Here is a 49,414-nt window from a genome sequence, read left to right as displayed (position 1 = left end):
AGTCGGCTTGCGGTGAGCTTCGAATCCACCGTCGGCCTGCGTGGCCAGGGTCAGTTGCTTGGGCATCGGGTACGCTCGTACGTAGTGGCCTTGCTTGGACCGCGGGGCAAAATCAGAGTTTCCCTAGGAAAAAGGAATGCTTCCTCGTCCATCCCTTGTAGGCCCCCGACGCCACCATCACGCCGGGTTAATAACCATCGCCGCATCCCGAGCCCCGAGGGAGGCAGCGATGAACAAGACATTGCGTTTGATGAAGAAAGGCCTGCTGGCGAGCCTGATCACCGGCTCGATCGCGACGCTGGCCGTGGCCCCGGACATCGCGTGGGCGCAGAGCGCCAACGCCACCCTGCGCGGTACCGGCCCGGCCAACACCGAAGTCACCGCCCGCAACGTGGCCACGGGCGCGACGCGCCGTACCCGTACCGGCGCCGACGGCAGCTATGCGTTGCCTGGCCTGCAGCCGGGCACCTACCGGGTCGATGCCGGGCCTGGCACAACGCGCACGGTCACGCTGACGGTGGCCTCCACCGCCACGCTGAACCTGCAACAGCCGGTCGCGCCCGCGGCCACGGCGCCGTCGGCCGCGAATGCCACCACGCTGACCGGCGTATCGGTGAGCGCGACCACGTTGAACGAGGTCAAGACACCGGAGGTGGGCAACACGATCTCGCTGCGGCAGATCCAGACCATTCCGCAGATCTCGCGCAACTTCCTGGAGTTCGCCGACACCGTGCCGGGCATGGTGTTCACCGTCGATTCCAACGGCAACACCTCGCTGCGCGGCGGCGCGATGAACAACAGCTCGGTCAACGTCTACATCGACGGCGTCGGCCAGAAAAGCTACGTCAAGGAAGGCGGCATCAGCGGCCAGAACGGCAGCCAGGGCAACCCGTTCCCGCAGCTGGCGATCGGCGAGTACAAGGTCATCACCTCCAACTACAAGGCCGAGTACGACCAGATCTCTTCGGCCGCGGTGACCGCGCAGACCAAGTCGGGCACCAACAAGTTCCACGGCGAAACCTACTACCGCTACACCAACGACGCGTTCCGCGAACGCACGCCCGCGGAAAGGGAAGACAACAGCAAGACCCCCTCGGAGGAGAAGGAGTACGGCTTCGCGCTCGGCGGTCCGATCATCCAGGACAGGATGCATTTCTTCGTGGCGTACGAGGCCAAGCGCTTCGACACGCCCAAGACCGTGGTGCCCAGCGCCGATGCCATCCCCGGCATGCCCTACCTGCCGGCCGACGTGGCGGCCCTGTTCGGCCCGGCGAACCTGCCCTTCAAGGAAGATCTGTACTTCGGCAAGATCGACTGGGAACCGACCGACCGCGATCGCTTCGAGGCCAGCGCGCAGATCCGCAACGAGGACCAGTACGGCGGCATCGGCGACCAGAACGCACCCAGCGCCGGCTACTCGACCAAGAACGACGACAAGCGCTACGCCCTGCGCTGGCAGCACAGCGGCGAGGCTTATTTCAACGAGCTGCTGTTCACCTACGAGGACGCGCACAACGCCCCCACGGCACTGAACTACGGCAACGGGTACGTATACACCTGGGCAAACGGTACCCAGGATCCGGTCCTGATCAACACCGGAGCGGCGTCGCCGCTGGCCACGCAGAACAAGGGCCAGAAAGGCCCGGCGATCCAGGATGACCTGACCTTCAATGCCCTGGAATGGCACGGCAACCACGTGGTCAAGCTGGGCTTCAAGAAAAAGATGGTCACGCTGCATGCGGCCGATGCGGCCGACGTCAACCCGCAGTTCACCTACAACGTCACCCCGGACGGCACCGCGGACACGCCCTACAAGGCCTTCTTCACCAAGCCGGTCAGCGGCCTGGGCCTGGCGCCGACGGTGTCCACCAAGAGCCGCCAGTTCGGCGCCTACATCCAGGACGACTGGGACATCACCGACAAGCTCACGCTGAACCTGGGCGTGCGCTGGGATTACGAGCGCACGCCGTCCTACACCGACTTCGTCACCCCGGCCAATGTCATCGCGGCGTTCAATACCCAGGACCCGAACGCGCCGGCCGGTCAGACCTACGCGCAGACGCTGGCGCTGGGCGGCGTCGACGTCAACGAGTACATCAGCACCGGCCGCAACCGCTCGGCCTACAAGGGCGAATGGCAGCCACGCCTGGGCTTTTCCTACGACCTGTTCGGCGACGAGGCGCACGTGATCTTCGGTGGCGCCGGCCGCGCCTACGACCGCGACCTGTACGACTACCTGCAGCTGGAAACCACCAAGTCGGCGTTGCCGCAGTACACGATCTACTTCCGCGACCCGGCCACTGGCCAGTGCTATCGCGGCAACACGCCCTGCTACGACTGGGATCCGAACTATCTCAACGGCCTGGGCACGCTGCAGGCGCTGCTCGGCCCCAGCAGCAACGCCGGCACCGAGGTCGACCTGCTCAACAACGACCTCAAGGCGCCGTACTCCGATCAGTTCAGCCTCGGCATGCGCAATGCGATCGGCGAGTGGAACACCAGCGCCACCGTCTCGCGCATCCTCAGCTACGACGGCTTCGCGTTCACCCTGGGCAACCGCTACCCGGACGGCGCGTTCTGGCAGGACAACAGCCAGCCGTGGGGCAACGGCGTGCCGGGCTTCGGCGCCCTGATCATCGGCAACAACGGCATCGAGACGCGCACCACGCAACTGCTGCTGTCGGCGGAGAAGCCCTACACCCCGGAATCGGGCTGGGGCGCGACCTTCGCCTACACCTTCACCCACGCCAAGCAGAACCGCGACATCAACGAGCACTACTCGTTCGACGAGGCCACCATCGGGGACTACCCGTTCATCACCTCCAACGCGGCGGCCAAGCACCGCTTCGTGGCCACCGGCAACATGGACGGCCCGTGGGGCACCACGCTGTCGGCCAAGCTGACCCTGGCCACGCCGTTGCCGTTCAACGGTATCGGCACCTTCCCCGGGATGGTGTTCCCGGCGGGCAACAACAGCAGCCCGGTCGCCGGCGTGCCGTCGGGCTCGAAGTTCCTGTTCGGCGGCAAGATCTGGGGTTATCGCGACATCGACTTCCAGGCCACCAAGAACTTCGACCTGGGCCATGGCGTGACGCTGTTCGGCCGCTTCGACGTGCTCAACGTGTTCAACTGGGACAACTACGTCGACTACATCCCGGTCTACGCGGACGGTGGCGTGGACGTGAGCTACAACCGCATTGGCAACATCACCTTCGTCCCGCGCACCTTCAAGTTCGAAGTGGGCCTGAACTTCTGACTCCGACAAGGGGCGGGATGCAGGCAATCTCGAACCGCCCGCCCCTGTAGGAGCGCCCTTGGGCGCGACCACCATCCAGGTCGCGCCCAAGGGCGCTCCTACAGAAGGCAGCCGGGTTTTCAAGGCTCCTCTTGGCCTGGAACGGCACGCGTCCCGCTCTGCCGTAAAAGGGAGATATCCCGTATGCAGATTCGAGCATTCCGCGTCGCTGCGTCAGCCCTCGTGCTGGGGGCGATCCTGACTACGCCGGCCGTCCGCGCGGCTTCCCCGACGAACTACGCGGCGTTGTCCAAGCCCCGCCAGGCACTGGTCGACGACCTGGAACGGCGCACCTTCGACTGGTTCTGGGACAGCGCGAACCCGACCACCGGCCTGGTGCCCGACCACTACCCCGGCGAGTCGTTCTCCAGCATCGCCGCCGTGGGTTTCGGCCTGACCGCCTACGGGGTCGGCGCGGAGCGCGGGTACATCACGCGCGAACAGGCGGTCGAGCGCACGCTCGCCACGCTGCGCTTTTTCTCGGACGCGCCGCAGAACGCCAGCGAGGACGACGCGTCCGGCTACCACGGCTTCTACTACCACTTCCTCGACATGCAGACGGGCAAGCGCTTTGGCCGCTGGGTGGAGCTGTCCAGCGTCGACACCACGCTGCTGCTCGGTGGCGTGCTGTTCGCGCAGACCTACTACGACCGCGATACGCCGGCCGAAGGCGAGATCCGCGAGCTGGCCGATCGCATCTACCGCCGCGTGGACTGGCCCTGGATGCAGCCGCGCGCACCGCTGATCAGCATGGGCTGGACCCCGGGCGGCCAGTTCATCCCGAGCGACTGGAAGGGCTACAACGAGGGCATGCTGGTCTACATCCTCGCGCTGGGCTCGCCGACCCATCCGGTGAAGCCGGAGGCGTGGAAGGCGTGGCTGTCGACCAACGACACGACCTGGGGCGAGTTCCACGGGCAGACGTTTCTCAACTTCGCGCCGATGTTCGGGCACCAGTACAGCCATGTCTGGGTGGACTTCCGCGGCATCCGCGACGACTGGAACCGCGAGCACGACCTGGACTACTTCCAGAACAGCCGCCGCGCGACCTATAGCCAGCGCAACTATGCGATCGCCAACCCCGGCAAGTGGACCGGCTACGGCGCCAACGTGTGGGGCCTGACCGCCAGCAACGGGCCGGGCGGCATCATTGTCGAGCAGGGCGACAAAACGCTGAAGTTCGAAGGCTACACGGCGCGCGGCGCCGGCCTGGATTACATCTCGGACGACGGGACCATCGCGCCCACGGCCGCCGGCGGCTCGATCGCCTTCGCCCCGGAGATCGTGATTCCGGCGCTCGAGACGATGAAACAGCGTTACGGCAAGTCCATCTACGGCCGCTACGGTTTCGTGGACGCCTTCAACCCGAGTTTCCACACCCGGACGGAGCTGCGCACCGGGCGGCTGGTGCCCGAGCTGGGCTGGGTCGACACCGTGCAACTGGGCATCGACCAGGGCCCGATCGTGCTGATGATCGAAAACTGGCGCAGCGATTTTGTATGGAAGGTGATGCGGCGCAACCCGTACATCCGCAACGGCCTGGAGAAGGCCGGGTTCACCGGCGGCTGGCTGGATGAATCGGTGCCATAACGCATTCCGTCGCACCCGTCCGTGGACGGAGCAGGCTTGCTGTCGGAGCGTCGCACGATGACTCCCTCCCCTGCTTGCAGGGGAGGGTTGGGGATGGGTGCTCTTACGCTCCGCCCGTGCAACCCCCTCCCAACCTCCCCCTGCAAGCAGGGGGAGGAGCTGTCGCTTGCAAAGGGGTACCCTGATCGGCCGGGATGGTCGCCCGGCTCGCTTTCTGCTCAGGGTTCGAGCGTTACCACTCGCGACAGTTCCGACACCCCGTGTTCGTCGAACGCCTCGACGGCCACCGCGTAGCGCACGCCCTTGTTGAGCGCGCGCAGTTGCAGGTGCGTGGGTTGGTCGGCAAAGCGCTGGTAGGTCTCGTGCAGGCGGTCAGCGGCCAGGCCCCAGCGCACGTTGTAGCCCACGGCGCCCGGTACCGGCTTCCAGTCGATCTCGGCGTTGCGTGCGTCCGCGTCGCGGGTGGCGGAGACCAGCTCCGGTGCCGGCGGCGGCGCACCCTCGGCGTTGCCGAACACGCGCAGGTCGGAGATCGCCAGGTGTTTCGCGCCGACGTGCATGTGCACGTAGCGCACGTAGCGGATGCGCGCGGGCTGGTCGAGTTCCAGGTAGGCGTTGGGCCGGTCGCGCTGCTCGTGGGAAAGGTCGGCCAGCATGGTCCAGTGCGTGCCGTCGGCGGAGCCTTCGAGCTTGAACCGGGTGACGATGTCCGGCGCGTCGCCGTAGCGGCCCGCCTTGTAGTCGGTGAAGTTCACCTGCACCGCGCGCACCGTCCGCTTGGCACCGAGATCGACAGTGAGCGTCTGGCCCGGAGTGCTCTGCGCGGCGACCCAACAGGTGCGCGGGTTTTCGTCGGTGACCTCGGCCGGCCCGTGGCCGGGCAACTGCGACGAGGCGCTGGCGTGCTTGCGCCAGGACAGCAGCATCCAGCCGGTGAACGTGCTCTCGCCAGGTTTGAGCTTGTGGTCGGGCATGCGCTGCGGGAAATCGCCGAAGCGGGTGTCGACCCACATCTGGCCGTCGTTGTGGAAGCCGGCCGGGAACAGGTCGACGCGGCGCTCGAACTTCCAGTTGACACCCACCCACATGGTGCCGGTGTTCCATGTGTTGCCATAAACGTCGTCGAAAGTGGACCCGTGACCCGCGCCCACCACGAAGCCGCCGGGCTTGTAGCCGACCGGGTTGTAGGGCGCGTAGTGGAATGGCCCCAGCGGCTTGTCGCTGGTGTAGACGCCGGTGGCGTAGACGTTGAACTCGGTGCCGGGGGCACCGTACTGCAAGTAATAGGTGTCGCCGTGGCGGTTCATCCAGGCGCCCTCGACGTACGGGTCGATGCTTTCGTCGGTATGGTCCTGGCCGAAGCGCTCCCAGCCGTGCTCACCCGGGTGCAGGCGCAGCAGGGCCTGCGGCTTGCTGACGAAGGTGACGCGCTTGCCTTCGCCTTCGTCAGCGTGGTCCAGCGCCAGGTCGATCTGCGCACCGTACAGCGGAAAGACGTTGGAGGAATCCCAGTACAGGTAGGTCTTGCCGTCCCGGTCACGGAACAGACCCGGGTCCCACGGGCCGGGCGGCAGGTCGCCGGGCTTCATCTCGCTCTCGTGGCCCGCCCAGACCGCACCGGGGACCGGCGGTAGCAGCCGGGTCCAGAACTGCCAGTGGCCGTGCGCCGGATCGGTGGAGTACAGCAGCGGGACCGGCTCCATCGCCGACTGCATCAGGAACAGCTTGCCGTCGGCGACCAGCGTGGCCGGCGCCACCGGGCCGTCGAAGGGCCAGCGGTCCGGCTTGATGAAATCCCAGTGCACCAGGTCGGTGGAACGCCAGTAGCCGTCGGCCAGGGTCAGGAACAGGTAATAGGCATCGCCGTAGCGCAGCACCACCGGGTCGGCGCCGGTGCGGTAGGAGATGCCCTGGTTCATCTGCTCGTAGTTATAGCGGTAGTCCACGTCGACCGGGTTGGCCCAGGTGCGCGCATGCGTGTTGACCGCCGCGCCGACCGTGGGGGCTGCGAGACTCCCGGCCAGCAACAGGGCAGGGGCGAGCAGGGAGCGGATGGGGCAGGTGCGTGGCATCGCGTGCGACCTCGCGGGACCGAGGGGAGATCTGAATCTTTTCACACCCGCTCGTGTAAACGTCTTCACATTCAAGCGGGCGCAGCCGCCCGCATGCCACGCCGCCATGAAACGTCCAACGATCTCCCTGCGCCCCGTCGTACTGCTGCTCGCCGGCACGTTTGCCTGTGCAGTGGCCCATGCCGCGGAGCAGGCCGCGCGCGCGTCGCCCCGTGCCGTGGCGCCGTCGAACGCGCAACTGGCCTCGCCCGGGATCGAACAACGGGTCGAGGCGGTGCTCAAGCAGATGACGCTGGAGGAAAAGATCGGCCAGCTCGTGCAGTACAACGACCAGGGCTTCAGCGCGCCGACCACCGCCAACGGCGACACCGCACTCGCCGCCAACCCGGAAACCAAGACCGAGGTCGACGCCATGGCGCTGGCCAGGCAGGGCCGGCTCGGCTCGATGCTCAACGTGATCGGTGCCGAAAAGACGCGTGCCTTCCAGGAGGCGGCGATGCACAGCCGCCTGCACATCCCGATCCTGTTCGGCGCGGACGTGATCCACGGCTACCGCACCATCTATCCGGTGCCTTTGGGCCTGGCCGCGTCGTGGGATACCGCGCTGGTGCAGCAGCTTTCCCACATGGCCGCGACCGAAGCGACCACCGCCGGCGTGAAGTGGTTTTACTCGCCGATGGTGGATATCTCGCGCGATGCCCGGTGGGGTCGCTCGACCGAAGGCGCGGGCGAGGACCCGTACCTGGGCTCGGCGATGGCGCGCGCCTACGTGCGTGGCTACCAGGGCAACGATCTGTCCCGACCGGACAGCGTCGCCGCCTCGGTCAAGCACTTCGCTGCCTACGGCGCGGCCGAGGCCGGGCGCGAGTACAACACCACCGACATGTCCGACATCCGCCTGCGCCAGGTCTACCTGCCGCCGTACAAGGCCGCGGTCGAGGCCGGCGCGGCGACCATGATGAGCTCGTTCAATGCGCTCAACGGGGTGCCGGCGACGGCCGATCCGTACCTGATGGACGAGATCCTGCGCAAGGAATGGGGCTTCAACGGCTTCGTGGTCAGCGATTACACGTCGGTGATGGAACTGACCCACCATGGCATCGCGCTCGACGCCGCCACCGCGACGGAGAAGGCGCTGGAGGCGGGCGTCGAGGTGGATATGATGTCCCACTTCTACGACACCCAGATCCCGAAGCTGCTGGCCGCGCACAGGCTGTCGATGGCGACCGTGGACGAGGCCGTGCGTCGCGTGCTGCGGGTGAAGTTCGCGCTGGGCCTGTTCGAGCATCCCTACGCGCAGGGCGTCGAGGTGACGCACGCGGTGGCGGAGCATCGCCCGCTGGTGCGTCGCGCCGCCGAGGAGTCGTTCGTGCTGCTGCGCAATGCGCCGGTCGGTGGCACCGCGGTGCTGCCGCTGGGCAACGAGGTGAAGTCGGTGGCGTTGATCGGCCCACTCGCCGATGCCTCCAACGAGATGCAGGGCGCCTGGGGCGGGGCAACGCAGGCATCCGACGTGGTGACGTTGCGCCAGGCACTGGAGCGGCGCATGCAGCAGCGTGGCGGTCACCTGATGTTTGCGCATGGCACCGACATCCTGAGCGATTCGACCGCGGGCTTCGATGCCGCGCTGCAGGCAGCCCGGCAGGCCGACGTGGTGGTCATGGCATTGGGCGAATCGTCGGAGATGAGCGGCGAAGCCGGCTCGCGCGCCTACCTGGATCTGCCGGGCAACCAGCAACAACTGCTGGAGAAGATCGCCGCCACCGGCAAGCCGGTGGTGCTGCTGGTGTTCTCCGGCCGGCCGCTGGTGCTGGACTGGGCGGCCAGGCACGTGCCAGCGATCATGGCGGTGTGGTTCCCGGGAACAGAAGCGGGCAACGCCCTGGCCAACGTGCTGTTCGGCGACGTGGCGCCCAGCGGCAAGCTGCCGATGAGCTTCCCGCGCGCGGTCGGGCAGGAGCCGCTGTACTACGCCCAGTTCCCGACCGGTCGTCCCGCTGGGGCTGCGGACCTGTCCAAACCGCCCAGCGGGGGCGAAACGCGTTTCGTCTCGCGCTACATCGACGTGCCGAACGACGCGCTCTTCCCGTTCGGCTATGGATTGGGTTACACGAGCTTCGCCTATTCCGACGTGCGTGTTTCGCGCGCCACGCTGCCGCTGGCCGAGGCCAACCGTCCCGGCGCGAAATCATTGGTCACGGTCACGGCCACGCTGACCAACACCGGCAAGCGCGAAGGCACCGAGATCGCCCAGTTGTACGTGCGCAACCTCGGCGCCAGCGTCGAGCAGCCGGTGCGCAGCCTGAAGGGCTTCCAGCGCGTGACGCTGAAACCGGGTGAGTCACGGCAGCTGCGCTTCGAGCTCGGTTTCCCGGAGCTGTCGTTCTATGACGTGCACAGCCGCCAGGTGGTGGAACCCACGCACTACACGGTATGGGTCGGCGGCAGCTCGCAGGCGACGGAGCAGGCGGAGTTCGACGTTCGCCAGTAGCGGCGTAACGCGATCTCTCCTTGTAGGAGCCCACTCGTGGGCGATGCCCTCTCGAGCGATAGCCAGATCGCCCACCCATGGCCTACCAGCTGAAATCGGCAACCACGGGAAAGTGGTCGGACGGGTAGACCTTGCCGTCGTGCGTGGTGATCGTGCGCACGGCCTCGGCTTTCATGCCGCGGTAGAGGATCCAGTCGATGCGACGGTCCGCCTTGCCGGTGAAATTGTGGAAGGTGCCTTCCTGGCCTTCGCGCCGCGGTGCCGACGTGCGCGCATCGTGGAGGACTTCGGTCAGGGAAGCATGCGTCCTGCTGTCCGGCGTGGTGTTGAAGTCGCCGGTCAGGACGACCGGCACCGAGCCGGGCAACTGCGCCAGACGTTGCCGGATCTGCTCGGCGCAGCGCTCGCGGGTCGCCTCGGCCTCCTCGCCGTCGCGGTAGGGAAAGTGCGTGTCGTAGTAGTAGAACGCCTTGCCGCTGCGCCGATCCCGGAATTTCGCCCAGGTGACCATGCGGGGCATCAACAGGCCCGCGCCAATGCTTCCGGGCTTGTCCGGTGTCTGCGAGAGCCAGAAGTTGCCGGACTCGAGCACGTCCAGGCGCGTCTTGTCGTAGAACACGCCCATGTGTTCGTTGCTGTTCTTGTTGATCTCGTTGCCGTTGCGGCCCATGCCGAACCATGTGTAGTCCGGCAGGTGCTGCGCCAGGTAATCGCCCTGTGGCGAGAGCAGCTCCTGCGTGCCCATGATGTCCGGATGTTCCTGCTTGATGACCCGCACCATCAGGTTGCGTCGTTGGGGCCAGGCGTTGATGCCGTCATCCGCCTCGCCGTAGCGCACGTTGAAAGTCATCACACGAAGGTCGTGTGCGTCCGACGAAGCCTCGGCGCTGGCTATGCCCGACGCGAGCGCAAGCCCGGAAAGCAGGAAAATGCGCGACAGCAGACGCATGACAACTCCTGTGGGAAAGCAAATGACAAACCGAGCTGCGGAGCTGACAGGCAGCTTCACTTATCCCGAGTTCACGCGGCGCGAAACGCCATTGCGGAGATCCACGCGCCCGCCGCCAGCAGCAGCGGGCGCTAGGTGAGCCCTGGCTGGTGCGCGGCGGCTCAATCGCCGATGCGTCGCCAGACGGAGATGGGCACGTTGCCGTCCGGTCGCGGCGGCACCCGATAGCTGAGCGTGTCGCCCTTCAATTCGAAGGAGCGCCGTTGCTCCTGCCCTTCCCAATTGGGGAAGGAGGCACTTTCGATATGGAACACCAGTTCGTGCCGGTCCGCTTCGACCGCAAGCGTGCCGTAGTGGGTGCTCGAGCCCATCACCGCGGCCCGGTATTCCTGTGCGCTGGCCTTGGCCTTGGCCGGGTGGGCGAAGCGCGCGCGGTCGGAGCGGTAAAGCTGAAGCGAGTAGTGCCCCACGTGGTCGATCAGCAGCAGGCCCTTCGGCGCATCGCCGTAGTCGTGCGCGCGCGAGCCGTCCGGATGCAGCACGTCGGCTGCCACCAGCGTCCAGGTGCCGGCAAGCGGAACGTCGCCGCGGGCGTCGGTCGCGCTGGCGCCGGTGGTCCAAGCCAGGGTTGGCAGCAGAACGGCGGTGGCGGCAAGGCGGGAGAGTGTGCGGTGCAGGCTCATGGGTTTGCTCCTTCGGATCGGTGGCGCACTCGTGGGTTAGGCCTGGCCGATCGTAGGGCTTGCCGATATGCGGAAAAATCGAATAATTCAAGGCCAATACTTTCGAATGGCTTACCAATGTCGCTCCCCAATCTCGACATGGACGCCTTGCGCAGCCTGGTGGCGATCCTGCGCCTGGGCGGCCTGGCCCGCGCCGCGGAGCGGATCGGACGATCGCCCTCGGCGGTCAGCCAGCAGATGCGCAAGCTGGAATCGCAGTTGGGCGAGCCGCTGTTCCGCAAGCAGGGCCGCCGCGTGGTGTTGACCGAGGCGGGCGACCGGGTGCACGACTACGCGTGCCGCATCCTGGAGCTCAACGACGAGGCGATCCACGCGGTGCGCGGGGCGGCCATCGATGGCGTGGTGCGCTTCGGCCTGCCGGGTGATTTCGCCGAATCCTGGTTGCCGGTGGCGTTGGGGCAGTTCCGCAAGGCCTATCCGGCGGTGCGGGTGGATGTCCTGGTCGAACCCAACCGGCTGCTGCTCGAACGGCTCGACCGTGGCGAGCTCGATCTGGTGCTCGCCATGAACCAGGGTGGGCGCGCGGACGCAGAATGCCTGGCCACGTTGCCGATGGCCTGGATCGGACCGGCAGGCACGGGCGAGGTCGTGCGGCCCGCGACGGTGCTGGACCTGGCGCTCTACCAGCCGCCGTGTTTCTTCCGCAAGGCGGGTACGGCCGCGCTGGACCGGGCCGGCATCGCCTGGCGGCCGGCTTTCGTTACCGCCAGCCTGCACAGCCTGTGGGCCGGCGTGGCCGCGGGGCTGGGGATCACCGTGCGCACGGGCGGCGATCTCCCGCCCGCGCTGATGCGCCTGGACGAACGCCACGGCCTGCCGTCGCTGCCGGGCGTGGACCTGTGCCTGCATGCCGCCCCCGGCGCGCCGTCAGCGGCGCTGACACGCCTGCGGCAAGCAGTGGTGGAGCAGGCACGGACGCATCTGGTCCCGGCGGGTTGAAGCACTCATGGATGGGACGCGACTCACCGGACATGAGTCGTTAGCCGCTTTCCCTTCGCCGGTCATCGTCCCCGGTGGCGCATCCACCCTCCGGGGTGCGAACCCTGGCTACCTGCGAATCAGAAGTGGTACCAGCCGTAGTAAGCCGCGCTGCCCGCACCTACATCCCTCGTGGTGCCGGTCGCCAGGTCGACGACCTGCATCAGCGGCGCCAGGCCGGTCTGGTTGACCAGCAACCGCGTGCCGTCAGCCGACCAGTCGGCGACCGAGTAACCGGCATTGGGGTCCGGATCCGCGATCACCGCGTACATGTCGCTGCCGTCGGCATCCATCACGTACACCTGGTTGCCTCGATCGAAGGCGATCCTGCGCCCGTCGCGGGAATACTTCGGCGCACGGCCGGTCCCCAGCTCCGTCAGACTGCCGGTCACGAAGTCCACGTGGTACATCGGGGCGATCTGGTACCGGCGGGCGTATATCCCTGCCTTGAGGCCGGGCGCGACGGTCAACTCGGTCTGGTCCGGCAAGTGTTGCAGGGTGAGTTCAATGGCAGCTCCCGTGGCAACGTTCACCCGGTAGACGTGGGAAATCCAGTCGCCGTCCAGGCTGTCTCCCCAGGCTGCCGCTTCGAGGATCAGCCTGCTTCCGGCCGGATTCCACTTCGGGGTGGAAAGGGTCATCGGCTCGCTGGGGCGATCAAGAATGTGCGGGCAGAACAGGTCACGCTGGTCCTGGTTGTCCGCATGGGTAAGGGAGAGACAGAGGTTGTGGTCTCCCCGATCGGAAACAAACGCGATCTGCCCGCCGGGGCCCCACGACGGTTGCTGGTGAAGGTAGCTGCCGCCGGTGACCTGGCGATACGCTCCCTGGCGATCGGCCACGAAGAGCTGCGACTCGAGTGACCGGTCCGGGGCCGTGCGCTCGTAGACGACATGGCTGCCGTCGGGCGACCAGCCACCGGCGCGGAACTCGGCACCCGGCAGCGTGAACGTCAACGGCACAGTGTGTTCGCCGGACGGCTTGACTCGATACAGCCCCGAATAGGCCGAGCCGTCACCGGCCACGTAGGTGCGGGAAAACAGGATCGCGGCGGTGGATGCCGCCTGCGCGGCGGCCGCAGGTACTACCGCGGCGGCGGCAATGGCGACAAGAAGGGAAAGGATCGCTTGGCGTTTCATTTTGTGGTGCTCCATGTGTCCCGGGCACCACAGCGCGATGGGCAGCTGGCGCCCGCTGAGCCGATGGTGTTTACCCCGTAACCCCCGTGCCCGCGATCCTGCTACTGGTTTTGTGAAGACTCAGCCACGAGACAGCTTCCAGTCAGGGAGCGCGCGAGCCGGTTGAGCTCGATGAACGGACTCCCGGTTCGGCAACATGTCTGCGATAAACACCGTCGGCACACGGGTCAACCCTTTCCCGTTTCGTGTCAGCTGAGCCTCGGATCCGAGGTGAAGAAACCCGCCAGGTGTTCGACGAGTGCCCGTACGCGGGCGGGCAGGTAGTGGCGTTGCGACCACACCGCAAAGACCTCGCGCGACGGTAGCTGGCTGTCCGCTGACACGCGTACGAGGCGGCCTTCCTTCAGCGCGGCAGCACATTGGTGCAGCGGGCACAGCAGCAACCCGAGGCCGGATTCGGCCAACTGGATGGCGAGCGTCATGTTGTTCACCCGCATGCGTACGGCATCGGCCAGCCGGAGCAGGGGTTGCTCGGGACTGGGCAGCCGGGTGGGGTCGAGCGGTTCGGCCACCAGCACGCGATGTTGGTCCAGCGGCTGCCCCGCGGCGAGCGGATGCGCGGACAAGTAGCCGGGCGACGCCACCAGGCCGATCTCCAGCGTGCCAAGGCGCCGTTGCGTGAGCGCGGAGTCGCGCTGCCTGCCGACACGGATGGCCAGGTCCGCGCCGCTGCCGATCAGATCCTGCACCGCATTGCTCAGTTCCAGTTGAAGCGTGATCCCGGGATGGTTCTCCAGGAAGCTCGCCCACGCCGGCGCCAACGCGCCGATGGCCAGGCCCTCGGGCGCAAGGACGCGCACGGAACCGGCCATGGCGTGCATGGCGTCGTCGAGCGAGCGCGTGATCTGGCCGAGCCCATGGACCAGCGGACGGCACTGTTCGTAGTACTGCAGGCCTTCGGGCGTCGGCACCATGCGGCGGGCGCTGCGTTCCAGCAGGCGGCAACCCAGGTGTTTCTCGAGCCGCTGGAGCCGGCGCGTGACCGTTGCCGCGGGCAGGCCTTCACGGCGGGCGGCGGCGTTGAGACTGCCGCCCTCGACAATCGCCACGAACAGCGCAAGGTCATCGAGCATGATTGCAAATACGGAATTTGATATTCGAATCTTAGCTGTTTTTGTTCTGATCGCCGCTTCCTAGACTGCGCCCGGTTCCTCGATCACCTACCGGGAGTTCCTCATGAGCCTGTCGCCCCGCGTCGTTTCCGCTGCGTTGATGTCCATGCTGATGTCACTGTTCATGACTGGCTGGATCGGCTGGCTGCATGCTGGCTGGCCGGCCCTGGCACCGGTCCGGTGGGGCCATGCGTTCCTCGCGGCCTGGCCAGCTGCATTTGTGATGGTGATCGTCCTGGGCGTGCCGGTCGCCCGGCTGGTGCAATGGCTGGTGACGCCGCACCGGCAAAGCCGGGCTTGAGGCAAACGCTGCCACCTGGCCATGCCTTCCCGATGGACTTCCCGGGTGCGGTTCGCCAACCGAAAACCGCAAAAGACCGGGACTGGAAGATGAGCCGCCAGCGGGCGCCACGGGTCGTGGCCAGGTCAGCGCGCCCGTGGCGGCCAGGGATTTTGGCAACGCCGGCTCACGCGCGGGTACATGGACGCGTCATATGTTGCGCGCGAGGTTGTACAGGAAGCTCCGGTTGAAGCGGTTGGAGGGATACGACTTCTGGTCTCGGTAGTGGGGGTGGCCGGCGATCAGCGATATCAGGTTCGCGCCCTCGTTGCCGTCGATGGCGTACGTGCCGGTGCGCATGGCCCTGGCCGCGACGCGCTTGGCTTCCCGGTAGATGCCTGCGCCATCGTCGGTGTTGGCGCTCGATGGCACGGGGATATCGGGCGTGGTCCGGGCGTCGCCCAGGGTCCGGGTCAGGAAGAACGCCTGCGCAAGGTAGGCGACCGCCTCGTCCTCGAAGGCGGAGTGGCGGCCGATGGCGCGCATGTCCAGAACGGCATGGGTGCATTCGTGCAGGATCAGCCCCAGGTGGTGGAGCGAGGCGAAGTTCGCCGACGGGGAGATTTCCAGCCGATCCTGGTCCTGCCGATAGCTGGCAGCGGCGTCATCGTTGACCGCCGAGCCGAGCTTTATGTCGCCGCGGCTCACCGCGTCCGCGACGTCCTTGCGGTAGGCGTCCGGCCAGATCCTGTACGACTTGAACCTGAAGTTCACCGCGTTGATGGAGGGGTGGGTTTTCAGGAACCGGACCACCTGGTCGCGTACGTTCATCGGCTTTCTCCTTGGATGTCCGGACATCCGAACGCAGCCGGCCGTTGGAAGCTTGAGGCACGCCTGAGGAGATTCTTACGAAGCCTTACCCCGGGCAGCCGACGTTGGCGGCGCGGGCCGGTCCGGATGCGTGCCGCTCGGTCCGAGCAGCGACTCCACGTCGAGCACATCCACCCCCTGCATCAGGCCCAGCAGATTGTCGAACCACGGCTTGTGGCTGGCGCCGACGATGGCCAGCACGCGTGCGCCGGGGCGCTCCCGGAAAGCAGCGCGGATGTTCGCGACCATGCGCAGGTTGCGGGTTTCCCAACCGGCCACGTAGAGCTGGCCAAAATGCTCCGGCGAGGATTCGCGCAGCGCCGCGCGGAAGTCGCCCTCGATGGCCGTGCGCATGACATCGGGACGGTTGAGGTAGCGGTACAGCGCCAGCATGTCGCCCTGCTTGAAGAGTGCCTTCTCGCGCGCGCGCCGGGGCTGCGTTTCCGCTTTCGCCCCCGCCCAGGCTTGACGAAGGGCCGTGGCGAAGCCCTGCACGTCATCCACGTCGATGCTGTCGCCGGTATGGTCGTCGATCGGGAATACGCGCTGCAGGCCGAGTCGGGCGGCCAGGTGGGCGCCGATGGAGAACGTTTCGTCGTCGGCGGTGGCGAGTTCATCGAGCAGCGCGGCCAGCGCCGCGTCCACGCCGTCGCCGGCATGCCGCTCGGCTTCGGCCAGTTGCAGCCACTGGACCAGCGCGGACGCGCGGTCGTTGGCGGCCAGAAACAAGGCCGCCAGATGCCTGCGCCGAGACGGCGCCGGATGGGCCGGCCAGTCCGCCAGCGTGGCCTGCACCTGGGCGATCGCCGCCGGCACGTCCAGGCCGGTGGCCGCGTGTGCCTTTTCGGTCGCGTCGCAGTAGGTGGCGATGCCTTCGGCGGAATAGATGGTGGGGTACTGCGCCATCAGCTCGCAGCCGGCACCGGGGATCTGCTCGACCGTGATGACGTCCGGCCGGAAAGCGGCCAGCCGCTGCAACAACGGCTCCAGTGCACGCGGCTGCACGTCGCCGTGCATCTTGGCCAGATGCGCGCTACCCAGTACTGCCATTTGCGCCCGCGGACCGGTCATGCCCTTGTCGAGTCCGGACAGGTGCACTTGAGCCTGCACCATGCCCGTCCACGCCATGGCCGCGAGCCATCCGCACATCACCAATCGCTTGTTCATGAATCACCTCCGGGTATGGTCCAGCCGTGCGGAAGGCGTCCTTGGCGGCCGCCGGAGCGGCCTTCGCGCGGATACGCAAGCACGGATCAGTTGGTTGTCGTCGTGCGCGGCGCCGATCTCGCTGGTGGCGGTGGCGGGCGGCATTTGCCGATCGACGGACTTGCGCTTGCGAGATGCCAGGGCGGGATGCAGGGCTGTGTTGTGCATCGAACGCAGCGAACGACGTATTCCATCCTGTCGCGCTCCAATGCCGTCGGGCACGTGCGAGAAGTCACCGTGCGAGACCGGTGCCGCTCGTCGCGAGCAGGCGCTGTCCGCAGCGCGGGTCCGATGCGCCGCCTGCGCGACCTGCGATGCGCCATGCCGCGAGCGAAGCGGCGGTCGTGGCAAGGCGGCGCGCCGGTGGCTTGCCGGCGGCTGTGACTTGTGGCGTTTGATCGCCACCATGGCTCGCCCTAACCTCGTTTGCGTCTTTCCGAAGGAGCAGCGGTCATGCGTACGCTTCCTCTTCTTGCCGCGCTGCTGGCGGGTGGCATCGCCTGCGCCGCCGCCGGTGCCGCCGACGTCGCCAGGACGCCGCAGGCGCCGACGCACGATGTCTTCAACCAGGTGCAGCGGAACGCCTGGTATCTGCCGACAGCGGACCACGCAGCGAAGCTGTACGTGACCGAGGTGGGGCAGGGCGCGCCGGTGGTGTTCCTGCACGGCGGTCCGGGGCGCGACTTCCACTACATCATCGATGCACTGCGCCCGCAGTTGAGGCGGCATGCCTTCGTTCTGTACGACCAGCGCGGCAGCGTACTGTCGCCGGTGCCGGTGGAAATGGAAGGCAAGTTGACCATGCGACAGATGGTGGGCGACCTGGAGGCACTGCGGGTTGCGCTGGGTCGCGACCGGATGGTGCTGTTTGCCCACTCGTATGGAACCCTGTTGGCGATGGCCTATTACCGCGCCCATCCCACCCACGTGGAACGGCTCGTGCTGACGGCTACCTTGCCCCCGGTAATGGACGAGGCCAGTCTGGAGCCGCACGAAAAGGCCCTGGAAAAACGAGAGACGGCGATGATGTCGCGCGAAGACGACATCGCACGGGTGCTGGCCGAGGCGGACCTGCCGTCAGACAAGAGCCAGGACACGCCGCGACAGGCAAGGATGCGGCTCAGGATCAGGTACAACGCGCCGCTGGATCTCGTGCATCTGGATCGCTGGCACCAACTCACCAGCGGGGGTGCCTATTACAACCGCAACGTGGGTGCCTCGATCGCCGCCAGCATGCCCACCTGGGACATCCGTCCGGCGCTCGAATCGCATCCGGTGCCGATTACGGTCATCCAGGGCGACCGCGACTACGTCGATCCATCGGCGCGGTCCTGGTCAGCCCTTGCAGAGGCCGGAAAGGTCCGCCTGCACGTCATCCACGATGCCGGGCACTGCGCCTGGATCGACCAGCCGCTGGCCTTTGCCGAGGCGCTGCGTGAAGGACTGGATGGACGCTGATGGCATGCCCGGGGGCTGCAGGTGGCGCTTGCCGATCGCGAACCCCGGGACGCGTTCGAGCCGGCATGGGTGACCTCATGCGCTGCGTCGACGTTTACAGCTCGCGGTCGACGGTCGAACCGCTGGATCCCGGCAGCATGCGTGGCGGCCCCGACCCAGCGATGCGATGTTTCGCGTCCCAGAAACCGCGGCGAGCCCGCCTCACGCATCCATTCGCCAGCCGACGGTTTCGCCCGCGCGCATCGGCACGCCGGGCACGCCACCGAAATCGAACTCCTCGGGCACGGTCCACGCTTGCTTGCGCAAAGTAATGGTGCCGGCGTTGCGGGGCAGGCCGTAGAAGTCGGCACCGTGGAAGCTGGCGAAGGCTTCCAGCCTGTCCAGCGCGCCCGCGGCCTCGAAAGCCTCGGCATACAGCTCGATGGCGGCGTGCGCGGAATAGATGCCGGCGCAGCCACAGCTGCTTTCCTTCGCATGGCGGGGATGCGGCGCACTGTCGGTGCCCAGGAAGAAGCTCGGGTCGCCGCTGGTGGCCACCTCGACCAGCGCCTGGCGATGGCTTTCGCGCTTGAGTACCGGCAGGCAGTAGCTGTGCGGACGCAGTCCGCCGGCGAAGATGGCGTTGCGGTTCATCAGCAGGTGCTGGGGCGTGACAGTGGCGCCGACGTGCGCCGGCGCGTCGCGCACGAACTGGGCCGCCTCGCGCGTGGTGATGTGTTCGAGCACCATGCGCAACGCCGGGAAGTCGCGCAACAGCGTGGTCAGGTGGCGCTCCACGAACACCGGTTCCCGGTCGAACACGTCGACCGCCGGGTCGGTGACCTCGCCATGCATCAGCAGGGGCATCTGGTGCTTCTGCATGGCCTCGAACACCGCGTAGCAGCGGCGCAGGTCGCTGACGCCGCTGGCCGCGTTGGTGGTGGCGCCGGCCGGGTAATACTTGACCGCGTGCACGAAACCGCTGGCGCGCGCCTGGGCGATGTCGTCCGGCGTGGTGGCCTCGGTCAGGTATAGCGTCATCAATGGCTCGAAAGCGACGTCCGCAGGCAGCGCGGCAAGGATGCGCTCGCGGTAGGCGCGTGCCAGCGCCACGGTAGTCACCGGCGGCTTCAGGTTGGGCATGACGATGGCGCGCGCAAAGCAGCGGGCGGTGTGCGGCAGTACGGCGGCCAGCAAGGCACCGTCGCGCAGGTGCAGGTGCCAGTCGTCGGGACGGGTCAGGGTGATGTGGTCGGTGCTCATGCGTGCAGTTTAACGGGAAGGGGCGCGGTTTTCGGGCGCGCATCCGGCACGTCATGCCGGTACGGCGGGGCTTTCCCTGCAAGACGCCGAGGTTCGCGAGACGCTGATGGCGCTTCGCTCGAGACCGCGCGCCCGCGCGCCATGCGGTTCGATCCACCATGCATCTCTTCGCGCATGCGCTCACGCCTCATTTCAGCCTGCCCGGTAGGCTGCATCGCGCTGGAAGGTGGCTGGGACAGGTCGGGGCTCGTTCCCGCGACCGCGGAAAGTCGACCTGGCTCGCGCATCGGCAAGGTGGATTCCCGCCCGCGTGGAGCGCGGACGTCCGTCTGCGACAAAGTCGCTGCACCGGGCCGGATGGCGAGACGTTCGCGCGGGTTGCCCGTGCGAATACCATCGGCGCGTGGAACGCCGCGCGCAGGTGCTGCCGGTTCCGGAGGGTTGCATGACCTGATGCGGCCCGCTTCTGCTTGTTTCCCTGGTTCCGACGGAGTCGCCACGCACGCAATGAACGGCATGTTCCATTCGCTCAGGAGCTACAACTACCGGCTGTGGTCCGTCGGCGCGCTGGTGTCCAACGTGGGCACCTGGATGCAGCGCATCGGGCAGGACTGGCTGGTGCTTACCGTGCTCACCCACCACAACGCGACCGCGGTGGGTACGGTGATGGCGCTGCAGTTCGGTCCGCCACTGTTGCTGTTGCCGCTTTCCGGCTTTGCCGCCGACCACATGGATCGGCGCAAGCTGCTGTTGTGGACCCAGGCCGCTTCCGGAGTGCTGGCGCTGGGCCTGGGCCTGCTCACCGTTTTCGGCATGGTGCAGCTCTGGCAGGTGTATGGCTTTGCCCTGCTGCTGGGTTGCGTCACCGCGTTCGACGCGCCCGCACGGCAGGCGTTCGTCTCGGATCTGGTCACCGATGACGTGCTGGCCAACGCCGTGGCGCTCAACTCGGCCTCCTTCAATGCGGCGCGAATGCTCGGCCCCGCGGTGGCGGGCGTATTGATTGCCGCGGTGGGCGAGGGCTGGCTGTTCCTGATCAACGCCGGTTCCTATGGTGCGGTGCTGGTATCGCTCTGGTTCCTGCGCTTGCACGAGCTGCATACCGAAGCGCGGCCCGAACGCACGCGCGGCAGCCTGTTGGCCGGGTTTCGCTACGTGTGGCTGCGACCCGACCTGGTCGCCGTGCTGGTGATGCTCTTCCTGCTCGGCACCTTTGGCTTCAACTTCGCCATTTTCATTTCGACCATGTCGGTCACCGTGTTCCATGGGGACGCCAGCCAGTACGGCCTGATGACGTCGGCGATGGCCGCGGGCACGATGTGCGGCGCCCTGCTTTCCGCCCGCCGCCAGTTCCCGGGGATGGTGTTGATGGCCGCTTCCGCAGCGGCCTTCGGTGCTTCCGTGGCGGTGGCTGCGGTGATGCCTACCCCGTTTCTGTTTGCTGCCGTGTTGTTTTTCGTCGGACTGGCTGCGCTCACCTTCATGACCGGCAGCAACTCCATGATGCAACTCACCACCGAGCGCGCCATGCGCGGCCGGGTGCTGGCGCTGCGCATTGCGGTGGTCATGGGTGGCACGCCGGTCGGAGCGCCGCTGGTAGGCTGGGTGGTCGATCATTTCGGCGCTCGCTGGGCGCTGGGTGTCGGCGCGCTGGCGGGCCTGGCGGCGGCCGCGGTGGCGCTGGGTTATCTCGTCAGGCATCGCCAATTACGGTTGCGCTGGGCTCCCGGACGATTGCGCCTTGTCATCCACCCCGCGCCGGAGGACATCACGGCCGCTCGCGTGGCGGCGGGGGAGCGGGTGACCTGACGCGGTCTGGAACCGCCTTGTGGCGGTTGCCGCGACCGATGCGTGCGATGATGTTCACAGGTTGGTGGGCAAACGTCGCATTCGCGCACTGCCGGGAATTCGCCAGCCGGGAAATTGGGTTTGATCGGAAGACTATATGAGCCAGAACGGTAACTACCTGCCCGACGTCCGCACGCAATACGAACAGTATCCCTATCCCGAGCGCGATCCGCAGGATGAACGCAAACGCCTGATCGTGTCGCATCAGGCGCGGCTTGATTCGGTCAATCACCATTGCTTCAACGGTCGCCAGGATTTCGCGAACGGCTTTCGCGTGTTGAGCGCCGGCGGCGGAACGGGCGACGGCTTGATCGCCTGGGCAGAACAGCTGCGCGACAAGCCCGGCGCGCGCGTCACCTATCTGGACATGAGCACGGCCAGCGCCCAGATCGCCCGTAAACGAGCGGAGGTCCGCGGGCTGCAGAATATCGACTGGATCGAAGACAGCATCCTGAATTTGCCCAACCTGGACGTGGGCCTTTTCGACTTCATCGACTGCACCGGCGTTCTGCATCATCTGGAAGACCCGGACGCGGGGCTCAGGGCGCTGTTGTCCGTGCTGAAACCGGGCGGAGCGATGTTCGTGATGGTCTATGCGACGTACGGGCGCACCGGCATCTATCAGGTTCAGAACCTGATGCGCATGATCAACGGCGAAGAAGACAGCGCTGCCGTCAAGATCCGCAATACGCGGGAGGTGTTGAACAGCCTGCCTGGCCAACACTGGTTCAACGCCGGTCAGCGGTTTCTCGGTGGGTACAGCGACCTGGGCAACGATGCCGGCACTTTCGATCTGTTCCTGCACACGCAGGACCGGGCATATTCGATCCTCGAGGTGCACGACTGGCTGGAGCGCTGCGGCATGAAACTGGCCAGCGAACCGGGGACGTACTACCGCCAGCTGCAGTATCTACCCGAAACTTTCCTGAAAGACCGCGCGCTTCTGGAAAAAATCGGCAAATACCCCCTGAAGCAACAACAAGCGATCGGCGAAGCCCTGTCGGGCGAAATCTTCAAACACGAGTTCTATGCCGTCCGCCATGACGCAGCCGAAACCGTTGCCCGCCTGACCGATGAGGGCATGGTCCCCTGGTCGGGTATCGGGCATGTCCTGCCTTTGGACCAGCTGGCGAACATTGCAGAAGCCCAGAACGACGCCTTTACCATCACGCTGGATCAGTTTCCGGACAAGCCGCGCTTTTCCGTGGCCAAGGGCACCTTTGTCGCAAGCCTGTTGCGCGCCATCGACGGAACTCGCACGGTCGACCAGATCGTCACCGCCGTGGCGGAAAAACATGCGAATACATCACGGGACGCGATCATGGCTGATTTCGAAAGGCTCTTTATCGGTATGAATCGCGGCCACGTCATGTATCTGCGGCATGAGTCCGTTGCGCCGTTTACGCCGTTGCACGAATTGATGAGCAAGGCCGGCTAGCCTTCCAATAAGAAGCATCGACGGGGTCGCAACACAAGATCGGCAAGAGCAACGGAAGTGCGCTTTTGGGGGCGATACTGCCTTTTGCACATTCGGTCACCGGGCCATCAGTACGGGTGCTGCCGGTAAAACTGCTCGAGCTGCCGATAGACCTCCGGCAAGTGCTCCCGCAACGCCGACGGCTCCTCGAAAAACTGCTCGCTGACGACCGCGAAGAACTCGGCCGGGCTTTCCAGACCGTAAGGGTCGATGGGCAACGCAAGCCCCTGGTCATGGTCATCGCGCAGGCGATCCCACGTTTCCGAGAAGACTTGCGTCCACACATGGCGGTCCATGCGCCGGTGCAGGGGCGGAAAGCCGTTGGCGTCCCCGTTGAGCATGTCGAGCTTGTGCGCCATTTCATGGATGACCACGTTATGCCCCGGCATCTTTCCGGCACGGAGCACGTCCGTCCACGACAGGATCACCGGCCCGCGTCCCCATGCCTCGCCGGCCATCACCGAGCTGGTCTCGTGGACCACGCCTGCCTCGTCGGTGTGCGTGCGCCGCGGTATGAAGGCGTCCGGATACACGATGACGCTGTGCCAGCCGTCGTACCAGTCCAGGCCCAGTTTCAGGATCGGGATGCAGGCATGGGTCGCGAGCAGGACGCAATCGGCCTCGTCGAGCTCCAATCCCTGCACGGGCTCGAGTGACTTGTTGTCCAGGAACAAAGTGGCCAATACGCGCAGCGCGGCCTGGTCGGAAGCACCCAGCCGGCGGGCCGGGGCGCATCGGCGAAGCGCGTCCCGCCACAGCGGCTCGGCGATGGGGCGACGGGCGACGATATGCCGTACGCGCCAGTTTCTGATCTTGTCGAGCATGGCCCACGCGGGGGAGTCCTGGAACCCCAAGCATCTGGGCGATATACGCTTTCTCAAGAACCGCCGCGCCAGGCGCCTGCCTGGCGTGGGCAACGATGCGCACCACTTCGCATGAGCGCACTATGCTGTCCATCTCTCCCGAAGGAGCGTTTGCGATGCGGCGGATGCGCAGGATTTTCTTGTCCGGCCTCGTCATCGCGTCGGCGGCGATCGGGCTTGCCCCGGCAGCCGAGCCGGCTGCCGCGATCCGCGTGGATCATCACACGCACCTGAACTCGCCGGCGATCCAGGCTTTCGTGCCGAAGTTTTGTCAGAGCATCCGCCGCTACGGAAAATGCGATGCGGCACTGACGACCCCGCACTCGCCCGCGGACCTGCTGGTCGCGATGGACAAGGCAGGCATCGAGCGCGCACTGGTGCTGTCGACGGGCTATCTCCCGCAGAGCCCGATGATGGATCCGCCGCCGACCAATGCCGCGCAGCTGATGCGCGCGGCCAACGACTGGACGGTGGGCCTTGCCCGCGATCACCCGGACCGCTTCCGCGCCTTCGTTGCCGTGGATCCCCTGCGACCCACGGCGCTTGCGGAGATCGCCCGCTGGAAGGGCAATCCCGCCGTCGCCGGGTTGAAGCTGCATTTGACGAGTTCGGGCGTGGAGCTGCGCAACGACGCGCATGTTGCGGCGCTTGCCCGCGTGTTCCGCGCCGCCGCGAAAGCCCATTGGGCGATCGTGGTTCATCTGCGCACGCAGCGTGGCGACTACGGCGCCGCGGACGTGCAGCGCTTCGTCAGGGATGTCCTGCCGGCGGCGGCAGGCACGCCGGTGCAGATCGCGCATGCCGGCGGATGGGGCGGCATCGACAAGGCGACCCTGTCCGCGCTGGGCGCATTTGCCCATGACATGCAAGCCGATCCGCAGGCGTTCCGGCACGTATGGTTCGACCTTTCCGGCGTGTGGACGGGCAAGACGCCATCGGCCGACAAGCGCGCCTTCGTGGCGCTGATCCGCAAGATCGGACCGCGCCATTTCCTGCCGGGCTCCGACTGGCCCTATAACGGCACGGACCTGGCCGATTACTACGGCCGCATCTATCCGCAACTGCCGCTGACACCGACCGAATGGGCGGTCATCCGGAGCAACGTCGCGCCCTATGCGCGCTGAAAAGCGGAACCCGGGCGGCGTCTGATTTCCGCGTGGGTGGACTCGGCTGCCGTACCGTGTTCTCTCTGCGCTTAGGGACAGCCGCGCGCGGAGAGGCTGGCCGCGGCCCGTGCGGCCCGGGGGGGCGCGGTGGGCGGTGCGGTGCGGCGCAGCAGGATCGCGCACAGCGCCAGCGCGGTGACCACCGCGGCCACCAGCATCGGCAGCGCGAACCCGTGGCTGCGCTGGGCCAGCCGGGCCGCTACCACCGGGCCGAGCATCTGGCCGATGCCGAGCAACGTGGTGAGCACGGCGATCAGGCGGGTAGGGTCGGTCGGCGCCAGCAGGCGTGCCTCGCGCATCACCAGCATCACGAACGGCATGATCACCGCGCCGATCAGCACGGTGCCGATGCCCAGGCCGAGGACCGTCGGCCAGCTGACGCACAGCACGATCCCGGCAAGCATCGACGTGCAGCACGCGGCGAGCAGGATGCGGTTGTCCAGGCGCGGCGGCAGTTTCGGCATCGCCAGGGTGGCGATCATGGTCGCGCCGCCGAACAGCGGCCAGAACCATTCGCGCAGCGCCGGCGAGCGCAGGTGTTCGACTGCGATCAGCGGCAGGAAGGTTGCGGGCACGACGTAGGCGAACCCCATCAGGCCATAGGCCAGCGCGAGCGTCCATGCCGGCCCGGAAGGTCCGTGCATCGCCGGCATGGCGCGGGCCGAGGGGATCGGCGGCACCGGCGCGGGGTCGTCGAGCGTTCGCCACACCGCCGCCGCCAGCGGCATGCAGAGCAGGCCGAAGCCGATCCACAGGGCGCGCGAGGTGACGCCCAGCGGCGCCAGCAGCGCGACCAGCACGCCGCTGGCGACGATGCCCACGCCGGTGCCGCTGAACAGCACGCCTTCCAACGACTCACGCCCCTCGGCGCGCAGCCGCAGCATGCTCCAGGCGATGCCGTGGACGGTCAATGCGGCCGAGGCCAGCCCGCCGAGCAGGCGCCAACCCAGCCAGGCGGCAACGCCGGGCGTCAGTCCCATGCCCAACGTCGATACAGCCACCCCGAACAACCCGGCGCGGATCGCCAGCCCCGCCCGCATCGGCAGGAACACGCACAGCAGCGCACCGGCGAGGTAGCCGGCCAGGTTGATCGAGGCCAGCCAGCCGCCCGCGGCCAGCCCCAGGCCGGCATCGGCCTGCATCAACGGCAGCAGGGGAGTGAGCAGGAAGCGGCTGATGCCCATGCCGAGGGCGAGCATCACCATGCCGGCGAGCGCGGTGCGCGGTGCGGATTGCATGAAGCACTCCGAAAGCGGGTTGGGGCGCTGATGCTAGGCGCCGGCATTCATCGGGTAAAATGAATTATTCGGACCATTTACATCGGAATCTTCGATCTATGGAACTTCGCGAACTCGAGACCTTCCGCGCGGTGGTCGAGGCCGGCGGCATCGGCCGTGCCGCCGATCGCCTGAACCGCGCGCAGTCGAGCGTGACCGCGCGCATCCGCCAGCTGGAGGCCTCCCTGGGCGTTCCGCTGTTCGATCGCGAAGGGCGCGGCCTGCGCCTGACCGCGGCTGGCGACGCGTTGCTGGGCTATGCCGATCGCTTGCTCGTGCTTGCCTCGGAGGCGCGCGCCGCGGTACGCAACGATGTCGTCGGCGGACGCCTGCGCCTGGGCGCGATGGAAAGCGTCGCCGCCAGCCGGCTGCCACTGCCGCTGGCGGCCTTCCACCGCGACCATCCGCAGGTATCGGTGGAGTTGCAGACCGCGCCGTCGCGCGAACTGATTGCACGCGTGCAGGCGCGCGCGCTGGACGCGGCGGTCGTCGGCGACGAGGTCGACGACGAGCGCTTCCTGCGCGTGCCGCTGTACACCGAGGAACTGGTGCTGGTCGGCCCGGCCGGACACGCGCTGCCGCGCGAGCCGGCGCGGCTCTCAGGCAGCACGTTGCTGGTCTTCCATGGCAACGGCTGCGCTTACCGGCACCGGCTCGAGCAGTGGCTGCAGTCCAGGCGCGCGGTACCCGGCCGCGTGCTGGAGTTCGCCTCCTACCACGCGATCTTCGCCTCCGCGGCGGCGGGCGTGGGAATCAGCCTGGTGCCGCGCTCGGTGCTGGACATCTACCCGCAGCGCGACGCGTTGTCCATCGGCCGGATGCCCGCACAGCTGGCGCGCATCCGCACCGCGCTGGTGATGCCGCGCGGCCACCACGTGCCGGCGCTCACGCAGCTCGCCAACTCCCTCCGGGAGGACGCGCGCAGGGCGTCACGCGGCAGGTAATGCCGGCATCGGCGCGGATACGGCGACCTCCGGGGCTCAACCTTCGCCCATGCCCTCGGCCGGTTCCGGTGCGCTGCCCGCGCGGACCTTGTCTTCGATCCGCTGGCCGATCGTGGCGTCGACGCTCTTCCAGTAGGCGAAGGCGCGTTCCAGCACCGGGCTGCGCACGCCGCCGAGCAGGCTGCCGGCAACCTGGTCCACGAACTGGTCGCGCTGGGCGTCGTTCCACACGTCGCGCACGAGCGTGCCGGCCTGGCCGAAGTCGTCGTCCTCGGCGTGCAGGGTGTAGGCGCTGCGTACCAGCGGGCCGTCGGCCTCCCAGCCGTCGTCCACCGGCCCGGTCTGGTCCGACCAGCTGCGCCCGCCGCTGTTGGGCGCATACACCGGCGCGCTGCCGCTGTGGTGATAGGCCATCTGGCCGTCGAACATGTAGGTATTGACCGGCACCTTCGGCTGGTTGACCGGTAGCTGGTGGAAGTTGGTGCCGATACGGTTGCGCTGGGCGTCCGCATAGGCGAACGCACGGCCCAGCAGCATCTTGTCGGGCGAAAGGCCAATGCCCGGCACGGTGTTGCCCGGCGAGAACGCGGCCTGCTCGATCTGCGCGAAGAAGTTCTCCGGATTGCGGTTGAGCGTCAGCGTGCCGACCTTGATCAGCGGGTAGTCCCCGTGCGGCCAGACCTTGGTCAGGTCGAATGGATTGAAGCGGTAGTTCTTCGCCTCGGCGTAGGGCATGATCTGCACCGACAACTCCCACGAGGGGAAATCACCGCGCTTGATCGCGTTGAACAGGTCGCCCCGGTGGTAGTCGGCGTCCTGGCCGGCCATCGCGGCGGCCTCGGCATTGGTGAAGAACGCCATGCCCTGGCGGGTGTGGAAGTGGTACTTGACCCAGAACTTTTCGCCGGCCGCGTTGATCCACAGATAGGTGTGCGAGCCGTAGCCGTTCATGTGGCGCCACGTGCGCGGCAGGCCGCGCTCGCCCATCACATAAGTGACCTGGTGCGCGGATTCCGGGTTGGACGTCCAGAAGTCCCATTGCATGTGGTTGTCGCGCAGGCCCGAATCCGGCAGGCGCTTCTGGCTGCGGATGAAGTGCGGAAACTTCATCGGGTCGCGCAGGAAGAAGATCGGCGTGTTGTTGCCGACCAGGTCGTAGTTGCCTTCTTCGGTGTAGAACTTCAGCGCGAACCCGCGCACGTCGCGCCAGGTATCCGGGCTACCCATCTCGCCGGCGACGGTGGAGAAGCGTGCCAGCACATCGGTGGACGCGCCCTTCCGGAACAGCGCCGCCTTCGTGTATGCCGACACGTCTTCGGAGACTTCCAACACGCCGAACGCGCCGGCGCCCTTGGCGTGCGGCTGGCGCTCGGGCACCTTTTCGCGGTTGAAGTGCGCCATCTGCTCCAGGAAATGCACGTCGTGCAGGAGGACCGGGCCATCGGCGCCGATGGTCAATGCGTTGCGGTCGCTGATGGCGGGTGCGCCGGTACCCGTGGTCGAGCCGGCTTCGGGGCTTTTTCCGGATGTGGACATGGGCGTTTCCTCCAGTGGCTGTGCGTCGTGCGATATGTTGAGCGAGTCTGCCGGCACGGCCGCGTGTAGGCCATTCGGTTTTTCCGATCGCGGCGATAGGCGGCACCTTCCGGGTGCTCGCGGAATGGGCCGCGCGGATGCCGAAGGCTTCGGCAGGACCGATAATGCACGGGTCTTTCGCCGCCCCGATGCCATGTCCATTGTTCTTACCGATTTCGCGCTTCCGCGTCTGTTCCCGCGCGAGCCGCGCCGCAACACGATCCAGGACTGCACGCCCGAAGCGTTCGAGCGCCGCCTCAACGAGGTGCCGCCGCTGAAGGTGCTCGATGGCTACGCGCCGTTCTGCAAGTTGCACGTGCATGCCAACTGGACGTCCACGCGCTGCCTGGCCGTGCCGATCACCGATGGCAACCGGCATGTGCTGCGCTCGGACTACGAAGCGCGAACGCGGGACGAGTTGCCGGTGCTGGTGCGCTGGTTCGAAGGGCTGGATCCGCCGGTGGCCGCTTACCTGATCCCGATCCTCTACAGCCGCCAACAACTGGCGAAGGAAGGCTCGCCGATCGAGGCCGACTGGGGCGTGGTCGGTTGCATGTACACCGCCGAGCCGCAGGAAACCCCGATGGCGCCCATCACCATGCTGCGCAACGCGCTGGGCGTGGAGGAGGGCGGCTCGGGCGTGCCGCTGGATCGGGCAGCCTACCGATCCAGCGTGGAGTTCTGGCGCACGCATGCCAACTGGCGGGGGTAGGAGCAGGGTCGTTCATGGCCGACCCTCGGGCGGCCGGGCCACGGCCGTTTGCATGGGACCGTCGCGGCAGCGCTGACACGCTCGATTCCTCTTTCCCACGGCGTAATGCGCGCGGACGCCCGCGCTGCACGAGCAACAGCGCAAAACACGACGGGCACAGGGCGCAAGCTGCGGCGTCGAGAGGGGTGCCTCAGTGCTTGGGAACACGCCGCTGCCGGCCGTCGGGTCGACATTGGTTTGCTCGATGCCAACCATTGCGCGAGTATCCCCAAGGGGAGCAAGGGGAAAACCAGGATGTTTTTTTGCGTTGGCCGCTCGCGGGAGTGGCGGAGCGGTGGGTGCGCGGGAGAGGGCGATCCGTCCGTGGGTCGGATGCTTCAACGCGGCAAATACGAACGCGGCGATTTTGCCGGATCGCGCTTTGCTCGCCATGGCTTTCCGCCGGAATCGAAGGCACTCATCACACCGGCATCTGGCGCGCGGATTCCGGCGTCCGGGCGCGGTGGCGGCCCCGCATGGCTAAATTCAGCGCGGCCGGTGGTTGGCGTCAGCCGCAGCATGAGTCCGCATCATGCGCCGGTTGTGCGAGGGTCGTCGGGGAGCGGCTCGCCGGGCACGTGGATGAAGGGGATTGATCGTTTGGAGCGACCGCTGCCGGGCTCTGCGCAGGTGCGGTCGACGTCCGGGTGTGGAAGTTTTTGATCTGACGCAGGTCGGGCTATGGCTTGTCCGGCCGGCGGGACCGCTCATGACACTGACGGAAAGGAAGGGGGATTTCATGTTCGACAAGAAGCAGGGATTGCGGCCGTGCGCCATGGCGTTTGCGGTGGCACTGGCACTTGGACTGTCGGGTTGTGGTGGTGGCGGTGGCGGGGGCGGCGCGAACGTCCGGCCCTCGCCCACATCGCCTCCGCCGCCGTCGGGACCGGAAGACACTGGTGGCTTCAGCGGGGGCGAAGTGAACGTGGGTTCGGGCCAGGTCACCGTCTGGTCGGATGACATCACCGGTTCGATCGATCTGGTCAAAGTGGGCGCCGGCACGCTGGTGCTGGCCGGCACCAACAGCTATGGCGAAGGCACCACGATCAAGGATGGCACGTTGCAGATCGGCAATGGCGGCAAGACCGGCTCGATCACCGGTGACGTGATCGACAACAGCTCGCTGGTGTTCAACCGCAGCGACGACCTGACCTTCAACGGCATCGTCAGCGGAAGCGGCTCGCTGGAGCAGGCCGGCAAGGGCAGACTGATCCTGACCGGCACCAACACTTATACCGGCGGCACCACGATCAGCCACGGCACGTTGCAGCTCGGCGACGGTGGCAAGACCGGCTCGATCGTCGGCGACGTGACGGACAACGGCGCGCTGGTATTCAAGCGCAGCGATGATGTGACCTTTGGGGGCGTTGTCAGCGGCACAGGCGCGCTGGTGCAGGCAGGCATGGGGACGTTGACCCTCACCGGCACCAATACCTACGCGGGCGGAACCACCATTGCGCCCGGCAGTACCTTGAGGCTCCAGGGGAGGAAGGATGGTGCGGGCGGCTCGATCATCGGCCGGGTGCTTGACAACGGTACCCTCGAGTTTGCCTACGACGATCACGCAGAGTTCGATGGCGTGATCAGTGGTATCGGTGGGCTGGTGAAGTCAGGGACTGGTTCAGTGAGGTTGAGCGGCGACAATACCTACACAGGTGACACCCGGGTCAAGGCAGGAGAGCTATGGATCGGCAGCGGTGGCCTCTCCGGCTCGCTTGCCGGCGATGTCGTGATCGACAACGGAGCTTCGCTCGTTTTCGCCCGGTATGGTGAGATCACGTACAACGAGGCGATCTCCGGCGACGGCACGCTCGAACTGTACGACGGCACGCTGACACTGGATGGCGACAACAGCGGCTTTACGGGCATCAGCCGGACCGATGGCAACACGCTCATCGTCGGTAGCAAGCCTGGCGCGGGAGCGGAGCTTGGCGGTACGGTGGTCGTGGATGGAGTGCTGGGCGGTTACGGCAGTGTCGGTAACGTGACGGTGAGAACGTACGGCGCGCTGGCGCCCGGGTCCTCGACTCATCTCGGCACTGCAGGTGCATTTGGCACGTTGACGGTAAACGGCGACCTGACCCTGCAGGGAGGTAGCTTCGTCAACCTGAACCTTGGTGCGCCAAGCGCGTCACCCGGTGTGTTCGGTGGCAGCGACAATATCCACGTCAATGGTGACCTCAGCATCAACGGTGCGACGCTCAAGGTCAGCGATGTGGGCGATATGGGTCCGGGCCTGTACAACGTCATCACTTACACAGGCACCTTGAGCCAGAACTATGGCGGGTTGATCACCGCGCCGGTGCCGCCAAAACAGCAGTTCACGGTGCAATACGTCGATGGCCAGGTAAATTTGTTGGTCGAACCCAACCCGGCCATTGCTTTCTGGGCGCCCAATGGCCCGCTATCGCTTGGCGGCAGCGGAACCTGGACGTCGACCTCCGCAAGCTGGACGAATGTGGATGGCAGTGCTCCGCTGGGGCCGATGAAACTGCAGCCGGGTTTTGCGGAGTTCCAGGGAGCGCCGGGTACCGTGACAGTGGATGAGAGCGCGGGCGCGATAAATGTCACCGGCATGCAGTTTTTCGTCGACGGCTACACGTTGGCGGGCAAGACGGCCGGCGATCGAGTCACACTGATAAAAAACAGCACGGGCCATCTACCGGTTATCGAAGTGGGTGATGGCACCGCGGGCAGCGCCAACGACACGGCCATTGTAAGTGCCGTGTTGGAAGGTACTGACGGGATGATCAAGTCAGGTCACGGCACTTTGGTGTTGACGGGCGACAACACAATCGATGGGGAGTTTCAAATCAATGGCGGCGCCGTTGAGCTTGCCGGTGGCGGCTTGCCGAATGTCGACAGAATCCGTGTGGACAATCTCGCTGGCATAGGGGCCGCACTGCGCATAAATGCCGGCGTTGTGATTGACGCTCCGGTTGATCTTTTCCGAGGAGCGGTCCTTGATAACTATGGTGAAATCAGCTGGGCCGTGACCGGAGTGGATACCGCAACGATAAATAACGGGGGCGGTGGAAAAATTATCGACGTTGGCGGGGGCACTCCGGTGCAGTTTTATGGTGCCGGAACCCTGATCAATCGTGGCACTGGAAGCACCATTTCTGCGCTAAAAGGAGGTTCGGGGCATGGCGCCACTTTCTCGAATAAGCCAGGTATTGTCATAAATGCCGATGGCGCTAGCATAAATGGCCCGGACGGCGGTGTAGCCCTGTATGGGGGTGGCAAGATCACCAACGAAGGCGCCGGTAGCCGGATTTTCGACAACGACCCTGTGGGATCGGACGCTGGCATCCGGATCGAAGGAGGCCCGGGAACCGTGGACAACTCGGCTGGGGCGAGCATCAGTGGGTACTATTTCGGCGTGGCGATGTACGGCGGAGGCCAAGTGACCAACGATGGCGTCGGCAGCAAGATCTCCAGCGAGGATTACGGCTGGGGGGTGCAGGTCGGCGGTGGAAAAGGCACGGTGGTCAATACAAATGGCGCCGTTATCAGTGGCGCGCTCGGCGGCGTCGCGCTTGCCAGGGGCGGATCGGTGATCAACGGTGCGGGATCGCTGATCGAAGCGCTAAGCTCCGGGGAGCATGACTGCAACGACTTCAATAATTGTGCCATTCATGTCAGTTCCCGGTATGAGAATTACGGAGGGCCATTGACGCTCGTTAATGCGGGGCGCATTGCAGGCAATGTGCAGATGGACCCGGATGCGTCCAATACCGTCACACTGACAGCGGGGGGTTCCATTGAAGGCAACCTGGATATCGGTACTCGTACTGCATCGACGCTGACCTTGAATGGCGATTCGGGAACGTCGCAGTCATACTCGCAGGCGGTAACCGGCGCCACCACGTTCCGTGGTTCGTTGATCAAGGATGGCGATGGTGAGTGGACCATCGACAATGGTGGCCTTTCGTTTATCACCGGCACCACCGTCAACGGCGGTACGTTGAAAGCCACGGGTACGCTGCCGGGCGACGTCAAGGTCAACGCCTCGGGCAAGCTCGAAGGAGTGCCGCGGGTTGCCGGCAATCTTTCCGCTGCCGGCACGGTGACCGTTCTTGATGGTGATACCAGGGTCGGCGGCAATTACGCGCAGGCCGCTTCGGGCAAGTTGGCAGTCAGTCTGGGCAGCAGGCTTGATGTGGCCGGCAACGCCAAACTCGGCGGCGGAGCACTGGAAGTTACCGGGGCAGACAGCGGCTACGTCAGCAATAGCCGCACTGAGGTCCTCAGTGCGGCTGGCGGGGTCAGCGGTACCTTCGACCAGTTGGTCAAGGACACGGGCGTGGTATTCACGGCGACGACCATCAACTACGACGCCAACAGCGTATGGTTGGATACCACGGGCCTGGATGTGACTACCGCAGCCGCTGGCGATGGCGTGAGCTACACCACGGTCTCCATGGCCAGCGCGCAGCGCGTGCAGGGGGCGTTCGAACAGCTGGACGCCAAGATCGCGGCCGGCAAGCTGTCGGATGTGTCGGGCGATTTTCTGCAATCCGCCGGCCAGTTCCAACAGGCGCCGACAGTGCAGGCCGCGCAGGCATCGCTGGAAAGCTTGTCCGGTCAGTTGCATGCGGTCAGCGCGGCGATGACGTTCAAGGCCATCGATGCGTCCGGTCGGGTGTTGTCCGATCGCTTCGATGGCCTGCTCGACAATCGCACCGGCTTCGGCATGTGGACGGACCACCTCGACGTCGGTGGCGACATGGCGCGTGACGGGTTCGCTGGCATCAACTACCACTTGAGCGGGTGGCTGGTCGGCAGCGATCGGCAGGTCGGCCGTTCTGGCGTGGCTGGTTTTGCGTTCGGCCAGAGCCGTGGCCAGCAGCGGATGCGCCAGGGCTTCGATCACGACGACAGCCGCAGCACCGAGGCCATGGTGTATGCCGGTTGGCTCAACGGCCGCTGGTACATGCACGGCCGGGTTGGCTTCGGTCGCTTCAGGCAGGACGTCAGTCGACGGATATTGCTGGGTTACGACACCCAGGGCGTGGGTACCCGCTACAACGGCAGCTACCGCGTGGCCTATGGCGAGAGCGGCCTGCGCTTCGGCCGTGGCCACAGTTCCATTACGCCGTTTGTCGACGTGCAGTACGCGGGCATCGATCGCGACGGCTTTGCCGAACAAGGTGCCGGGGGCTTCGGCCTGCGTAGCGATGCGCAAGCTTTGGGACGCTGGGAGGTGGGACTGGGCATACGCGCGGGCCACCACTGGGATCTTGGCGGCAATCGCGCCCTGGACTTCGGTGCGCGTGCGCAGTGGCAGCGTACCCTGGCCTCGCATGGTGACGTGTTCGACGCCAGTTTCGTCGGCATGGAGCAATGGCAACCGTTGATCGGCGTCGGGCTATCGCGTTACCGCGGTGTGGTCGGCGTTGGGCTGGACGCCACGCTGTCGGCGCACACCGCGCTGAAATTCAGCTACGACAGGGAGATGGGCCAGCGCGACAATGCGCAGATGATGTCCGCGCGTCTTAGCGTGGCTTTCTGAGGCCAGCCTGGCCGGGGTGCTGCGAAGGCGCGCCTTGGCGATTATCCGTGATTCTTCACCGAACTCCGGGAATGAAGGGGCGCGACCGCCGTGTCACATCGGTGCTCCGCGGTCGCGCCCAAAGGCGCTCCTACAAAGAGCGGGCAAAACCCTGGTACGCGGCTCCGCTGGTTGGACGAACTCCTGGCATTTTCGGCACAGGCGTAGTCGTCGGCCGACAGACATGCGCATTGGGCCGCGGCAAGATTCGGCTTCCGGCGAAGGCCGATACCAGGAACTGCCAATGAATCGCATCAGGATGATCGCCGTCGTGTTGGCCTTGTTCGCCTGCGGGGCCGCTGCGGGAGCGATCGAGAAGACCAGCGACCTCGTGCGGCGCGATGCTCCGAAGGGAATCAGCGAGACGTTTTATGCGTGCATCGACAAGGCCGATTACGGCACCATCGCCATAGCTGCATGCCTGACTGCCGAAAAGCATGTCCAGGACGCGCGGTTGAATCGCTCGTACAAAGCGTTGCTGGGCAAGCTCGATGGCAAGGGTAGGGAGCAACTGGTGGATGCCGAGCGTGCCTGGTTGGCGTTCCGCGGCAAAAGCGGTGGATTGGAGTCCACGCTCTGGGGAAGCGAGATCGTCTCCAACCTGGAGGTTGCGCAGCGAGACATGTTTCGCGTTTGCGAACGAGCCAACACCCTGGATGACTATCTATCGCTGGTAAGCGATATGTAATCGTTGCCTGGTTCAAGGAAGAACAGCATGCCGAAAGTTGACACGCACGACATCGATGTCGTCGCCGGGGCCATGTATTTCGTGGTTGGCCGCGGCACCGAGGGCGGCAAAGCTTCCTATCACCTATCCGTGGTGGGGATCACCCCGGATACGGCTGGCCCCGATTGGGGAAAGGCCGAAGCGGTCATGGCGGACAGTGGCTATTCCATCGGAGCGATTCAGGTCGACCTGGGAAAACGTGGAACGTGGGCACTGGGATCGACCAGGGAGTCCCCACTGAAGCCGGGGGAGCACACCTACGTCGATGCCATCATCAAGGAATCCTCGGCTTTCGCGGAGAACCACGGCCTGCCATACACGACCGACAAGGCGCAGCTTCGCGCCCAGCTGCTATCGCACGGGAATGGTCTGGACGGTCGAAGCACTTTGGTCTTCGTCGATCCCGAAACGTATGACAGCATTAACGCCTGGGCGTCATCCGCGGTTGGCCAACCGTGGGTCCATCGCAATATCGACTATCCCCAGATCAGGCACGCGACGCAGTCTGCCATGGATCTGCTGGACACGCATGGAAAAAACGTCCCGGAGGATCGTCGCCTCGAAGCGATCGCGCTTCTGGCGAAGACCGACAATCAGATCCCTGCAAAGATGAGGGAGTTCGAGAAGGTTTTGAAGGATGGCGGCAACTATGAGGACCTCCTGGACGAAGCGCGCAAGATCGCGGGGCGCCACGGGTATTACGCTGGATTGAAAGCCGTCCACATGGCCGAACAGTACGAGGTTGCCTACCTGGACACAGAAAGGGCGGCTGCGCTCGACCGCGCACACGCCAAGGTAGGTCGCGCGGATTTCGATCCCTCCTTCGCTGCGGCGGATCCGGATTTCCAAGAAGCGCTGAGAGCCATCGGCCAGGTTCCGCCGGTCCGCATTCTGCGTCAGGGATCTCACGGCGATGATGTAGCTGCCCTCCAAGCGGGATTGGCCAAGCTCGGCATCACCGATGCACATGGTCGTGCGCTGCACGTGGATGGGGATTTCGGGCCGGGTACGCACGCCGCCGTGGTCAAGTTCCAGCATGCTCACGGGTTGGAGGCCGATGGGCTCGCCGGGCCGAAGACACTGCAGACGCTGCACGAAGCCACCCGCCTGCAAAGCGCGACGTTGGCCTACTACGACCATCCGGGGCATGCCCTGTTTTGCCAGGCGCTGCGAGGCGTCCAACTGCTCGACGCGAAGTGCGGTCGCACGCCCGACTATCTGTCGGAGAACCTTGCCGGATCGCTGGCAACGGCCGCTCGCGGCCAGGGACTCGGCCGGATCGACCACGTGGTGCTGGGGGAGAACGCGACGCGAGTCCTTGCGGTGCAGGGAGAGCTCGAATCGCCGCTCCGGCAGGTCGCCGGCGTGGACGTTCTGCCGGCGATCGCAAAGCCGCTGTTGCGGAGCAGCGCCGAATTCCAGGCGCTCCCGCCGCCTGCGATGTCGCAACGGCCCGGGGAGGCGCCTGGGTATCAGGCCCTCGCCGGGCCGCCGCTGTCCGCGATCCAGCGGTAGCGCCGATGGGTCGGCGCGCCGCTTCGCGCGCTATTGCCCGGTGACGCTGAGCATCGAGGTGTCGACGTCCTTCACGCCTTCGATGTTGCGGGCCGTGGATACCGCGCGACCGCGCTGTGCGGCCGACTCGACATGGCCGCTCAATGTCACCACGCCGTTGTTGGTTTCGACGCTGATGTCCGAGCTGCCCATGTCCTTGAGGGTCGCCAGGTTGGTTTTTACCTTGGTGGTGATCCAGGTGTCCTGGGCCGGCTCGGTGGACCCGGCCACCCCCTGGTCGACGCTGGCGCAGCCGGTTGCCAGCGTGGCCATGCCCAGGGCGAGCGCCAGGCCGAACGCGGCCGATCGCGACGTGCGGGAAGTGTTGCTGGCTTTCATGCGGATCTCCTTGGCTTGGTCGATGCATCGCCGTGCGGTGCGAACGCCAAATTGACAGAGCGCAGGTGATCCCATCGACAAGCCAGAGTGAGCAAATCGACACAACGCAGCGCCTGCTGTCCCCTCCCGCATTCGCAGGCCGATCGCGTTGGCCGCCTGCGCCGGGAGCGTCGGGGATCGTCCCCGCCAACGCGGCATGTGCGACTTTATCGGACCGTGGACGCGGTTTTTCGTACACTGCGCATTCCACTACCACCGAATGACCAATGGCCAAGCCCAACTATTCCTTCGAAAAGCGTCAGCGCGAACTCGCCAAGAAAAAGAAGCAGGACGAAAAGGAAGCGAGGAAGCGCGCCGAACGCGAGGCCGCCAAGGGCAACGCCACGCCGGCCTCCGACGCGGACGAGTAATCGATCCCGGCCGGTGAGCCTTCCTGCAAAAGGAAGGCACGGCCGGCCCGGCAAACTAGCGGCCCTGCAGTGCGGCCGCCGTATCGAGCAACACCACGCCGGGAGCGTCCCGGAGGTGTTCCCGCAGCCAGTAGCCATGTTCGGCGCCCACCGTCACCACGATGCGGCGGCCCGGGTTCTCGCGCGCGGCGCGCTGGATGACGTCCAGGAAATGGCCGTTCCATGCTGCCCAGCCGGCGCGTTCGCCGGGCCCCATCAGCGCTTCCTGCAGCACGTGCTTGGCGCGCAGCGTGGTGTCGGTCACCGGGTCGTTCACCGCGGCCGGCGAGGTCCAGTGCGCTCGCAGCGCCGCGTAGAGGCCGTCGATATATTTGCCGAAGGCTTCGGCGTGCGCGGGCTCGCGCTGGCCGAAGGCCGCGGTGTTGGCGCGATAGGGCGCAAGGATGGCACTGTAACGCGGCTCGGCCGGTTCCATGGCGTACACGCGGTAGTGACGACGGGCGATCAGGGGATAGATGACCGCCGGATACTCCTGCTTGGACTTTTCCGGCGGGCGCGCCGTGAGGTCCTCCGGTTGCAGCTCGACGCACAGGACATCCGGGTGCAGCGCCTCGATGGCGCGGCCGAGCGCCACGTTGCCGTAGGCAGGTACGTCGGCATGCATCTGGTGCAGCGTGGCGAGCACCACGACCGTCGCCGGCGCGGCCTGCGCCGACGCCACGACAGGCAAGGCCAGCCAACAGCCAAGGAGTAGTCGCCAGCGCATCGTGGATTCCCGCCCGTGTCCGGCCGCCACGGTAGCGAGCCGGGGGCGGCGGACGCAGTGCCGGAAGCCATGGCTCTCGCGCCGGGGCAAGCCCCGCCGTCGACGGCCCGCTGCGGCGTCCGGAGCGAATGGATCCACCGCAACCGCGGCCGCGGCGAACGTATCTTCTTGGGGCAACGGTGCCGACCGGCGCCATTGTCGCTGGAGATCCCATGCCCACTTTCTTGCGCCGTAGCGGCTTCGTTTTCGCATGGGCCCTGGCCTTGCCCACGCTGGCCGCGGCAGCGCCGGGGGCCGGCACGCCAAAGCCCTCCGTCGAGAGAGCCGCCGCCCGGATCGCCCAGGCGCTGGCAACGGTCCAGCAGACGCCCAACTCCTTCCCCGCCTACTCGGCCGTGTTCGTCCACGGGGCGGACGAGCGCTGGATCTACGTCAACGGGCGCGTGCGGGAGGACCGGCCCACCCCGGCGGATGCCGACACGCTGTTCTACATCGCCTCGCAGACCAAGTCGTTCATGGGACTGCTGGCGGCGGAGCTGGATCGCAAAGGCGTGTTTCCACTGGACACGACGCTGGCGCAGGTCTGGCCGAAGCTGGCGCTCCCCGCGCCGGTGGATCCGGCCAGGGTCACCATGACGGACCTGCTCTCGCACCAGGAGGGCCTGCGCACGGACACGCTCAACGTCGTGACGGCCTACGTGCGCGACATTCCGCCGGCGGATTATCCCCGCCTGCTGGCCAGCGAGACCCGCGCGCGCGATCCCGGCTTCCGCTACGCCAACCTGGGCGACCTGGTCTATGGCGCGGCGCTGGAGGCGCGGACCGGGCGCAACTGGCGCGATTGGCTCGATGCCGAAGTGCTCGGGCCATTGGCGCTCGATCACGTGGTGTCGCGGCCTTCGCGTGCCGATGCGGCGACCCTGAGCTGGAACCACCAGTGGGACGGCAGCCGCTGGCACACGCTGCCGCCCAAGCCCGATGCGCTGATGCATGCCGCCGGTGGGTTGCTGGCGTCGTCGAACGACATGGCCCGGTGGATGCGCGCCAACCTGAGGCCCGGTAAGGCAGGTACCCCGATCGATGCCGGGGCGTTGCGGCTCGCGCAACGACCGATCGCCAAAGCCGACCTCGCCGACCGCGAAATCGACTGCAACGGCTACAGCCTCGGGTGGTACACGTGCACCTACAAGGGCCAGCGCGCCTTGATGCATCCGGGCAGCTATACCGGCGCGGTGTCGGTGACCGTGCTGGTGCCCTCGGCTGATGCCGGAATGGCGGTGATGGTCAACAGCGACAGCGCCACCGAAGGTCTCGAGCTCGATCTCATGAAGGCGTTCATCGGGCTGGTGACGGGCCAGCCCGGCGAGCAGGCGCGCCTGGACAAGGCGGTGGCGAGCTACCCCGCGCGGCTCGCGGCAAAGACCCGCGGGCGGCTGGATGCGATCGCCAAGGCGCGCGCCCGGCCGGAGTGGAAAGGCTGGGCCTGGCATCCCGCCGGCCCGGCGCTGCAGGCCTTCACCGGGCGGTTCCACAACGCGCTCTTCGGCGCCATGGAGGTGAGCGAGGTCGATGGCCGGCTGCAGGCGAGCATCGGCGCGATGCGGCTTGCCCTGGAGCCGGCGCGGCCTGGCCTGTTTGGCGCGACTTCCGGGCCGATCGAGCCGCCGGAGCCGCTGCGTTTCGATGCCGCGCGCCGAAGCATCCGCTGGAACGGCCAGGTGTTCACGCGCTGAGACGGCGCCCGGCCGCCAATCCGCGGCCGCGTTCGCTTTGCTGCTTTGATGAACTTCACGGGACTATGCTCCGTTGATTGCGGCAAAGGCCGCGTAACCGGAGACGTGCCATGGCGATGAAATCGATTCGATGGATACCGGCGCTGGTACTTGCGTGCGCGTTGCCGCTGGCCGCGCAGGGGGCAGACCCGGGCAGCGCCGCGACCAGGCAGGTCAGCACGGCCAGCGCACACGCCGGCATGGCCCTCGGCGCGGCGAACCTGAAGATGGCCCATGCGCACCTGCAGCACGTCATCAACTGCCTGGTCGGCCCGTCCGGGCAGGCTTTCGACGCCGATGCGGAGAACCCGTGCAAAGGCATGGGCGAGGGTGCCATCGTCGACGCCAAGGGCGACGCCGCGCGCGAATCGCAGTTGCAGGCGGCTCTGAACGAGGCGCAGCAGGGGCTCCATGCCACGACGCTGGCGGACGCGCAGGCAGACGCGCAAAAGGTGCTTTCCAGCCTGAAAGGTCAATAACGGTTGATCACGCGGGAGCCACCATGAAGCATCCGTTCAAGGTCGGAGATCACGTGCGCTGGAATTCCGAAGCCGGCCACGTGGAAGGGACCATCACCGAGGTGCACACGCGCGATACCCAGTACAAGGGGCATACACGCCACTGCAGCGAGGACGACCCGCAGTACGAGATCAAGAGCGACAAGACCGACCACGTCGCCATGCACAAGGGCGCGGCGCTGCAAAAGATCGGCTGAACGCCGCGCAGTGCAACGTAGGGTGGGCTTCAGCCCACCAGCCGATGTTCCTCGAACGGGCTGGTGGGCTGAAGCCCACCCTACGTGCTTGATGGATAGGTCTATTCCCGCTCCGGCGCGTCGCCTTCGTACTTTTCGTGCAGCTTCACGGGCGCGACCGCCCGGCCGCTGCGCTTGCGGATCCACAGGTTGATCAGCTCGACGAATACCGAGAACGCCATCGCGGCGTAGATGTAGCCCTTCGGGATGTGGCGGCCGAAGCCGTCGGCGATCAGCACCAGCCCGATCATGATCAGGAAGCTCAGCGCGAGCACCTTGACCGTCGGGTGACGCTCGACGAACTCGCCGAGTGCCTTGGCGAATATCAGCATGAAGGCGATCGAGATCAGGATCGCCGCAACCATGACCCAGCGCTCGTCGACCATGCCTACGGCGGTGATGATCGAATCGAGCGAGAACACCACGTCCAGCAGCATGATCTGCACGATCACGCCGCCCAGCGATGCGGCAGCGGCCTTGCCCGGGCTTGCCGGTTCGCTGGCGCCTTCGAGTTTCTGGTGGATTTCGTGGGTGGCCTTGGCGATCAGGAACAGGCCGCCGCCGATCAGGATCAGGTCGCGCCAGGAGAAGGGCTGGCCCATCACCGAAAACAGCGGGGCGGTCAGGCCGATGATCCAGGCGATCGCCATCAACAGCGCCAGGCGGGTGACGGCGGCGAGCGTGATGCCCAGCCGGCGCGCCTTGTCGCGCTGCGCCGGCGGCAGCTTGCCCGCCAGGATCGAGATGAAAATGATGTTGTCGATGCCCAGCACCAGCTCGAGCGCGGTGAGGGTCGCCAGCGCAAGCCAGATCTCGGGATTCAGTAGAGCGTCCATGGGTTTTTCCGTTGTTCGGATGACGGACTGGGGAAACGCCGGCCCGGTCGGGCCGGCGGGCGTCAGGGGCGTGCGCGTGCTAGAAATCGAACAGTTCGCCGAGCAGCGATTTGTGGCGCTTGCGGCCGTGCCGGTAGGCATCGTGTTGCTCAGGGGCGGGAGGATAGGGCCGCCCATGGCGAGGCGGCGTCGTGATCGGCGCCGCGCGTGCAGCGGGCTGCTCGGCGCGGTCGATCAGGCGGTCGAGCTCGCCGCGGTCCAGCCAGACGCCGCGGCAGCTGGGGCAGTAGTCGATCTCGATGCCCTGGCGGTCGGTCATCGCGAGGTTCACGGTCTTGCATACGGGGCACAACATCATCTGTCTCCGGGTTCCGGAACCGGACGGGCGACAGGCCCGCCACACGCTCCGCTGAAACCCGAAAGTGCCGCATGCATGGATCGCGTGCATGCGGTCACCCGCGGGCGAAGCCGCAGCGCACATGCATCGGATGGACGCACCTTCGCCGCGGAACGGCGAAGGTCTTGCTCACAGGCCGGATCGGCCTGCTGCTGCACCGGAGCCTCAAGCTCGTCATGACGGCGACAGCACGTGGGAGCTACTCCCCTTCGAGGCCGAAGCCTAGCACGGACGTGGCTCCATGCAGCTGTCGCGGTGGGGCAATCGCCGTCGCCCGTGGCCCGCCGCGGTCCCGGTCGGCTGCCGGAGGCCGGCTCCGTCCCGCAGGCCGTCGGGATGACGAGCTCAGCGCGTGTCCGCCGACACCCGCCACACGACGTTGCCCACGTCGTCCGCAATCAGCAGCGCGCCGTCCTTGTCCTGTGCGAGCCCGACCGGGGCGCCGTACAGCGTGGACTCGTCGTCGGAGTGGAAGCCGGTGACCACCGGTTGGGGCACGCCAACCGGCTTGCCTTGCCGGAAGGCGACGAAGACGACCCGGTAGCCACTGAGCGGCTTGCGGTTCCAACTGCCGTGCTCGCTGACGAATGCGCCGCCGTGGTAGCTGGCGGGCAGGGCGTTGTCGGTGGAGAACAGCAGCCCGAGCGCAGCCACATGCGACCCCAGCGCGTAGTCCGGCTTGATCGCCTTGTTGACCAGGTCCGGCCGTGGCGGCTGGACGCGGGTATCCACGTGCTGACCGAAGTAGCTGTAGGGCCATCCGTAGAAGCCGCCCTCCTGCACGGAGGTCAGGTAGTCCGGCACCAGGTCGGCGCCGATCTCGTCGCGTTCGTTGACGATCGCCCACAGCCTGGCGGTCTGCGGTTCCCACTGCAGCCCGGTCGGGTTGCGCAGGCCCGTCGCAAAGATGCGGCTGCCGCCGGTCGCCACGTCCACTTCCAGCACGGCCGCGCGGCGGTACTCCACCGCCAGGCCGTTCTCGGTGATGTTGCTGTTGGAACCGACGCCGACGTACAGCTTGCGGCCGTCCGGACTCGCCAGCAGGGCCTTGGTCCAGTGGTGGTCGATCGTGCCGGGCAGGTCCGCGAACGCCGCGCCGGGTGCAGTGATCCGCGTTTCCCCGCTGACGTAGGGAAACGCCACGATGCCGTCGGTGTTGGCGACATAGAGGGTGTCGCCGATCAATTGCACGCCGAAGGGCGAGTTGAGGTGCTCGACAAAGACGTGCCGCTCCCATGCATCGGTGGTGGCGTCATGGCGCAGCAGGGTGATCCGGTTGCCACCCTTGCCGCCCCGGCCCGAGCGGTTCTTGACCTTGCCGGCGATCAATTGCTTGGGCGTGGTGACCGGCTCGCTGCCTGGACCGTTGGTTTCCACCACCAGCACGTCGCCGTTGGGCAACACGTAGAGCTGGCGGGGATGCATCAGGTCGCCGGCGATCTTTTCGATCCTGAGGCCCGCCGCCACCTTCGGCGTCTGGCCCGCCCTCCAGCCGACCCCGCCGGGAACCTTCATGGGCGGCAGCAGGAAGTTGCGGGCCTCGGGCAGGGGCGGGTTCGCGCCGGACTGCTCCGTCGGCGTATATGACGCCTGATTGCCGCACCCGCCCAGCAGGGCCGCACACGCCAGCGCACTCCAGCCGATGGCCTTATTCATGGGTGACGCCTCCCGCTGTGGTGTACTCCACGACGATCAGCACGTGGCCGATGGACAGCAGCAGCACCGTGCAGGCCGACAGCCACACGTTGGCGGGAACCATCCCGTAGGCATCGCGCGAGTGCACGAACGCGTTGACGATCGCCGCGACGATGGCTACCAGGTTGAGCCAGAAGTCGAGCTTGTCCGCACGCAGGGCGCCGTGCCGGGAGGTGATCCAGACCTGTGCCAGGTTGACCAACCGCGGAATCACCGCGAACAACAGCCCGATCGTGACCAGCCAGGCCGCGCCCTTGCCCCACAGCATCACGGCCGTGCGGGCGTAGAGGATGTCGAAGACCAGTGCGGCGACGAAAAACCCGTACGGGATCGGGTTGAGAACGCCGTAGATGGCGCTGGCCACGATGGAGCGGTGCGATGCGGCACGGGAGCTCATGGGCTGCTGTCTCGATAGGGCGCGGCGGAACGGGCACGGGCGGAGCGCGGGCTGCTGTTTCCCGGGCTTGTCCACGGGTCCGCTCACGCTAGCCGGCCCGGTGTCTAGAGCGTGTCTGCCATGAACCGGCGACCCAACGCCGGCAACGGCCGCGCCCTGGATCGTCCCCCGCTCGCTCCCGGCGTCCCTCGTCGTTGCATGCATAGTACTTCCATGTATAGTACCACCATGTATTCGCGGACACGTTCGCCCGCGCCGCGCAACACGGGACATCCATGGCGATCAACAAGGATCTGATAGCCGCCTCATCGACCCCGATCGTGCTGGCGATCCTGGCCGAGGGGGACAGCTACGGCTACGCGATCCTGCAGCGCGTGCGTGAGCTGTCCGGCGGGCACATGGAGTGGACGGACGGGATGCTCTACCCGGTGCTGCACCGGCTCGAGCGGCTCGGGCATATCGAGGCGCGTTGGGAAGTCGCCGAAAGCGGGCGCCGCCGCAAGTACTACCGCGTCACACCGACCGGCCGGGACCAGCTCGCCGAAGAGCGCCGGCAGTGGCAGGCGGTGGACGCGACTCTGCGCTCGATCTGGAACGCGCTTTCCATTCCGGCCGGCGATTCGGCGTCGGCCGTCCTGTTGCCACAAGGAGCCTGACCATGTCGGCCTCGGATCACGCGGTATCGCTCGAAGCGCAGATCGACCAGTGGCGCAGCTACCTCAGACGCCGGCAGGCGATCCACGCCGTCGACGTCGCCGAACTGGAGGATCACCTGCGCGAGCAGGTCGCGGCGCTGGTCGAGGCGGGGCTGGCCACCGACGAAGCCTTCCTGGTGGCGGTCAAGCGCATGGGCAACCTGGATGCGCTTTCGCGGGAGTTCGCCAACGAGCACTCGGAGCGGCTGTGGAAGCAGCTCGTGGTGGTGCCTCCGGGTGGCGGCGACCCGTCCACGCGCAGCCGCACGGATGCCTTCGTGGCGTTCGCCCTGGCGCTGGCCGCGGCCGTGGCGATCAAGCTGCCGGTGTTGTTCGGTCTGGATTGGGAGCACGAGAACCGTTTCTACCTGCGCAACCTGAGCCTCTTCGCGCTGCCTTTGCTGGCCGGCTATTTCGTGTGGAAGCGGCAGCTAGGCGCCCGGGCGCTCGGCTGGCTGGCCGTGGCGTTCGCCCTGGCGGCGGTGTTCGTCAACGTCTACCCCTACGGGCCCGTCGGCGCCACCGAGGCGCTGGCGGCGCTGCATCTGCCGATCGCGCTCTGGCTGGCGGTGGGCATGGTGTATGCCGGCGTCCGCTGGCGCGAGGTCGGTGGGCGCATGGATTTCATCCGGTTCTCCGGCGAGCTGTTCATCTACTTCGTGCTGATCGCGCTGGGCGGCGGCGTGCTCACCGCCTTCGTGATGATGATGTTCGAGGCCATCGGCATCAAAGCCGAAACCGTGTTCGCGACCTGGCTGTTACCGTGCGGCGCCGCCGGCGGCGTGCTGGTGGCCGCGTGGCTGGTGGAGGCCAAACAAAGTGTGATCGAGAACATGGCGCCGGTGCTGACGCGCCTGTTCACGCCGTTCTTTGCCATCGTGCTGGTGGTGTTCCTGGGCACCGTGCTGTGGACCGGGCGTGGCGTGCAGATCGATCGCAACGAACTGATCGCCTTCGATCTGCTGCTGGTGCTGGTGCTGGGCTTGCTGCTCTATTCGGTGTCGGCGCGGGATCCGCAAGCGCCACCCGGTGTGTTCGACGTCGTGCAGGTGGTGCTCGTGGTCAGTGCGCTGTTGACCGATGCACTGGCGCTATGGGCGATCGCCGTGCGCATCAACGAATTCGGCTTTACGCCCAACCGCGTGGCGGCGCTGGGCGAGAACGTGATCCTGCTGGTCAACCTGGCGTGGTCGGCCGTGCTCTATTTCCGCTTCCTGCGGGGTCGCGCGCCGTTCGCGAGCCTGGAACGGTGGCAGACGAATTACCTGTACGTGTATGCCAGCTGGGCAGCGCTGGTCGTGATCGTGTTTCCGCCGGTGTTCGATTATCTCTGAGCGCGCCGGGCGGCTCGACTGCCGCGGAGGCCCTGAACCCGGCCCCCACGGCCTGGCGGCCTTTGCCCGCCTTTCACCAAGGCGACACCGGCGCTGAACCCGCTGGCACCTAGCGTGGCTGTCCCGGGGTAACTCGCCCCGGGTCACGCGGATCGTTCCCGCATCGAAACCACAAAGGGAGTCATGCATGAAGCTCGCATTGCCCAGCCTCGCGGCCGTGGGCCTGGTGGCGGCCGTCGCGGCAAGCTCCGGTGCCCTGGCGCAACAGAGTCCGCCGCCGGATCATCCAGTTACCGGTCAGGACGCCGACAACACCGGCACCAACGAGCGCGACCGCAACGATCGCGCCACCCTGCCGATGGACCAGTCCAACGCCTCTGCCGATGTGGACCTGGTCGCCAACGTGCGCCAGGCGATCGTTGGCGACGGCAACCTCTCGGTCAAGGCGCGCAACGTCAAGGTGATCGCCAACGGCGGCGTGGTGACGCTGCGCGGCCCGGTGGCCGATGCGCAGGAGAAGGCGCGCATCCAGCAACTGGCCAGTGGCGTCCAGGGCGTCCAGCGCGTGGACAACCGACTCGATATCGAAACCGACCAGAGCCATTGAGGACATCCCCCATGAACGCAACCGTTTATTGCACCGCGCCGACCCGTGAGCTGGCCGAGAACATCGTGGACGACCTGAAGTCGGCCGGCTTTGGCAACAACGATATTTCCGTGCTGATGCAGGATCGTGGCGGCACGCGCGAGTTCGCTACCGAGCACAACACCAAGGCGCCCGAGGGCGCCACCGCCGGCGGCGTGGCCGGCATGGGCACCGGCGCGATACTGGGCTGGCTGGCCGGCATCGGCACGCTGGCGATCCCGGGTGTGGGCCCGTTCATCGCGGCCGGCCCGATCATGGCAGCGCTCGGTGGTGCGGCGATCGGCGGCGCCACCGGCGGCATCATCGGTGCGCTGGTCGGCATGGGCATCCCCGAGGAGGAAGCCAAGCACTACGACGAGAAGGTGCGCGGAGGCCATGTGCTGATCAGCGTCCACACCGACGACATGGCCGAACGCGATCGCGCGCGCGCCATTTTCGAGCGGCGCGGCGCGGAGGACATTTCCGCCGGTGCCAGTACGCTCGGCGTCCGCGGCACCACCGCCAGCGGCATGGAGAATCGCCAGCGCTTCTGAAGAAGCGCGCGCGGATCCGGCGCCATGTGTGCCGGCTCTCCGCGCGCAAGCGCGCGTAGGGTGGGCTTCAACCCACCACCGCCTCGCGGCGCCCCGGCGCCTTCCCGGATAAAACGAAGGCGGGCTCATGCCCGCCTTCGCCATCTTCGATCTTCGATGGGCCGGGCTTACCTGCCGCGGCCCTTGCCGTGCGGCACGAAGTCCACCGCGGCCTCGACCGCCGCCGCCGAATCCACGATGCCTGCACCGATGGAGTAGCGGCCCTTGGCCCGGATCATCGGCTCATAGGCGGTTTTCTCCAGCACCCGCAACACCTGCCCGGGCTTGAGCAACGGCAGGCCCAATGCCTTGCGCGCGCTTTGCATCAAGGCCACGGTGCCGGTCACGTGCGGGGCCGCCTGCGAGGTGCCGGCGAAGCCGCCGTAGGTGGTGCCCAGGGGCACCGGCGTGGTGGCGCTGTTGTTGAGGGCCTGCCACACGAAACCGTCGTAGGAGACCACGCCGGTGTTCGGATCGTCGTCCTGGTAGATGCCGCCGCCGGGCGCGGCGATTTCCACCGCGTGGCCCCAGTTGGAATAGTAGGCGCGCTGGCTGGTGATGCCAGTGGAGGCCACGGTGATCACGCCGGGACAGCCGGCCGGGGTGTACTTGGCCGCGTCGTCGCCGCTGTTGCCGGCCGACACCACGACCACCGCACCCAGCGAGTTCGCCTCGGCCACCGCCTTGGCGGTCACATCGTGCGGGTTGCAGCGGCCTGCGCCGCCCAGGCTGAGGTTGATCACCTGCGCCGGGTGCTGATTGCGCGGCACGCCGTCCACGTGGCCGCCGGCCGCCCAGATGATCGCGTCGGCGATGTCGCTGGTGTAGCCGCCACAGTGGCCGAGCACGCGTACCGGCAACACCTTGGCATCGAACGCGACGCCGGCCATGCCGATGCCGTTGTCGGTCAGTTCCGCACCCGCGGTGCCGGCCACGTGCGTACCGTGCCAGGAGCTGTCCTCGGGCGGGTTGTCCGCGTCGGTGCACTCGGACAGCCACGGTTCGGTGGTGGTCCAGTCGCCCAGGTCCCAGCCGCCAGGCACGCGGCCGTCGGTGGCGCGGCCGGACACGAAGGCGTCGGTGATGAAGTCGTAGCCGGCGTCCGCGTAGCTGGTGTCCACGTCCACGTGGCGGGTGATGCCGGTATCGAGTACGGCGATCACGATGCCGGTGCCGTCGGCCAGGTCCCACGCGTCGTTGACGCGCGCGCCGCCGTGGTTGGCGTCGCCGAAGTAGGTGATGCTGCCGTCCGGCGCCTTCAGGTGCCACTGGTAGATCGGGTAGTAGCTGTCGCTGGGGGTGAAAGTGGCCGGCTTGAGGCTGTCAGGGGCGCGGATGTCGCGGACCCGGTGCAGCATCACATCCGGCGTCACGTAGGCCACCGCCGGGTCGGCGGCGATCTGGCGCACCAGGGCGGCCGCCTCGCTGCTGCCGAGCTTGCGCGAAGTGCGGATCAGGTCCGCGCCGGTGGCGAGCTTGCGCTGGAACGCGGCCTGCACGCCCGCGTTGCGGCCGGCGACGCTGGCGTGATCGAGCCCGGCCCGGCTGATCGCGGCGCCCACGTTCTGCAGCATCACCGC

Annotated in this window: 40 protein-coding genes (1 of these 40 running past the window's edge); 22 read left to right on the top strand and 18 right to left on the bottom strand. The window is 66.7% G+C overall.

Annotated features, from left to right (window positions below; genetic code table 11):
* Positions 1-229: 229 nt before the first annotated feature.
* Together OSC30_RS13385 and OSC30_RS13380 are read left to right on the top strand one after the other, a co-directional pair.
* Positions 230-3,256, top strand: a complete 3,027-nt coding sequence (locus OSC30_RS13385; RefSeq protein ID WP_267172367.1) for a TonB-dependent receptor — start codon at positions 230-232, stop codon at positions 3,254-3,256.
* Between the two features lie 183 nt (positions 3,257-3,439).
* Positions 3,440-4,885: a glucoamylase family protein gene (locus tag OSC30_RS13380; RefSeq protein WP_267172366.1), complete on the top strand. Its 1,446-nt coding sequence runs from the start codon at positions 3,440-3,442 to the stop codon at positions 4,883-4,885.
* Between the two features lie 218 nt (positions 4,886-5,103).
* Here the strand turns inward: OSC30_RS13380 and OSC30_RS13375 are convergent, their stop codons facing one another.
* Positions 5,104-6,957, bottom strand: a complete 1,854-nt coding sequence (locus OSC30_RS13375) for a family 43 glycosylhydrolase (protein WP_267172365.1) — start codon at positions 6,955-6,957, stop codon at positions 5,104-5,106.
* 106 nt (positions 6,958-7,063) lie between these two features.
* Here OSC30_RS13375 and OSC30_RS13370 point away from each other — a divergent pair, with 106 nt between their 5' ends.
* Positions 7,064-9,448: a glycoside hydrolase family 3 N-terminal domain-containing protein gene (locus tag OSC30_RS13370; RefSeq protein ID WP_267172364.1), complete on the top strand. Its 2,385-nt coding sequence runs from the start codon at positions 7,064-7,066 to the stop codon at positions 9,446-9,448.
* Positions 9,449-9,530: 82 nt separating this feature from the next.
* On the opposite strand, the gene OSC30_RS13365 is transcribed toward OSC30_RS13370, so the two are convergent.
* Together OSC30_RS13365 and OSC30_RS13360 are read right to left on the bottom strand one after the other, a co-directional pair.
* Entirely contained in the window at positions 9,531-10,397 is an 867-nt protein-coding gene (locus OSC30_RS13365) for an endonuclease/exonuclease/phosphatase family protein (RefSeq protein WP_267172363.1), read from the bottom strand.
* Between the two features lie 161 nt (positions 10,398-10,558).
* Positions 10,559-11,080, bottom strand: coding sequence for a lipocalin-like domain-containing protein (locus OSC30_RS13360; protein ID WP_267172362.1), 522 nt, complete (start codon positions 11,078-11,080; stop codon positions 10,559-10,561).
* A gap of 117 nt (positions 11,081-11,197) precedes the next feature.
* Here OSC30_RS13360 and OSC30_RS13355 point away from each other — a divergent pair, with 117 nt between their 5' ends.
* Complete coding sequence (locus OSC30_RS13355; RefSeq protein WP_267172361.1) at positions 11,198-12,079, top strand: LysR substrate-binding domain-containing protein; 882 nt, start codon at positions 11,198-11,200, stop codon at positions 12,077-12,079.
* Positions 12,080-12,198: 119 nt separating this feature from the next.
* On the opposite strand, the gene OSC30_RS13350 is transcribed toward OSC30_RS13355, so the two are convergent.
* Complete coding sequence (locus tag OSC30_RS13350; protein ID WP_267172360.1) at positions 12,199-13,257, bottom strand: TolB family protein; 1,059 nt, start codon at positions 13,255-13,257, stop codon at positions 12,199-12,201.
* A 248-nt stretch (positions 13,258-13,505) separates the two neighbouring features.
* Complete coding sequence (locus OSC30_RS13345) at positions 13,506-14,390, bottom strand: LysR family transcriptional regulator (RefSeq protein WP_267172359.1); 885 nt, start codon at positions 14,388-14,390, stop codon at positions 13,506-13,508.
* A gap of 103 nt (positions 14,391-14,493) precedes the next feature.
* Here OSC30_RS13345 and OSC30_RS13340 point away from each other — a divergent pair, with 103 nt between their 5' ends.
* The gene (locus tag OSC30_RS13340) at positions 14,494-14,730 is read left to right on the top strand and encodes a DUF2798 domain-containing protein (protein ID WP_267172358.1); all 237 of its coding nucleotides are present in this window, start codon (positions 14,494-14,496) and stop codon (positions 14,728-14,730) included.
* Between the two features lie 189 nt (positions 14,731-14,919).
* Here the strand turns inward: OSC30_RS13340 and OSC30_RS13335 are convergent, their stop codons facing one another.
* Complete coding sequence (locus OSC30_RS13335) at positions 14,920-15,540, bottom strand: hypothetical protein (RefSeq protein ID WP_267172357.1); 621 nt, start codon at positions 15,538-15,540, stop codon at positions 14,920-14,922.
* A gap of 75 nt (positions 15,541-15,615) precedes the next feature.
* Positions 15,616-16,731 carry a DUF5694 domain-containing protein gene (locus tag OSC30_RS13330; protein ID WP_425474755.1) on the bottom strand — a complete coding sequence of 372 codons (1,116 nt, stop codon included), beginning with the start codon at positions 16,729-16,731 and terminating at the stop codon, positions 15,616-15,618.
* 507 nt (positions 16,732-17,238) lie between these two features.
* On the opposite strand from OSC30_RS13330, the gene OSC30_RS13325 reads away from it, so the two are divergent.
* On the top strand, positions 17,239-18,243 hold the full coding sequence (locus OSC30_RS13325) for an alpha/beta fold hydrolase (protein WP_267172355.1): 1,005 nt from the start codon (positions 17,239-17,241) through the stop codon (positions 18,241-18,243).
* A 201-nt stretch (positions 18,244-18,444) separates the two neighbouring features.
* Here OSC30_RS13325 and pyrC read toward each other — a convergent pair whose 3' ends face one another.
* Positions 18,445-19,485, bottom strand: coding sequence for a dihydroorotase (gene pyrC, locus OSC30_RS13320; protein WP_267172354.1), 1,041 nt, complete (start codon positions 19,483-19,485; stop codon positions 18,445-18,447).
* Positions 19,486-19,992: 507 nt separating this feature from the next.
* On the opposite strand from pyrC, the gene OSC30_RS13315 reads away from it, so the two are divergent.
* Both OSC30_RS13315 and OSC30_RS13310 read left to right on the top strand, forming a co-directional pair.
* The gene (locus tag OSC30_RS13315; protein WP_267172353.1) at positions 19,993-21,294 is read left to right on the top strand and encodes an MFS transporter; all 1,302 of its coding nucleotides are present in this window, start codon (positions 19,993-19,995) and stop codon (positions 21,292-21,294) included.
* Between the two features lie 136 nt (positions 21,295-21,430).
* Positions 21,431-22,771 (top strand): class I SAM-dependent methyltransferase, encoded by a 1,341-nt coding sequence (locus OSC30_RS13310; protein ID WP_267172352.1) that lies wholly within the window; start codon positions 21,431-21,433, stop codon positions 22,769-22,771.
* 107 nt (positions 22,772-22,878) lie between these two features.
* Here the strand turns inward: OSC30_RS13310 and OSC30_RS13305 are convergent, their stop codons facing one another.
* Positions 22,879-23,634, bottom strand: a complete 756-nt coding sequence (locus OSC30_RS13305) for a M90 family metallopeptidase (RefSeq protein WP_267172351.1) — start codon at positions 23,632-23,634, stop codon at positions 22,879-22,881.
* A 179-nt stretch (positions 23,635-23,813) separates the two neighbouring features.
* Between OSC30_RS13305 and OSC30_RS13300 the strand changes: the two genes are divergently transcribed.
* Positions 23,814-24,797, top strand: a complete 984-nt coding sequence (locus OSC30_RS13300; protein ID WP_267172350.1) for an amidohydrolase family protein — start codon at positions 23,814-23,816, stop codon at positions 24,795-24,797.
* A gap of 71 nt (positions 24,798-24,868) precedes the next feature.
* Here the strand turns inward: OSC30_RS13300 and OSC30_RS13295 are convergent, their stop codons facing one another.
* Entirely contained in the window at positions 24,869-26,077 is a 1,209-nt protein-coding gene (locus OSC30_RS13295; protein ID WP_267172349.1) for a YbfB/YjiJ family MFS transporter, read from the bottom strand.
* A gap of 98 nt (positions 26,078-26,175) precedes the next feature.
* Here OSC30_RS13295 and OSC30_RS13290 point away from each other — a divergent pair, with 98 nt between their 5' ends.
* Positions 26,176-27,060: a LysR substrate-binding domain-containing protein gene (locus tag OSC30_RS13290; RefSeq protein ID WP_267172348.1), complete on the top strand. Its 885-nt coding sequence runs from the start codon at positions 26,176-26,178 to the stop codon at positions 27,058-27,060.
* Positions 27,061-27,096: 36 nt separating this feature from the next.
* On the opposite strand, the gene OSC30_RS13285 is transcribed toward OSC30_RS13290, so the two are convergent.
* Positions 27,097-28,596, bottom strand: a complete 1,500-nt coding sequence (locus OSC30_RS13285) for a catalase (RefSeq protein WP_267172347.1) — start codon at positions 28,594-28,596, stop codon at positions 27,097-27,099.
* Positions 28,597-28,789: 193 nt separating this feature from the next.
* Here OSC30_RS13285 and OSC30_RS13280 point away from each other — a divergent pair, with 193 nt between their 5' ends.
* From OSC30_RS13280 to OSC30_RS13265, 4 genes are all read left to right on the top strand, one after another.
* Entirely contained in the window at positions 28,790-29,347 is a 558-nt protein-coding gene (locus tag OSC30_RS13280) for a DUF3228 family protein (RefSeq protein WP_267172346.1), read from the top strand.
* 778 nt (positions 29,348-30,125) lie between these two features.
* The gene (locus tag OSC30_RS13275; RefSeq protein ID WP_267172345.1) at positions 30,126-34,901 is read left to right on the top strand and encodes an autotransporter outer membrane beta-barrel domain-containing protein; all 4,776 of its coding nucleotides are present in this window, start codon (positions 30,126-30,128) and stop codon (positions 34,899-34,901) included.
* Positions 34,902-35,184: 283 nt separating this feature from the next.
* Positions 35,185-35,628 (top strand): lysozyme inhibitor LprI family protein, encoded by a 444-nt coding sequence (locus tag OSC30_RS13270; protein WP_267172344.1) that lies wholly within the window; start codon positions 35,185-35,187, stop codon positions 35,626-35,628.
* Between the two features lie 27 nt (positions 35,629-35,655).
* Positions 35,656-37,182 carry an XVIPCD domain-containing protein gene (locus OSC30_RS13265; protein WP_267172343.1) on the top strand — a complete coding sequence of 509 codons (1,527 nt, stop codon included), beginning with the start codon at positions 35,656-35,658 and terminating at the stop codon, positions 37,180-37,182.
* A 30-nt stretch (positions 37,183-37,212) separates the two neighbouring features.
* Here the strand turns inward: OSC30_RS13265 and OSC30_RS13260 are convergent, their stop codons facing one another.
* Entirely contained in the window at positions 37,213-37,560 is a 348-nt protein-coding gene (locus OSC30_RS13260; protein ID WP_267172342.1) for a BON domain-containing protein, read from the bottom strand.
* Between the two features lie 266 nt (positions 37,561-37,826).
* Between OSC30_RS13260 and OSC30_RS13255 the strand changes: the two genes are divergently transcribed.
* A complete protein-coding gene (locus tag OSC30_RS13255) occupies positions 37,827-37,970 on the top strand; it encodes a hypothetical protein (RefSeq protein ID WP_267172341.1) in 144 nt (47 codons plus the stop codon).
* Positions 37,971-38,025: 55 nt separating this feature from the next.
* Here OSC30_RS13255 and OSC30_RS13250 read toward each other — a convergent pair whose 3' ends face one another.
* On the bottom strand, positions 38,026-38,736 hold the full coding sequence (locus OSC30_RS13250) for a hypothetical protein (protein WP_267172340.1): 711 nt from the start codon (positions 38,734-38,736) through the stop codon (positions 38,026-38,028).
* A 212-nt stretch (positions 38,737-38,948) separates the two neighbouring features.
* On the opposite strand from OSC30_RS13250, the gene OSC30_RS13245 reads away from it, so the two are divergent.
* The 3 genes from OSC30_RS13245 to OSC30_RS13235 all read left to right on the top strand — a co-directional run bounded on the left by OSC30_RS13245 (position 38,949) and on the right by OSC30_RS13235 (position 41,223).
* Positions 38,949-40,469 carry a serine hydrolase domain-containing protein gene (locus OSC30_RS13245; protein WP_267172339.1) on the top strand — a complete coding sequence of 507 codons (1,521 nt, stop codon included), beginning with the start codon at positions 38,949-38,951 and terminating at the stop codon, positions 40,467-40,469.
* A 110-nt stretch (positions 40,470-40,579) separates the two neighbouring features.
* On the top strand, positions 40,580-40,987 hold the full coding sequence (locus tag OSC30_RS13240) for a hypothetical protein (RefSeq protein WP_267172338.1): 408 nt from the start codon (positions 40,580-40,582) through the stop codon (positions 40,985-40,987).
* Between the two features lie 23 nt (positions 40,988-41,010).
* The gene (locus OSC30_RS13235) at positions 41,011-41,223 is read left to right on the top strand and encodes a hypervirulence associated TUDOR domain-containing protein (protein WP_267172337.1); all 213 of its coding nucleotides are present in this window, start codon (positions 41,011-41,013) and stop codon (positions 41,221-41,223) included.
* 101 nt (positions 41,224-41,324) lie between these two features.
* Here OSC30_RS13235 and OSC30_RS13230 read toward each other — a convergent pair whose 3' ends face one another.
* The 4 genes from OSC30_RS13230 to OSC30_RS13215 form a co-directional block, all read right to left on the bottom strand.
* Positions 41,325-42,098 carry a TerC family protein gene (locus OSC30_RS13230; RefSeq protein ID WP_267172336.1) on the bottom strand — a complete coding sequence of 258 codons (774 nt, stop codon included), beginning with the start codon at positions 42,096-42,098 and terminating at the stop codon, positions 41,325-41,327.
* Positions 42,099-42,177: 79 nt separating this feature from the next.
* A complete protein-coding gene (locus OSC30_RS13225; protein WP_267172368.1) occupies positions 42,178-42,453 on the bottom strand; it encodes a TFIIB-type zinc ribbon-containing protein in 276 nt (91 codons plus the stop codon).
* Positions 42,454-42,840: 387 nt separating this feature from the next.
* Positions 42,841-44,151 (bottom strand): PQQ-dependent sugar dehydrogenase, encoded by a 1,311-nt coding sequence (locus tag OSC30_RS13220; RefSeq protein ID WP_267172335.1) that lies wholly within the window; start codon positions 44,149-44,151, stop codon positions 42,841-42,843.
* Positions 44,144-44,587, bottom strand: coding sequence for a DUF2231 domain-containing protein (locus OSC30_RS13215; RefSeq protein ID WP_267172334.1), 444 nt, complete (start codon positions 44,585-44,587; stop codon positions 44,144-44,146). Before OSC30_RS13215 ends, OSC30_RS13220 begins: the two co-directional genes overlap by 8 nt.
* Positions 44,588-44,862: 275 nt before the next feature.
* Between OSC30_RS13215 and OSC30_RS13210 the strand changes: the two genes are divergently transcribed.
* From OSC30_RS13210 to OSC30_RS13195, 4 genes are all read left to right on the top strand, one after another.
* Positions 44,863-45,243 (top strand): PadR family transcriptional regulator, encoded by a 381-nt coding sequence (locus OSC30_RS13210; protein WP_267172333.1) that lies wholly within the window; start codon positions 44,863-44,865, stop codon positions 45,241-45,243.
* Positions 45,244-45,245: 2 nt separating this feature from the next.
* On the top strand, positions 45,246-46,616 hold the full coding sequence (locus OSC30_RS13205) for a permease prefix domain 1-containing protein (RefSeq protein ID WP_267172332.1): 1,371 nt from the start codon (positions 45,246-45,248) through the stop codon (positions 46,614-46,616).
* A 187-nt stretch (positions 46,617-46,803) separates the two neighbouring features.
* Positions 46,804-47,223, top strand: a complete 420-nt coding sequence (locus tag OSC30_RS13200) for a BON domain-containing protein (RefSeq protein ID WP_267172331.1) — start codon at positions 46,804-46,806, stop codon at positions 47,221-47,223.
* Positions 47,224-47,234: 11 nt separating this feature from the next.
* Entirely contained in the window at positions 47,235-47,795 is a 561-nt protein-coding gene (locus OSC30_RS13195) for a hypothetical protein (RefSeq protein ID WP_267172330.1), read from the top strand.
* A 167-nt stretch (positions 47,796-47,962) separates the two neighbouring features.
* On the opposite strand, the gene OSC30_RS13190 is transcribed toward OSC30_RS13195, so the two are convergent.
* Positions 47,963-49,414, bottom strand: the 3' portion of a protein-coding gene (locus OSC30_RS13190) for a S8 family peptidase (protein WP_267172329.1). 192 nt of this gene lie beyond the right edge of the window; only the last 1,452 of its 1,644 coding nucleotides appear in the window; the start codon falls outside the window, past its right edge; the stop codon is at positions 47,963-47,965.

The organism is Frateuria hangzhouensis, assembly GCF_026410505.1.
Classification (GTDB): domain Bacteria; phylum Pseudomonadota; class Gammaproteobacteria; order Xanthomonadales; family Rhodanobacteraceae; genus Frateuria_A; species Frateuria_A hangzhouensis.
The sequence above is the reverse complement of the archived record's forward strand: the minus strand, read 5'-3'. Positions and strand labels throughout refer to the sequence as shown.

What these genes read in the sequence shown, in the direction of transcription:
- OSC30_RS13385 (WP_267172367.1), top strand. Translation starts at nt 230, where the DNA reads ATGAACAAGACATTGCGTTTGATGAAGAAAGGCCTGCTGGCGAGCCTG.
- OSC30_RS13380 (WP_267172366.1), top strand. Translation starts at nt 3,440, where the DNA reads ATGCAGATTCGAGCATTCCGCGTCGCTGCGTCAGCCCTCGTGCTGGGG.
- OSC30_RS13375 (WP_267172365.1), bottom strand. Translation starts at nt 6,957, where the DNA reads ATGCCACGCACCTGCCCCATCCGCTCCCTGCTCGCCCCTGCCCTGTTG.
- OSC30_RS13370 (WP_267172364.1), top strand. Translation starts at nt 7,064, where the DNA reads ATGAAACGTCCAACGATCTCCCTGCGCCCCGTCGTACTGCTGCTCGCC.
- OSC30_RS13365 (WP_267172363.1), bottom strand. Translation starts at nt 10,397, where the DNA reads ATGCGTCTGCTGTCGCGCATTTTCCTGCTTTCCGGGCTTGCGCTCGCG.
- OSC30_RS13360 (WP_267172362.1), bottom strand. Translation starts at nt 11,080, where the DNA reads ATGAGCCTGCACCGCACACTCTCCCGCCTTGCCGCCACCGCCGTTCTG.
- OSC30_RS13355 (WP_267172361.1), top strand. Translation starts at nt 11,198, where the DNA reads ATGTCGCTCCCCAATCTCGACATGGACGCCTTGCGCAGCCTGGTGGCG.
- OSC30_RS13350 (WP_267172360.1), bottom strand. Translation starts at nt 13,257, where the DNA reads ATGAAACGCCAAGCGATCCTTTCCCTTCTTGTCGCCATTGCCGCCGCC.
- OSC30_RS13345 (WP_267172359.1), bottom strand. Translation starts at nt 14,390, where the DNA reads ATGCTCGATGACCTTGCGCTGTTCGTGGCGATTGTCGAGGGCGGCAGT.
- OSC30_RS13340 (WP_267172358.1), top strand. Translation starts at nt 14,494, where the DNA reads ATGAGCCTGTCGCCCCGCGTCGTTTCCGCTGCGTTGATGTCCATGCTG.
- OSC30_RS13335 (WP_267172357.1), bottom strand. Translation starts at nt 15,540, where the DNA reads ATGAACGTACGCGACCAGGTGGTCCGGTTCCTGAAAACCCACCCCTCC.
- OSC30_RS13325 (WP_267172355.1), top strand. Translation starts at nt 17,239, where the DNA reads ATGCGTACGCTTCCTCTTCTTGCCGCGCTGCTGGCGGGTGGCATCGCC.
- pyrC (WP_267172354.1), bottom strand. Translation starts at nt 19,485, where the DNA reads ATGAGCACCGACCACATCACCCTGACCCGTCCCGACGACTGGCACCTG.
- OSC30_RS13315 (WP_267172353.1), top strand. Translation starts at nt 19,993, where the DNA reads ATGAACGGCATGTTCCATTCGCTCAGGAGCTACAACTACCGGCTGTGG.
- OSC30_RS13310 (WP_267172352.1), top strand. Translation starts at nt 21,431, where the DNA reads ATGAGCCAGAACGGTAACTACCTGCCCGACGTCCGCACGCAATACGAA.
- OSC30_RS13305 (WP_267172351.1), bottom strand. Translation starts at nt 23,634, where the DNA reads ATGCTCGACAAGATCAGAAACTGGCGCGTACGGCATATCGTCGCCCGT.
- OSC30_RS13295 (WP_267172349.1), bottom strand. Translation starts at nt 26,077, where the DNA reads ATGCAATCCGCACCGCGCACCGCGCTCGCCGGCATGGTGATGCTCGCC.
- OSC30_RS13290 (WP_267172348.1), top strand. Translation starts at nt 26,176, where the DNA reads ATGGAACTTCGCGAACTCGAGACCTTCCGCGCGGTGGTCGAGGCCGGC.
- OSC30_RS13285 (WP_267172347.1), bottom strand. Translation starts at nt 28,596, where the DNA reads ATGTCCACATCCGGAAAAAGCCCCGAAGCCGGCTCGACCACGGGTACC.
- OSC30_RS13280 (WP_267172346.1), top strand. Translation starts at nt 28,790, where the DNA reads ATGTCCATTGTTCTTACCGATTTCGCGCTTCCGCGTCTGTTCCCGCGC.
- OSC30_RS13275 (WP_267172345.1), top strand. Translation starts at nt 30,126, where the DNA reads ATGTTCGACAAGAAGCAGGGATTGCGGCCGTGCGCCATGGCGTTTGCG.
- OSC30_RS13270 (WP_267172344.1), top strand. Translation starts at nt 35,185, where the DNA reads ATGAATCGCATCAGGATGATCGCCGTCGTGTTGGCCTTGTTCGCCTGC.
- OSC30_RS13265 (WP_267172343.1), top strand. Translation starts at nt 35,656, where the DNA reads ATGCCGAAAGTTGACACGCACGACATCGATGTCGTCGCCGGGGCCATG.
- OSC30_RS13260 (WP_267172342.1), bottom strand. Translation starts at nt 37,560, where the DNA reads ATGAAAGCCAGCAACACTTCCCGCACGTCGCGATCGGCCGCGTTCGGC.
- OSC30_RS13255 (WP_267172341.1), top strand. Translation starts at nt 37,827, where the DNA reads ATGGCCAAGCCCAACTATTCCTTCGAAAAGCGTCAGCGCGAACTCGCC.
- OSC30_RS13250 (WP_267172340.1), bottom strand. Translation starts at nt 38,736, where the DNA reads ATGCGCTGGCGACTACTCCTTGGCTGTTGGCTGGCCTTGCCTGTCGTG.
- OSC30_RS13245 (WP_267172339.1), top strand. Translation starts at nt 38,949, where the DNA reads ATGCCCACTTTCTTGCGCCGTAGCGGCTTCGTTTTCGCATGGGCCCTG.
- OSC30_RS13240 (WP_267172338.1), top strand. Translation starts at nt 40,580, where the DNA reads ATGGCGATGAAATCGATTCGATGGATACCGGCGCTGGTACTTGCGTGC.
- OSC30_RS13235 (WP_267172337.1), top strand. Translation starts at nt 41,011, where the DNA reads ATGAAGCATCCGTTCAAGGTCGGAGATCACGTGCGCTGGAATTCCGAA.
- OSC30_RS13230 (WP_267172336.1), bottom strand. Translation starts at nt 42,098, where the DNA reads ATGGACGCTCTACTGAATCCCGAGATCTGGCTTGCGCTGGCGACCCTC.
- OSC30_RS13225 (WP_267172368.1), bottom strand. Translation starts at nt 42,453, where the DNA reads ATGTTGTGCCCCGTATGCAAGACCGTGAACCTCGCGATGACCGACCGC.
- OSC30_RS13220 (WP_267172335.1), bottom strand. Translation starts at nt 44,151, where the DNA reads ATGAATAAGGCCATCGGCTGGAGTGCGCTGGCGTGTGCGGCCCTGCTG.
- OSC30_RS13215 (WP_267172334.1), bottom strand. Translation starts at nt 44,587, where the DNA reads ATGAGCTCCCGTGCCGCATCGCACCGCTCCATCGTGGCCAGCGCCATC.
- OSC30_RS13210 (WP_267172333.1), top strand. Translation starts at nt 44,863, where the DNA reads ATGGCGATCAACAAGGATCTGATAGCCGCCTCATCGACCCCGATCGTG.
- OSC30_RS13205 (WP_267172332.1), top strand. Translation starts at nt 45,246, where the DNA reads ATGTCGGCCTCGGATCACGCGGTATCGCTCGAAGCGCAGATCGACCAG.
- OSC30_RS13200 (WP_267172331.1), top strand. Translation starts at nt 46,804, where the DNA reads ATGAAGCTCGCATTGCCCAGCCTCGCGGCCGTGGGCCTGGTGGCGGCC.
- OSC30_RS13195 (WP_267172330.1), top strand. Translation starts at nt 47,235, where the DNA reads ATGAACGCAACCGTTTATTGCACCGCGCCGACCCGTGAGCTGGCCGAG.